Below are 56,416 nucleotides of genomic sequence, written 5' to 3' on the forward strand. Positions count from 1 at the left end.
GGTCCGAAAGCCGGTCATCCACCGACGACTTCACCTGTCCGGGCCTTGGCACACCACTCCCAACGACCCGAACACCCCAAAGTCACCGGTATTGGACCTAGGCGGCCCGGGCCGAGGTGGTCTGCCGCGCAGCCGGTGTCGCGGTTCGGGCTGCCCCGGCGGCACGGCGGGCCTGGGCGGGGCGGCTGCGGCGGCCGCGCGTGGAAGAGCCGCTGCGCTTGGCGCGTTCGACGACTGGTGCGGCGATGGTGACCGGGATGCCGGAGGGTGCCTGGGCGCCGGTGATACGGCTCAGTTCGGCCTCGCCGGAGCGGACCTGGGTGGACTGCGGGGTGATGCCCGCGTCCGCCATCAGGCGATTCATGGTGCGGCGCTGGTTGGGCAGGACGAGGGTGACGACACTGCCGGACTCGCCGGCGCGCGCTGTACGGCCACCGCGGTGCAGGTAGTCCTTGTGGTCGCTCGGCGGGTCGACGTTGACGACGAGGTCGAGGTTGTCGACGTGGATGCCGCGGGCTGCGACGTTGGTGGCCACCAGGACGGTGACATGTCCGGTCTTGAACTGGGCCAGCGTGCGCGTGCGTTGGGGCTGGGACTTGCCACCATGCAGGGCCGCGGCGCGCACGCCGCTGTTCAGCAGGTGCTTGGTGAGGTTGTCCACGGCGTGCTTGGTGTCCAGGAACATGATCGACCGGCCTTCGCGGGCCGCGATCTCGGTGGTGGTGGCGTGCTTGTCGGCCCCGTGGACGTGCAGCACATGGTGCTCCATCGTGGTGACCGCGCCCGCCGAGGGATCGACGGAGTGGACCACCGGGTCGGTGAGGTAGCGCCGGACCAGGAGGTCCACGTTGCGGTCCAGGGTGGCCGAGAAGAGCATCCGCTGCCCCTCGGGCCGGACCTGGTCGAGCAGGGCGGTGACCTGAGGCATGAAGCCCATGTCCGCCATCTGGTCGGCCTCGTCCAGCACCGTGATGCCGACCTGGTTCAGCCGGCAGTCACCGCGCTCGATGAGGTCCTTGAGCCGTCCCGGCGTGGCGACGACCACTTCGACGCCGCCGCGCAGTGCGCTGGACTGCCGGCCGATCGACATCCCGCCGACGACGGTGGCCAGCCGCAGCTTCAGCGACCGGGCGTAGGGGGTGAGTGCGTCGGTGACCTGCTGGGCCAGCTCCCGGGTGGGGACCAGGACCAGGGCCAGCGGCTGGCGGGGCTCGGCGCGCTGTCCGGCGGTGCGGGCCAGCAGGGCCAGACCGAAGGCCAGCGTCTTGCCCGATCCGGTGCGTCCGCGGCCGAGAACATCGCGTCCGGCCAGCGAGTTCGGCAGCGTGGCGGCCTGGATGGGGAACGGGGCGGACATGCCTTCCGCGCCGAGGGCCGCCAGCAGCGCCGGCGACATGTCCAGCTCGGCGAAGGTCTCGGCCGGGGGCAGGGCGGGAGTGTGGGTGACGGGCAGGGCGAACTCTCCCTGCAGTGTCGCGGGACGCCGTCCGGGGCCTCCGGAACGGCCCGTGCCCGAGCGGTTCGGCCCACCGGAGCGGTAGCCACCGCGGCCTGAGCCGGACGAGCCGGCAGAGCGGGAGTAGCGGTCATTCGTGCGAGCTGTGCGGTTCATGGAGAACCTTCCTCGATGCGGCACGTCGAGGAATTCCCGGCGGCAAGGAGCCGCGCACAAAGAATCGCAAGAACGAACCGATGAAATGAGATGGAACGAAGCGGGGCGGAAACGTGTCGACCCTGCGCGTCTAAGCTGGATCGGCAACGCCGCAGAGAAAAGCGAAACAGTTGCCGGATTATGAATCCGGGCGGATTTCCCGTTGCGTGATAGCGGTCGGGAGATCGAACTCGCTGCCCGCACGACGCTTGTGCGGCCGTTGCGGGGCGCACGGGAAACAGCAAAAAGCAACGAGCTGGGGCCCGCACCCAAGGTGCGGGCCCCAGCTACGGTTACGCGTCAGCGTCAGCGTCAGCGTCAGCGTCAGCGTCAGCGTCAGCGTCAGCGTCAGGCGGGAACGATGTTCTCGGCCTGCGGGCCCTTCTGGCCCTGGGTGACGTCGAAGTTCACCTTCTGGCCTTCCTGCAGCTCGCGGAAGCCCTGGGCGGCGATGTTCGAGTAGTGGGCGAAGACGTCGGCGCCGCCACCGTCCTGCTCGATGAAGCCGAAACCCTTTTCCGCGTTGAACCACTTCACGGTGCCAGTAGCCATGTCATATCTCCTTCGGGGCAGTGCCCGGAGCCCGCACCATGCAGGCTCCGTGTCGCTGCGTTGATTGCCCGTCCGGAAATAAACACCGGAAATACGAAAGCGCTCCGCCGTGTATGACGGCGAGCACGCTTGAAGTCTTGGGAACCACAACTGCAACTGAGATCGACGGTAGCACGGTACTGGCGGCCATGCGCAGCACATGATCCCGACGGTTTCGAGAGGGCAAAAAACCCTTACCGCGCCAGTGGCCATTTCTACAGTTGCGGCATGAGATATTCAGCATCGACGCTCGCCCGCATTCGACCGGAAATGCGTCGGCCCCCTCAGCCACCGCCCAGGCTCCGCAGGCGCGGACCGAGCACCGGCCGTGCCTGGCCGAACCACACCACACCACACCACCGTCGGGGGCGGATCGCGGCGCGGCACGCCGGGCCACCGAACCAGCAGTCCAAGCGGCGCGGAGGCAGTTGCCTCCCGACGAAGCCCGTGCCCTCCGCATGCCCCGACGAGCGGTGAATCACGGTCAACACGGGTCCCCACCGACCCTCTTCTCTCTGCCCCAAAGTCCTCATTTATACAGGTCAGGCCCGCAATGGCGGGTACACGCCCCATTGATTCCTAAGCTCAGAGCGCGGGTTCGATTCCCGTCACCCGCTCCAAAGACGAAGGCCCAGTTCAGGGAGCTAACTCCCCGACTGGGCCTCTGTGTTGTCTCGACCGTGCTGAGCGTTTCGTGCCCGCTACGTGCCCGATCGATCCTGATCCGGTCCAGCCTCCGGCTTCTGCCGCGCAGCCCGCACCATGGCGTCCAGGCCACTCGCGACCTCTTTCTGACGGTCCAGATTCGAGTGCTGAGAGAAGAGCGCAGCCGTCTCGGAGGACTGCCCCACCCGCACCATCGTGTCCTTCAGCGTCGCGCCCGATCGCGTGGTCTGTGTGTGCCCGGTGTGACGGAGATCGTAGAAGCGGAAGTCGTCCGGCAACCCGACAGCCGCCCGTGCCCTCCGCCACTTACGCCCGAACGAGGAACGGCGAGACGGTGCACCCTTCTCCCCCACGAACAGCAGCCCATCTGCGCCCTCTTCCGCGTACCAGTCGAGGTGACGCCGCAGATCGGCGTGCAGGAAGGCGGGCAGGGCCAAGTGCCGTCTGCCTGCCTCCGACTTCGTGTCCCCGAAGGCACGCCGGCCGGTAGTCAGCTCAGGCGCGTCCTGCCTTATCCGGAGCACCATCGTGTCCAGGTTCACGTCCGGCGCAGCTCTGCCCGTTGCGTGCCCGAACACCCGGTGACTCACGGGGAATTCGGGTACGTGCCGGGGCCGTCAAGCAGGCCACTCGAAGTGCCATCGCAGTAGGCGGCTCCCGCCCAAAGCCGCTCCGCCGACCTACGCCTTTCAGTGGCCTTCGCGGAGCCCGACGCATTCGCCTTGCAAGCGAACCCATGAACTACATTGAAATGCGTTCAAATGCAGGGGCTTGGGTCGTGGGGGGATGGCAGTGCAGCAGGGAGACGCCCGGAGGCTGGGGCCCGTGCTGGGACGGATGGGGTGGTGCGTGCTCATGTACGTGCTCATCCACATGGCAGCCTGGGTAGCCGTCTCGCAGACGGATCGGTGGGAAGACAGCTTCGTGAAGAGCATGGTGCTGGGGCTGGACGTGCTGCCGATCATCGGCATTCCCACCCTGCTCATCGCGGTTTTCGCGGTATCGGTCCACAAGCGCATGGGCGTGGTCCGGTTCCGTGTGCTGCTTGCCGTCCCGCTGATCCTCTGTGCGTGGCCCCTCCTGTACACCGGCCCGCCCGAAAGCGTGTGCCAGGCCGTGGCTCAGATCGCCTTTGCCGCGCTGATACCTGCGCCGCTCTTCCCCCAGGGGTGGCTCGGTAAGACTGACGGGTAGGGGCGCGCTTCACCGGACCGCCGCTGACATCAGCGGCTGACACCAACAGCAGCAGCTCGGAGCGTTCTCCAGCGATCTCGTCAGCAGCGCGATCAGCAGGCCCGGCTGCATTCGCTGGCACCGGGGCGTCCGGGACCGACCTGAGCTGGAAGGTAGCCCCGGCGACGGACATCCCGTTCCAAAGCCAAGGGGGGCTAGCGGCTGCGTAGGCGCGGCGGTCCAGGGGCCGGCAGGCCGCTCCATCGCACTTCTGAAGCGGTGCTCACGGCGTGCCCGATCCGTGTCCGACGGGGCGGGGAACCACCTTGAACGGCGGGTGACGGACGAGGCTTCCGGACGTCGCTCCGGCGCCCCTTGTGCCTGTTGGACGTAGAGGTTCCAGGGCGCCGACAGCACTGCGGAGCGCCGCTGGTGGGTGGTCAATCCCCTCAATCCCCTTTGCCGGCAACCCCTTTGCCGGCAACCCTTTTGCTGCCATTGCGGCCGTCGAGGTGCTAATTCTCCCCGCATGCTCCGTCGGGATCGGCGGCAGCCTGGACGAGGTTCTGTTCCAGGCGTTCGAGGGTGTGCAGGGCGGCGGTTCGCTCGTCGGCGGAGAGGCCTGCCGTGGAGAGGTCCTCCAGGTGGCTCCAGACCTGCTCGACCTCACGGCGCAGGGCATGGCTGGCCGCCGTGGGTTCGATGAGTGAGGCGCGCTTGTCGGTGGGCGAGGGGCGGCGGCGGACGAAGCCGGCCTGCTCCAGGCGCCGGACGGTGCGGGTCATGGTGGCGGCGTCGGAGTCCATCAGCCGTACCAGGTCGGCCTGCCTCTGGGGGCCGAGCTCCCACAGGTGCATCATCACCAGCTCCTGGCCCGGGTGCAGGCCGATCCGGCGCAGTAGTTGTCCGGCGAACATGCGGTGCAGGCGGGCCAGGCGGAAGATCGCGTGACTGACCGGCCCGCCGCCGGCCGCGGCCGGTACCGGAACGGTGACCTCCTGCCCCGCCGCCGCGGGGCTCTTCCCGGTTTCCGGCGTGGACTGCGTCATCGGAACCTCACTTTCCTGCTTAGGCAGCATAAGCCTACCTTCCCATGCGATAACTGGCGGCATCTACGCCGCCACCAGGGCGCATACGGGCAGGTAGCAACCTGTTACGTGCTTCACATTGGAAAGCGGAGATGGATTCGGGGTCGTTACCTGTTCGGACAGGTGATTTACTTGTTCAGGCAGGCATCTGCTGGTGCGGGCTCGTGAGCGCCCGGCCGCCGGCACTACTCACCCGGAGGAAGAAACCCATGACCACTGCTTTCGATCCGATCGCCGTGGGCGGCAAGCCCCTGGCGAACCGCCTCGTGATGGCGCCGATGACCCGCAGCCGCGCCTACGGTCCGGGCGCCGGGCCGACCGAGCTGATGGCGACGTACTACGCGCAGCGGGCCGCCGCCGGGCTGATCGTCACGGAGGGCATCCAGCCCTCGCCGGTCGGCCAGGGCTACCCCGACACCCCCGGCCTGCACACGCCCGGCCAGGTGCGGGCATGGCGGACGGTGACCGACGCCGTGCACCGTGAGGGCGGCGCGATCTTCGCGCAGCTGATGCACACCGGCCGGATCGGGCACCCGAGCCTGCTGCCCGACGGGCTGCTGCCGGTGGGGCCGTCGGCCGTGGCCGCCGAGGGCCGGGTCTTCACCCACGAGGGGCCGAAGGAGTTCGTGACGCCGAAGGAGCTGAGCGAGGCGGAGATCCGGCAGACCGTCGCCGACTTCGCCGACGCCGCCCGCAACGCGGTCGAGGCCGGGTTCGACGGCGTGGAACTGCACGGCGCCAACGGCTACCTGATCCACCAGTTCCTCGCGCCCAACACCAACCACCGCACCGACGCGTGGGGCGGCACCACCGAGGGCCGGATCCGCTTCGCCGTCGAGGTCGTCACCGCCGTGGCCGAGGCGATCGGCAGCGACCGGGTGGGCCTGCGGCTCTCGCCCGGGAACCAGTTCAACGACATCGTCGAGGACACCCCGGACGAGGTCTACCTCGCCCTGCTGGACCGGCTCGCCGGCCTGGACCTCGCCTACCTGCACCTGATGGAAGGGCCGAACCGGGACCTGACCCCGCGGCTGCGCAAGAGCTGGCCCGGCACGTTCGTCCTCAACCCGTTCACCTACCCCGACGCCACCGGCCCCGACGCGCTGGGTCTGATCGAGGACGGGAGCGCGGACATGGTGGCCTACGGGGCGCTGTTCCTGGCCAACCCCGACCTGCCCCGGCGCCTCGCCTCCGGCGGCCCGTTCAACGACCCCGACAAGGCCACCTTCTACGGCGGCGACCACCGCGGCTACACCGACTACCCCACCCTCACCGCCTGAGCGGCGACTGCACCGGGGCAGCCGCACAGTGAGTCACAGCGCGTGCCGTTGCCTCCCTTCTCGCCCCTACCTGACCTGGGAGTTTCCGATGTCCACAGCAATCACCTTCTCCGAGTACGGCGCGCCCGAGGTGCTGCGGCCGTCGGAGGTCACCCCGCCGGAGCCCGGGCCGGGCCAGGTCCGGATCCGGGTGCGGGCCGCCTCCGTGAACCCCCTCGACCTCAAGATCCGGTCCGGTCTGATGGCGAAGGCCGCCCCGGCGCGCTTCCCCGTGGTCCCCGGCCTGGACGCGGCCGGTGTCGTCGATGCCGTCGGCGAGGGAGCCGTTGCGGCCGTGGGGGACGAGGTCCTCGGTGCCGCCGTCGGCGGCAGCTACGCCGAGTACGCCCTGCTGGAGCGGCCGGTGGCCAGGCCCCGGGCCCTGTCGTGGGAGGTCGCCGCCTCGCTGGTCACGGTTGGCGAGACCGCGTCCCGTGTCCTGCGGCAGCTGGGTGCGCAGGCCGGGCAGACCCTGCTCGTCCACGGCGCCGCGGGCAGTGTGGGCACCATCGCCGTGCAACTGGCCGTCGCCCGCGGCATCACCGTCGTCGGGACCGTCGGCGAGCACGACGTCGAGCGCCTCACCGCGCTGGGCGCCGCCGCGGTCCGTTACGGCGACGGCTGGGCGGAGCGGGTGAAGGCCGCGGCCCCCGAGGGAGTCGACTTCGTCTTCGACGCCTCCGGCGCCGGCGTCCTCGCCGACTCCGTCGCCCTGACCGGCGACAGCGCACGCGTGATCACCATCGCCGACATGTCCGCCGCCGAGCACGGTGTCCGCTTCAGCGCCGGCAGCGCCGACCACGCCGAAGACTCCCTGCCGCGGCTGGTGCAGCTGGCCGCGGCCGGCGAACTCGACGTCCCCGTGTGGCGTACGTACCCGCTCGACCAGGCCGCCGCCGCCCACCGGGACATCGAGGCCCGCCGCAACAAGGGCAAGGTCGTACTCCTTCCCTGAACCCCTGAGCCGCCGCCTCACCCCGCCGGAGCGGACGAGGCGGCCGGGCCGCGGTCGGCACCCCCGGCCGGCTGCGGCCCACCCTCCTCATGCCACATCACCGAGAACGCAGAAGCGCGAAACCCATGGCAGCCCGGCTGACGGAAGAGCTTTCGGGAGCGGACCTGCTCACCGCAGGCACCGAGTGAGCGAGGACGGCCAAGTGCCGCCCGGCCGCACCTCAAACGACGCTCGCCATTGCCAGGGTTTCCGGATACCCGCTCGCAGCTGCCGCACGCCTGCGCTCACATTTCACGGAGGGACCTGGCCGAAAGCAACGGCGGAAGAGCCCTGCCATCGCTCCGCCGCCCCGGCTCGCCGCCGCCCTCAGTGCCGGTACGGCCGGGGCTGGCTTGTGCTGCCGAGGTCAGCGACGCGATCATCGCCGAGCCCAGGGACACAATCACGGCCCCCGGCATGGTCGTCCGTGCCGTCGGCACACGGTCCAACGCGGCGGTCGTGATCAGCGTCGGCAGGGCGTGGAGTGCCCATGCGGCGCACGGCCCGCCTCCATGAACGCCTGGTCTCGCGTGGGGTCGGTGGACCGCCGGCCGGAGTACGGTGAACGCATCGGGATATTTCGAGCGCTCCCACCCTCGCCGGAGCCGGAAGGCCATCGGTGGGCCCAGCAGGATCATTCCGCCGTACGTCGGCAACTCGCCACGGACGGCACGACAAGGGCGGCGAGGACGCCAACCGTCCCACCGCTCCATGACCGGCGGCGGTAGGTGTGAGCCTTCGCCTCACCCCGTGGGCACCTCGCCTGACAGAGAGGCCGGCATGAGACCTGGACAGACGATGCCTTCGGCAGGGATGGCCGAGGACCGTATCGTCGCCGCATCCCCCGAGGCCGCCCGCCGCGTCGCAGAAGTTCTGCGGCACTGCTTCCAAGCCACCGAACAGCGCAGCTACCCCGCCGGCCACGATGGCGGGACCCGGCTCCACATCACGGTGGACACCACGCACAGCCCCGAGCCCAACGCGACGGCCCCGCGATGGCTGGTGCCCAGCAAGTCAGCCGCGCGTGACCGCCCGCATGCGGACGAGGTCTGAGGAATCCGGGCCTCAGATACGCAGCCGCGACAGCGTCGGCTCCTCGACCGGTCATCGCGGCCCCCCTCCGCCGCGATCAGCACGGCGCAATTTTCCCGAGGTGGCAGTCATGGCATCACTGGCCGACCGGAAGGCGTACCGCGAGAAGATCATGCAGGCTCTGTACGAGTCCAGTGAAGGCAACCGCCTTCTGGGGATCACCGGGGCGAATCTGCTCCAGGAACTCGGGATCCCCGAAGAGGATCTGGCTGCAGCCTGCACCTATCTGGTGGGTGAGGGCTTGATCACCGTCGACTGGGCCTCGGGCAATACACCGGCCATGGTCGCGCTGACGCACCAAGGCATTCGACGCATGGAGGCCGAAGAAGAACACGGTTGACGCAATGCTCAGGCGGCGTCCGGACCATTCGGCTGCCACATTGCCCGTAACGGTGACACCAAAGCAGGCATGTGGGCCGGGCGGGCGAGGAGGTCGCGGTCCGGGGCTCGCTTGCGGGGCTCGGACGAGACGGCACGAGCAATCTGTCCGTGGAGGGGAGCGCGTCCCCTTACCGGCGGAGTTCCGGGGGAACAACCCATCCGGCCGTTAGTGTCCGGGCTCCGCGAGGGGTACCGGTGAATTATGGCTGGCACCTTCACGACCCGCACGATCAACATCACAACCGGCTCGACGGAGACCCTGCACGACCTCACGAACGCATGCTCCGCGTTCCTCCGGGAGGCCGCTCACGGGCGAAACGGACTGCTGAACATCTTCACCCACCACGCGACGTCCGGCCTGGCCATTATCGAGACCGGCGCAGGCAGCGAGGATGACCTGCTGGCGGCCCTCCGCGACATGGCTCCCATGCCGCACCGTCCGCAAGACCGCCCCGGCAGTCCTGGTCACAGCAGCGCCCGCATGCTCCTGGCTCTGGTCCCACCACACGCCACGTTGCCGGTGGTCGACGGTGAGCTGGAGCTCGGGAGCTCGCAGTCCGTCGTACTGGTGAACGCCGACCGGGACAGCCCGGAACGCCGAGTCCGGCTGTCGTTCCTCAGCTGACCGCACGACCCTGCACCTGGTCTTCGCCCCCCTTGACGAGGCGATTCTCCGGCCGGCCACGCCAAGGTCTCCTGTGTCGTTCACTCCGTCGCTCCGCACCGGTCCGGGGGGAGTGAGCGGGAGTAAGCTACAACTACCGAGGGCACTCCGTACACCGGCTTCCATGCTCGTGTCGTTTTCGGCGATTCAGACACCGGGCCGGTTGCAGTCGGCCGGGGGCAAGGTCCGCGTCATGACCACGACCATTCCGTATGCGCCGACGGTCGAAGACCGGACCTCTTCGCTGCCCCTACGACTCATGCTGCCACCGGCCGGCACCGCTCCGGCTCTGCTCGACGGCGCGTGGTGGCCCCGCTCCCGTGACCTCACAGCGGAACTTCCTGCACTGACGGCGGCACTCGACCCGCTGTGGGGGCGGATCACCCACGTCACGGTGAACCCCACGTTCTGGCCGGTCATCCCACGGAAGGTGCCCGTCGACGGGCATGTGGTGGGTGTCGGCTGGTTCAAGGCCGAGCAAGATCCCCACAAGCTGCTGCTGCTCTCCTACACCGTCGGCCGCTGGGACCTGCTGGTCATCCCTCCGGAGACCAGCCCGGCCACCGCCGCCCGGCTCATGACAGAGGCCGCCGATCCGCTGGGCACCCTCACCGCGAGCGCCCTGATGGATGAGGCGGAGCAACGCCGGATCGCGGAGGAGATGGAACTGTCCCTGGTTTCGGTCTGGGACTCCGAAGGCGGCCATGGCGCAAGCCTGCCGACCTCACGTTCGCCCGCCCAAGCAGTCGTTGCTCAGGTACCAGATGCGGCGGAAGGTATCTGAGCATCGTGGAAACTCCGAGGGCGCAGCGGCGATTCCCGTCACCCGCCTACGGAGGAAAGCCCCAGGCCAACTCCCTGTACCTGGCTGCCGAGAACGAGGCCCAGGTCGGCGGTGACCTGTACGCGGCCACCCGCATCGAAGGGGGGACGCGAGTGATGAGCGGCGACGTGCGTTGGGCAAGGGTCTGACGGCCATCGGAGAAGCAGCCCTCCTCCTCGGGGCCTTCCGCGAGGCCGCCCACCAGCACACCGACCTGCCTGCGCTGGCCGCCGCCCTGGAGCAGAGCGTGTCCCGCTACCAGGCCGACTTCGAGCCGGCGGAGGAGGCCGGGGAGCGCTTCGTCACCGCCCTGCTGCTGGAGATCCCCGACGACGGCCACATGACCCACATGACCAGCTGCGGACACCCCGCGCCCCTCCTGCTCAGCCCCGCGCTGCCGGAACGCTCCCGTTCTGGACCGAGTACACCACCGTGCCAGTGTCGTGCCGGATAGAGCGGTATCCAACGGTCGACAAGGGACGGAGAAGCAACCCGGCGACCGTCCCACCCGCTGCATCTTCGCTGGCCATGCGGGCACTGGGCACCCGGAAGCGCCCTGATTCCCAGGCTCGAAGCGCGGGTTCGATTCCCGTCACCCGCTCCATAGTTGAGGCCCAGGTCGAAGACCTGGGCCTTGTTCGTTGTCCGGACCGGGTTCAAGCGTCCCGCACCAGATGCGCACCAGAAGGCTTCTGATCGGCCTTCGTACGAGCGGCCCGCACGAGGTCGTCCAGCCCGCTCGCGACTTCCTGTTGCCGCTCAAGATCCGAGTGCTGGTAGATCAGCGCAGCCTTCTTCGACGACTGGCCGGCACGGACCATCATGTCCTTGAGGGTGGCGCCGGATCGGGCCGGCAGGGTGTGGCCGGTGTGACGAAGGCCGTAGAAGCGGAACCCCTCCGGCATGCAGACGAGCGCGCAGGCCTTTCGCCATTTCCGCCCGAAGGTGGACCGCCGGAACGGCTTGCCCTTCTCTCCCACGAACAGCAGTCCGCCCGCGCCCTTCTCCGCGTACCGGTCGAGGTGGCGGCGGAGGTCGGTGCGGAGGAAGGCGCAGGATCGCAAGGCGCTTGCCCGCGTACGAGTTGGTGTCGCCGGGGCACGACGGCCGGTCGTCATCCGGGGCGCGGCACGCCCGACGAGGTAGCGGAGTGCATGCCCGAGGTCTCCATCCGGCTCCTGGACGCCTTGGGCAGGGCGGACCCTCATCTGCGAAGCCACGACGGCAACCGGCTGACGGCGGTGCGATCGGACTCTCCCTACGTCATGAACTTTCCCTACGTCATCAAGGCCGTTAGCCGTCCATTAGCGGAACGCCAACTCGATCTTCGAAGCTGATTGTCGTCCGGGAGCGAAACGAGAGAACAGAGCAACGGGAGCACATGATGAACACCGCCACCGCCACCAACCGCTTCCGCGGCCGCGCCGGCCGCCGCATCGCCGCCACCATCGTCGCCGCGGCGGCGCTGGGCCTGGGGACCACGGCCTGCGGGCAGGGCTCCGGGACGACGGGCGCCGCCGGCTCCTCGGGCTCTTCGACCGCGTCCGACTCGCAGCACGCCTCGTCCTCGGCCGGCGGCTCCTCCTCGGGCAACTCCGGCTCGCAGGGCCAGAACGGCGGCAAGTCCGCCTCGGCGTCGTCCGCCGCCCGCACCGGCAGCGAGTCCGCCCCCGGCGGGGGCGGCGTCGCCCACGCGGGTAACCACCGCACGATCGTCGGCACGCTGGAGTACCTCGCGCCCGGCAAGCTGATCGTCAAGCCCCAGGGCGGCGGCACGGACCAGGCGTTCCTTGTCGCCAACGCCACAAAGATCCTCGGCGCGGCCGCGATCTGCTCCGTCGACGAGGGCCGGGTGACCATCGGCGATGACGGCTACGGCACCTCGAAGTGCACCGTGGAGCAGTTGGAGAAGGCTGCGAAGACCAGCAGCGTGACCGTCCGCGTCACCATGAACCCCAAGTCCGGCGCCGGCGAGACGGTCGAGGAGAAGTACCACCCGTAAGCCCTCGCGCGACATCGCACCGCTCGCCGGCACCGGGGGTTGTCGGCGAAGGCGGAGCTCTGGCGGGACAGCGCGACCACACCACATGGAAGCCCCAGGTCAACGGCCTGGGGCTGGCTTGTTGTCCAGATCATTTTCGGGTCGCGTGCCATAACGTCCCGGCTGTCGGGCCGAGTTGACACCCGGCCGCAGTCCCGGTCGGCGCGCCGTCCTGCCGCCTTCGTCACCGTTCCGCAACAGGCGTGAACCGCCCGCGCAGGTGCCCCGTACAGCCCCGTGTGTGCGGCCCAGCGGCCGCGGCGATACGCAGCGAGGGAAGGAATCGGCATGGCCGGCGGCAACATCCAGATCAGCCCGGACGAGATGCGGGAGGCGGCGACCTGGCTCCAGAACCAGAAGGAGCAGATGCAGCAGAGCCTCCACGAGGCCAACACCAAGATGGACGAGATGGTCGAGGCGGCCTACGCCACCCCGGGCTCCGAGACCAAGTTCCGTCCGTACTGGGAGGAGTACAAGAACGGCACCCAGAACGCGATCGAGGGCCTGCACGGCGTCAGCGAGTTCATCAAGCAGGTCGCCGACGCGTTCGTCGACACCGACGACCAGACGTCCGGCTCCATCGGCTGACGTGCCCCGCACCGTCCGGCCCCGTCCTCCCGGTGAGGGCGGGGCCGGACGGCCGGAGCAGGAGAGGAGACACCGATGGGTCGCATCAGCGTTCCCGTGCAGGATCTCAAGGACACGGCCAAGGAGCTCCAGAACATCGGGGATCTGATCGGGGACTCCGCGACGCTCTTTCACGCCGCGGGCGACCGGAAGGACTTCAAGAGCTTCGCCGGTGACAGCAAGCTCGCGCACGCTCTCGACGAGTTCGACAAGGCGTGGGTGGCGGGTCACGAACGGGTTCACGACAACGTGAAGACGTTCTCCGAGAACACGGACACGATCTCCGAGAACTTCACGAAGACGGACGAGGACAGCGCCAACTCGCTGGACGAATCGAAGAAGAACGCGTGACAGGAGACGTCGTGCGGAAGGGAAAGGCGTCATGACGCATCCGGTCACGGAGCAGCCGGCGGGCGCGCCCGCGGGCTACACGTTGAGGTTCCCCGACTCCTGGTGGCATCTCGACCTCGACCCGAACACCCGGGACGCGTCGATCCGCCGCCGTATCGAGTCGCAGGTGAAGAAGGCCCCGCAGCTCTCCCGCGAGCAGGTGGACGAGCTGATCCGCAGTACCCGGCGCACCGCCCGCGAGGCGCACGCGCAGGGCGCGCTGCGGGCGTCGGGGATGCTCAGGATTCTCCGCGCGGGCAGCGGCCCCCTGGTGCTCAGCGCCACGACGGTCGTGCTGCGGATCTCCGTTCCCGAGGATCAGTCGGAGGATCTGGCGGACCTCGTCGTCGCGGCCGGCATGCAGCTCGGCACCGCGGCGGAAGGCACCGGACTGCCCCCCGGCGAGGTGGAGTTGGTGGAACTACCCCAGGTCGGAGCGGCCGGGCGGATCACCAGGATCGAGGACGTGGACTACCAGGGGACGGCCGTCCCCACCGCGGTGCGGCACACCCTGATCCCGGTGCCGAACAGCCGGGACTATCTGGTGCTCGCCAGCTCCACCCCCAACGTGGATCTGGCGGACCAGTTCTACGAGGTCTTCGACGCGATCGCGGAGTCGTTCCGCTTCGAGGACCCGGCCGGCACGTCCGGCGCAACGGATCCGGCGGCGGAAGCGGCCGGTGGAGGCCCCATGGGCGAAATAGACAAGGGAAAGTGAGGTCGCGGCCATGGCGCGTCCAGCGGTGTCCGAGTGGGAATCGGTCTTCGGGTTCTCGGACGACCCGACTCCGGGTGATGCGGAGGTGCTCGGAGAGCTCGCGCGCAGCTACCGCTCCGTAGCCGATAACGCGGGCGACGCCCTTCCCCTCGTCTCCGGGCTGGAGAACCAGCAGGTGGGCGAGGGCAAGACCATGGAGAAGCTCCGGGACAAGCTCGGCGACCTGGCCAAGCAGGTGCGCAAGCTGCACAGTTCCTACGACCTGGCGGCCGGCGCCCTGGACACGTACGTCCACTCACTGCGCGACCAGCAGCGCAACGCCGACAACGCCCTGGAGAAGGGGCGCGAGGCCAAGGAGCGGCTGGAGTCGGCCACCGACGTGGTGCGTGCGGCCGGTGCCGACATCGGCCGGCTGGACGCGGCCACCCACCCTCCCGACGACCACGAGGCGCGGGCAAGCACCCGCCGCGCCCTGGACGAGGCCCACAGCAATCAGTCCACGGCACAGGGGCACGCCGACGACGCGCAAGCGGATCTCGACGCCGCCCGGCTGCTCGCCGAGGACGCGCGGCAGGTGCGCGAGGAGGACGCCTCCACCGCGGCACAGAAGCTGGACGACGCGAAGGACGAGTCGGTCGCGGGCTACAGCCTGTGGGACAAGATCAAGAAAGCGCTGAGTACGGCCTTCGGCATCATCAGCGCGGTGCTGGGTGTCCTGGCCATGCTGGTACCCGGCCTGCAGGGCATCGGCATCGCGCTGACGATCGGCAGCGTGGTGGCCGGCGCGGCGTCGTTGGGGATCAATATGGCCACGATGGCGGAGACGGGCGAGTGGAACGTACTCGACATCGTGCTCGGCGTCGTGGGGCTGGTCGGGGGCGGGGCCGCGGCCCTCAAGGGGATCGGGGGGATCGGCTCGGCTCTCAAGGGGGTCAAGCCCGCCTCGATGAAGAATCCCCAGGGCGGCATCCGCCTCAACAGCCGGGCGGCGCCGGGCCGTACCTGCAAGACCGACCCGGTCGATGTGGCCAGCGGCGAAATGGTGCTGCCGCAGACCGATCTGGCGCTGCCCGGCGTTCTTCCGCTGCTGGTCACCCGTACGCATCTGTCGACCTACCGCTACGGCCAGTTCTTCGGCCCGTCCTGGGCCTCCACCCTCGATGAACGCCTGGAGGCCGACGGCCACGGGCGGGTGTCGTGGGCCCGCGACGACGGCTCGATCCTGACCTACCCGGGCCTGCCCGCCGCGGATTCCGACGAGGCGGTATGGCCCGAGGAAGGCCCCCGCCTGCCGCTGACCTGCGCGGGAACCGGCACCACGGGCGAGGTCAGCTACCGCATCGCCGATCCGCACTCGGGCCTCGTCCGCACCTTCGCGGACCATCCCGACGACAACAGCGGCCTGTACTGGCTCACCGGGTGGCAGGACCGCAACGGCAACGAGGTCGGCGTCTCCCGGCTGGCGGACGGCACCCCGACGACGCTGATCCACTCCGGCGGCTACCACGTCACCCTCGAGTGCCCCATCGGCCGCGTCACACGGCTGACGGTCACCACACCCGACGGTCCCGTCGAGGTCATGTCCTACGGATATGACGACGCCGGGAACCTCACCCACGTCACCAACTCCTCCGGCAAGGCGCTGGAGTTCACCTACGATGACCGGTCCCGCATCACCGCCTGGACGGACCGCAACGACTCCACCTACCGCTACGTCTACGACGACGACAACCGCGTCACACAGACCATCGGCCCCGAGGGCTACCTCTCCTCACGCTGGAACTACGACCCCGACCAGCAGCAGACGCACTACACCGACGCCTGCGGCGCCACGACCGTCTACCAGCTCAACGACCTGTACCAGGTCACCGCCGAGACCGACCCCCTCGGCAACACCACCACCTCCGAGTGGGACCGCTACGACAACCTCCTGGCCCGCACCGACGCCCTCGGCCACACGGTCCGGTACGAGTACGACCTGGCGCACAACCCCACCGCCGTCCAGCTACCGGACGGCAGCCGGTCCACGGCGACGTACAACGAGCTGAACCTCCCGCTCTCCTCGACCGGTCACGACGGGACGACGTGGCACTGTGCGTACGACGAGCGGGGCAATCCCACTGCCATGACCGGGCCGGACGGGGGCACCCTCAGGTTCACCCACGACCGCGCAGGTGCCATCGCGACCGCAACTGACGCCTCGGGCGCAGCAGCCACGTATGACAACGACGCCGCCGGTCTGCCCCTCTCCGTCACTGATGCCTCCGGCGGAACCGCCCTGCTCGAACGCGACGCGTTCGGCCGCCCCACCGTCCTCACCGACCCACTGGGTGCGATCACCCGCACGGTATGGACCGTCGAAGGCCGCGTATCGGAGCGCACAGCAATCGATGGCCGCACCGAACGCCTCACCTGGGACGGCGAGGGCAACTGCCTCACGCACACCAACCCCGCAGGCTCCACCACCCGTTTCGAGTACACGCATTTCGACCGGCTCGCGGCGCGTACCGACCCCGACGGCGCCCGGTCCACCTTCGTCTACGACGCCGAGCTCCGCCCCACCCGAGTCACCAACCCGCAGGGCCTGAACTGGGATTACACCTACGACCGCGTCGGCCGTCTCATCAAGGAGGCCGACTTCGACAACCGCGAAATCCGTTACGCCCACGACGCGCTGGGCCGGGTCACCTCCCGCACGACACCGCTCGGCGAGGAGATCGGCTACACGTACAACGAACTCAGTCAGCTGACGTCCAAGGACGCGGCCGGGGTGCGGACCGACTACACCTATGACGCCGCAGGCGCGCTCCTCCGCGCGGTGTCCCCCACCTCCACGCTCACTTTCGAGCGGGACATCACGGGGAACCTGCTGTCGGAAACCGTCGACGGACGCACCACCCGCTACACCTACGACTTCATGGGGCGTCGCACCTCCCGCACCACGCCCACCGGCGCGTACACCGAACTCGCCTACGACCAGGCAGGCAACCGTACCTCCCTGACCTCCGACGGCCACCGGATGGAGTTCACTCACGACCTCCTCGGCCATGAACTCGTCCGCGCACTGGGCACGACCGCCTCGCAGGTCGCCATGACCACAACCTGGGACATGGCTGGTCGCCCCGTCGCACAGGGGCTTACCACCCCGGGCGGGGTCGTTCGGGCCGGCACCTACGCGTACCGGGCGGACAACTACGTCTCCGCCATCACCGACGAGGTGACGGGGACGAGCAAGGAGATGGAACTGGACCGGGTGGGACGCCCGTTGACGGTCACCGCCGAAGGCTGGACCGAGTCCTACGCCTACGACCAGGCAGGCAACCAGACCGAGGCCAACTGGCCCGACAAGGCGCCGCGCACCGAGGCCCGAGGCTCCCGGACCTACACCGACACCCGTCTGCTCTCCGCCGGCACGGTCCGGTACGAATACGACGACGCGGGCCGCATGGTGCTGCGGCAGAAGCGCCGCCTGTCGAAGAAGCCCGACACCTGGCGCTACGAGTGGGACACCGAGGACCACCTCGTCGCCTGCGTCACGCCCGACGGCACCCGGTGGCACTACACCTACGACCCGATGGGTCGCCGCACCGCCAAGTACCGCATGGCGGAGGACGGCGTCACGGCGGCCGAAGCAGTGTACTTCACCTGGGACGAAACGCGCCTCGCCGAGCAGACAGACGGCACCACCGGCGTCACCCTCACCTGGGACCACGACGGCCACCGCCCCCTCACCCAGCTGGAACGCAAGCCGGGAAGCCAGGACGAGTTCGACTCCCGCTTCTTCGCCATCGTCACCGACCTCGTCGGCACCCCCACCGAACTAGTCGATGAGCAGGGCACCATCGCCTGGCGCTCCCGTGCCACGCTGTGGGGCGTTACCACACGCAATCGGAACGCGATCGCTCACACACCGCTGCGTTTCCCGGGGCAGTACGAGGACCCCGAAACGGGCCTGCACTACAACTACTTCCGGCACTACGACCCCGAGACCGCCCGCTACACGACGCCGGACCCGCTCGGCCTCGAACCCGCCCTCAACCACCACACCTACGTCAAGAATCCCCTGGCGTGGACCGACCCCCTCGGCCTCGCGCCCTGCAATGCGACGTTCGGCCCTCTGACCAACGGCGCCGGCAGCTCCATGAAGGTCAAGCTGGGGCCTAACTCCAACTTGAACGGAAAGCCCCCGACGGTTAAGCCCGCCTGGTGGCCGACCGGAAAGGGGCCCACAGCGCTATGGTTCCAGAAGCAGATGGTGCAAGGACATCTGCTGAACGAGCATCTCGGCGGGCCGGGCAACACCCTGAGCAATTTGACCCCGTTGACGAAGACAGGAAACCTGAACCACCTCAACTCCGTCGAATGGAATGTAAAGAGGGAAGTTGCAGCAGGAAACACGGTGGAGTACGAGGTCATCGCGCACTACGGGAAGGTCACCGGGGCGGACCTGGGGGCCACTGGCCAGGTTGCCGCCGACATCGATCGGAACTACTCGTCGCTGATTCCCGAGTACCTCTCGTGCTACGCCACGGTGTACGACAAGCAGGGCGCCCACATGTACGGAGAAGGCTGGCAAGTACGCAACACGAAGTGACGCGGGCGACGCCGATTCTCATGCCGCGAACCTTATCGAATTCGAGGTTGCGCGTGACATAGCCGCGTACACAAGAAGCATTACAGTCGCAACCTGCGGGAACGTCATGTTGATCTTCGTGTATCGCGAACGTTCATTTCCGTACTCTATGAGATCGCCGCTGATGCCGGTGAACTCGCCTGCGTAACGGGGTCAGCGAGAAACGGCCGGAAGGGGTAGTAGGGCGATCTTGAACGGCTGGATCGCTCTGTATGGTCTTTGGACGGGATACGCGGCGTAGCCCCTCCAAAGACCATACAGAGTCGCCATTCGCGTCATTCGCCCTCGTCGCGGGGCATAGATGGTGGATGGCCGCCTGAATGTCACGGAGCTCGCATCGGGCGAGGAGCGTGTAACAGCCGTGCAGAACGGCAGAGTTCTGGTGCAGGATGACGGTGGCTGCGGGCGCGGAGTGCTGTCCCCGACGGGGGCTTCGCCCATCGAATCCGAGGTGACACCGGAGGATTTGAGGGCCGAGCAGGAGTCCTAGATTCACGGGTGACTCCCGTGATTTATCGATGCCTCCCACGTCATTGTCGCCATCGGCGACGAATGGTGGTCCGAGGGGACCGGGCATTTCCTGCTCGACGCGGAGGATCTGAACGGGGACGACGTTCAACGCTGGCGCATCGCGCAGTAGCGAACGCCGTCCGCACACCACAGAGGGCTCCCGCCGAACTCGTCGGCAGGAGCCCTCTGTCGCGCAACCCCGTGGGGATCAGCCCTCGGTTGCCGGGAGTACCGTCTCCGGGACCTGGACGGTGCGCAGCACCCCGTCCCCCAGGTGCAGGATGGCCCGGCCCGGGCGGGTCGCGCCCAGGCGGCTGCGGGGCACCTTGACGCCGATCAGTTCGCCGTCGCTCATGTTCTGCGGCTTCAGCAGCAGTCCGCACCGGTTCCGGCGGGCCTCGGTGTGCCAGCCGGAGAAGCCGGAGGAGAGCCGGTCGGTCTGCCCGGCGATCACCAGGCCGCGGCCGGTCTCGGCACCGGACTTGGCGATCTGCGTGAGGACGGGCTCGGCCTTCGTCTTCAGCAGCATGTCGGCGTCGTCGAGGAGCACCACGGCCCCGTCGGGCGCGGAGGCGAGTGCGGTCTCCAGGGCCGTGGGGTCGAGGTCGGCCTCGTCGAACACCGCGAGCACGCCGGGCCGTCCGGCGAGGTGCCGCAGCGGCGAGCGGGCGGGGGCCCCGACCACGATCGGGGTGCCGACCGTGAGCAGCGCCAGTGCCAGCGTCGACAGGACGGTGCTGCGTCCCGAGCGGGCGAGACCGGCGACGAGGAACGTCGGGGTGACGGTGAAGTCCGGCCCCAGCGCGGTGAGTTCGTCGCCGCCGACGCCGGCCAGTGCCCAGCGCGAGGAGCGCCTGGCCGGGACGAACCGGGCGGCCTCCTCGAAGGTGAGCCTGTCCGGCAGGGTGTCGACGCGGAACGGCCTTGTGGTGGCCGGGAGATGAGCCGCCTGTTCGCGGCAGTACTCGGCGATCTGCTGGAGCGCCCCGGCCTGCGCCTGGCCCTCCGGGTTCGGCGTGAGGAGCGCGATCTGCACCTCCGCCTTGTCGGCGGCGCGGAAGGCGCGGCCCGGCGGGATCTCGTCCGGCACGTTGCGCTGGGTGATGCCGATCTGCCCGTACTCGGACTTCTCGTTCAGCTTGAGGACGAGCTTGTCCTCGGTGGAGCCGTTGACCCGGCTGGAGAACAGCGCCCGGTCGCCGGTCATCAGCAGGTGGATGCCGACGCTCGCGCCGTCCCGGAGCAGGGTGAGCACGGCGTTCAGCAGGTTCCCGGAGTCGTACTCGCCGAGCTGCTTGTCGAAGACCTCCCAGCGGTCGATGAACAGCACGATGTGCGGGGGACGTTCGGCCTCCGGCAGGGCACGGCGCAGCTCCGCCAGGTCGGCGCTGCCGCGGGCGGCGAGCATCTCCTGACGTCGGCCCAGTTCCTCGTTGAGGCGGGCGAGGAGTCGGGCCACCCGGTCGGGCTGGGTGCGCTGGGTGATGGCTCCGCAGTGCGGCAGGCCCTCGATGGGCAGCAGCGCGCCGTTGCCGCAGTCGATGCCGTACATGTGCAGCTTGTCGGCGGGGTGGGCGAAGGCCATGGCGCCTGCGATGGTGCGCAGCGTCTGCGACCTGCCCTGGCGCGGCGAGCCGATGATGTGCAGGTGTCCGAGCGTCGCCGGGTCGATCACCAGGGCCTGCCGGGCCTGTTGCGCGGGCAGGTCCACGACGCCGTACGCGACGGGCGCCAGATCGTAGTCCGAGGGCGTGGGCGGGGGGAGTTCGCCGGTGACGAGGACCTCGGGCAGCGGCGGGAGCCAGGGGCTGTGCTGGGCGGGGATGCCCATCTGCTGGTCCGCTTCACGGATCGCCGTGACGAGGCCGGTGAGGTCGGTCTCCACCTCGGCGGGCGCGGCCGCGGCGCGGGGGCGCGTCGGGAGCGGTTCGCCGAGCCGTTCCCAGCCGACCGCCACCGCCCAGGGCGCAGGCAGCGAGGCGACCGTGGCGCCGGGGCGCCGGCCGCCGACGCGTCCGGACTGGAACGGCACGAGAGAGTTCTGGCCGAGGCGGACGTAGGCACGGCCGGGGTTGCTCTGCGAGATCCCGGCGGCCTCACCGGAGTTGAGGACGTCCTGGCTCTCGCCGGCGTCGGTGACCCGCAGCGCGATGCGCAGGTTGGTGTTGGCGCGGATCTCCGAGGAGACGACGCCGCTGGGGCGCTGGGTCGCGAGGATCAGGTGGATGCCGAGGCTGCGGCCCCGCTGCGCGATGTTGACCAGGCCCTTCACGAAGTCCGGCAGGTCGCGCACCATCGAGGCGAACTCGTCGATGACGATGAGCAGCCGGGGCATCGGGGTGTGGCCCGCCGGGTTCCGCTCCAGCAGCTCGACGTAGTCCTCGATGTCCTTGGCGCCGGCCGCGGCGAGGATGTGCTCGCGCCGGGTGAGCTCCGCCGTCAGCGACACCAGGGCCCGCTCGACGAGGTGGGCGTCGAGGTCGGTGACCATGCCGACGGTGTGCGGCAGGTTCACGCAGTCCTTGAACGCGGAGCCGCCCTTGTAGTCGACGAGGACGAACGTCATCGCGTCCGGACGGTTCGCCACCGCGAGCGAGGCGACCAGCGTCTGGAGAAGTTCGGACTTGCCGGAGCCGGTGGTACCGGCGACCAGCCCGTGCGGGCCGTCGCGCCGCAGGTCCAGGAAGAACGGGCCGTCCAGGGAGACGCCGACGGCCGCCCGGGTCGAGCGGCCCCCGGCCGTCCAGCGCGCCCGGATGCCGGCGGCCTGCGGCGGGTCGAGGGCGAGTACGTCGAGCAGTCGCGCGGAACCGGGGAGCACCGCGGCCTCCTCGTCGGCCCCGCCCGGGTCCCGCAGCGCGCCCATCGCGCGGGCCAGCGAACGGCACCAGTCCAGGGACACCACGTCGGGCCGGATGCCCCCGACGGTGCCCCTCCCGGAGCGTCCCACCCGCACGGTTCCGCCGGGCTCCTCGGCGACGACGGCGTGGCACTCCTCGGGCAGCAGCCGCTCCTCCGCGTCCAGGCAGACCGCGCGGACGCCGACGGACGGTCCGTCGCGCAGGATCTGCGCCACGCCGGGCAGCGAACGCAGCCTGCGGGCTCCGTCGAGGACGACAAGCACATCGGGCCCGGCGGTCCGGCTCCGCCGGTCCTCCCGTCCGGCGCGCTCGGCGATCAGCGCGGTCAGTTCGGCGACCCGCCGGGCGCAGGTCTCGGTGCCGTAGCCGATGCTGGCCGGGGTGTCGCCGGACTTCTTCCGCACGTGCGGCAGCCAGCGCAGCCACGACCAGCCGTCCCGGCCCGGTTCGCCGGTCGTCAGCAAGTGGATCTGGAGGTCACGGGGGCTGTGCAGGACGGCGGCCTGGGCGACCGCCCACCGTGCCACGGCGCGTGCGGTCGGGCCCTCGCCGGCGATTCCCAGGACGTCGTGCTCGCGCAGCGGAACGGTCACGGGGACGTCGTAGGCGGTCCAGGGGTCCTGGCGGCGGTGTTCGTCCTTGGTCGGGTCCTGGAGCACCACGTCGGAGGGCAGGTCGGCGGTGCCGATGCGCAGTTCCAGGAAGTCGGCGTCCGAGGTGCGGCGCTCCCACAGGCGGTGACGGGGGCCGACGGCGGTCAGGACGACCTCGGCCGGGTCCGGGAAGCCACGGCGCCGGGCGGTGCGTTCGGCCGCCAGGGCCTCCTTCGCTTCGCCCTCGATGCGCTCCTTCTTCTCCTCGTAGGCGGCGACCTCGCCGGAGTGGGACTGGCGTCCGGTGCGCCGGCTCATCAGATAGTTGCCGACGATCACGACCGGCGAGAGCAGCCCGAACAGCAGCATCGTCGGGCGGCCGAGCATCGTCGCCCCGGCCACCGCCATCACCAGCGGGGCGGCCGCGGCGAGCCACGGGAGCGGCCTGGCGGCGGGCGACGCGGGCGGGGAGGGCAGCGTGAAGCGGGTGGCGTTCTCGGCCGGCCGCAGCCGCGGCGGCCGGTTGTAGTCCCAGCCGGTGCCGTCCTCCGACGGCTGCACGGCCGCGTCCGGCGTCTGCGGGAGGGCGAGTTCGAGCAGGCAGCCGTCGACGAGGAGCTGTGCGCCGGCCGGCCAGGCGGTGGCCCCGGCGAGGTCCTCGCGGTCCAGTTGCAGGGTGCCGCCGTCCGGCGCGGACGCGTCGGGCGCCACACGGCAGCGTCCTCCGGGGCCCACCGTCAGGACGGCGAAGGGACGGGCCGGTACGGCGCGCAGCACCTGGGCGGTCCCGTCGTGCGCCAGTCCGATCCGGTACTCGCCGATGTCGAGCCGGTGCACCGCGCCCGCCCCGGTCCCGCCGACCGCACGGACCTCCGCCAGCCCGGCCGGTTCGGCCGACGAGGTGCCCGCCGGGCGGCCCAGGCCCACGACGGCCGCGTGGTGGAGCGGCGAGTCCCGCAGCCGCAGGTCCGCGGGCAGCAGCCGGTCACCGGCGTACAGGCCGAGGCCCTCCGGCGGCCGGTGGACGCCTCCCGCCCCGGCCAGCGCCTCCGCGACGGCACCCACGGGCGTGTCGGGGTCGGCGTCGAGGTGGACGTCGAACGCGTCACCGCCCCCCTCGACCACGGTCAACATCAACGACACGAAAACGTCCTCCAGCCGGCGTGAATGCGGGGGTACGGGAGCCCTGCTCGGCGGCACCCGTACCACTGACGGGACCTACGGCGCCCGTCCGCGGATGGTTCACGGACGAGGGACGGTCGTGCCCGTGAACCATCCGCGGACGGGCGCCGTAGTGGCCTTCGGGTACATGCACCGCGACGTTGCCGCGGTGCCGCCCCCGCTTTCGACCGCCCCCGCTTTCGACCGTCCCGGCTCCGCCGCCGGGGCGTCCCGACAAGGAGTCAGAAGATGATCTGGTACGTCCTGGCCGTGGTGCTGGGGCTGGCGCTGATCGGGGCGGTGGCCGCGCTGATCGTCACCGAGCGGCGGCCCCGCCCGCCGAAGCCCGCCGCCGCCTCGGCCGCCGTCGTGGGGCGGGAGGCGCTGGACGTGGTCAACGCGGGCCTGCGCCGGCTGACGGGCGAGTGCCTGCGCTCCGGCCGGTCGCTGCCCGACCTGTACGCCGTCGTCTACTCCGAGGAACGCCTCGGACTGCTGTTGGCCGGCCCGGAGGAGTCCGCCCCCGCGCCCTGGACCGCCGAGGCGGACGGCGAGCGCTGGACGATCTCGCCCGACGACCTGCACCGCCCCGGCCCGGAGGGCGAACCGGCCCTGCCGTACGCGCTGACGGTGACGGTGGGACTGGACGGCGCCGACCGGGTGCTGGTCGACCTCTCCCGGGCGGCGGGGCCCGTCTCCGTGACGGGCCCGGACGCGGAGGTGCGCAGCCTGGCACAGGCCGTCGTCGCCGAGGCGCTCGCCGGCCCGGTGGGCGCGCTCACCGAGGTCACCCTGGTCGGATCCCTGGCCGGCGACGGGTTCCTTGCCGGCGACGCGCCGCGGACCTCGCGTCTGCACACCGCGGCCAGCCTGGAGGAGGCGTTCGCCAGGGCGACTTCGGCGGGCCCGGGGCAGCCGGAGCCCGGCTCGTCCGACGTCACCCAGATCTTCCGGCTGATCGAGGGCAGCAGCCGGATCGCCGTCCAGGGCGAGGCGCCCCACCTGTTCGTCGTGGACGCCTCACAGCTCCCGCGACGGGAGGGGGCGTTGGACGGCCTGCGGCGCGGGGACGCGCTGCTGGTGCTCGGCGACGCGCCCGCGGGGTGGCCCTGGCGGGCCGGTGCGGACGGATCGCTCGACACCGGGCCACTCGGCCTGGAGATCACCCGGCACGCGGGGCGTTTCGCATGAGTCTCATCCGGCGGCCCGGTCATGGCCGCCCGCGTGCAGCCCACGGCTGTGCAGCGCCTCCCGCAGGGCGCGGGCGGCGTAGTACGTCCGCGACTTGACCGTGCCCGGCGGCACGCCGAGGACCCTGGCCGTCTGGTTGACGCTGCGCCCCAGGTAGTGCACGTGCAGCAGGACCTCACGCTGCGGCGGCCGCAGGTCCCCCAACGCCTCGATGAGCACCTGGGAAGTGAGGATGTGGTCCACGTCGTCGGACACCGGAAGGTGGGCGAGTTCCGGGTCGCCGGCCTCCGGTGGTCTGGCCTGGCGGGCCCGGTGACCGTCGATGACGAGGTTGCGCAGCACGGTGAACAGCCACGGCCGCACCGAGTCCGCGGTCGGGTCGAGCTCCCCGGCGTGGCGCCAGGCGCGTATCGCGACTTCCTGGAGGACGTCCTCGGCGCGGTGCCAGTCGCCCCCCAGTCGCCGCGCGGCGAACTGCAGCAACGCGCTGCCGTGAAACTGGTACAGGGCTCTGAGGAACTCGTCGGGGCGGAGTTCCGCGGTGCGGGGGCGGGATATGCGGTCTTCGGTCGAAGCACTGGCCGACAAAGGCCTTTTCCTCTCCGGTCGTCTGTGAAGAAGACGGATTCCGACGGCCGCGGGGAAGCCGGCGGGCGCCGCCGCGAGCGGACGTCCGCTCCGTGCGGCGTGCCCGCCGGCCTGCGGCGGCGGTGAACCCGCCCCGGTACCGCCGTCAGTCCGGTTCGCGGGAGGAAAGCGACCTCACCTCACGGGAAGTCAATTCCCGGTCGTAGAGGTGCACATCGGCGACACCGCCCTTCCAGTGGTCGGCCGCCTTCCCGTCGAACTTGCCGCGTCCGATCACCACAGAGCCGGTGGGCCGCACCTTGCTGGCGGCCTCTCTGCTTCCCGCAAGCCGGCCGTCCACGTAGATCCGCATCCGGTGGTCCTGCTGGCTGTACGTGCCGGTGAGGTGGTACCAGCGGCCGGCCTGCGGCTTCTCGGCCTTCTCCGCGACGGTACGGGCACCGGTGAAACTGAACGCGAAGTTCTCGTCCTGGCCGGAGTACTGGAGGAAGAACGTGCTGCTCCGGTCGCCGTCCTGGGACAGGACGGTGTGGAAGCCGCTCATGTCCTCGGGGGTGAGCCGCACCCGTGCGGCGACCGAGTAGTCCTTGCCGGCGGTGTCGAGCCGGGAACCGGTGTCCGCGTATCCGCTGGTGCCGTTCAGCCGCAGGGCGCCGCCCTCGGGGCCGTCGGTCCACTGCCCGCCGTCACTGACGACGGCGTCGTGCTCACCCGCCTTCGCGGTGCCGGACCGGTGCAGGGGCCACCACCCGACACCGCACAGCGACCCGGCGTCGGCACCCGGGCTCGGCGAGGCCGATGTCCCCCCGGCCTGCTCCTTCCCGGACTTCCCGGCCCCCTGGCCGCGCACCAACTGGGCGACGACGAAGGCCAGCGCAACGGTCAGTACAGCGATCGTGGTGATGAGCGACCATCTGCGGGTCATGAAACTCCCCGGGACGTACGGCATACAGGTGTCACTGGTGACCACGTGTCCGTTCCGGAAGTGGTTCAACGTGCCCCCGAAGTCTGACAGGCCGTCGAGTCAGCAGGCGTGGGCGCCCCTGAATGTGCCGCCCTGCGCCGGAACATGCGGCGACACCACGGTATGAGCAGTTCAGCGCGGTTCGTTGGGATGCTCCGGCGACGCGGGTCCGTCGTCCGGCGACCGTTCCGGGGTGTTCGGGAGCGGGGTTCCGACCGCCGGCTGAGGCGCTGCCGGACACCGTCGGCCGGGTTGGCGCCAGGAAGACGGCGAACTCACCGGCGTCCGGTCCGTCGAACGGAATATCCGCCACGATGGAGCCGGAGGGGTCACGCCCGCGGGACAGGTTGAAGACGATGCCGTTCGGGAGCGTTACCCGGATCTCCTCGGCATCGAGTCCGGTTCAGCTGGTCCCGAACCGTGCGGTCAGGCTGCGGGTGCCGGTTGCGCTCAGGGTTGCCGCCAGCAGGGCGATGACGCCTACCTGCACGGCGGAGGCGGGGACGAGCGCGCCGGGGGCGTGGGCTTGGACCAGGAACGTGAGGGTGAGGGTCCGCTGCACGAGGACGGCAAGGCCGAGCGTGGCCAGTGCGAGGGGCAGTGCGGGGTCCGCCACGTGCTGCGGTGCCCGGCGCCGGGCGACCAGCCAGACGGCGGCTGCGGCGAGGAATGCCGAACCGTCGGCCCATCCCGTGACCGCAACCCCAGGCCACACCACGGTCGACGCGCCCATGAGGACGCAGGTGCCCATGAGGGCCGGCCCGGGTGAGGCCAGCGGCAGCCGGGCGGGCGGGGCGTCGCGGTGAAAGCCGCAGCACAAGGTGATGACGGTCAGCCAGGCGAACGCCGCAGTCGAGAGCGAGAGGGCGCCCACGTTGCCCGGCCGGCCGCCCGCGTGCTGCATGACTGACGCCAGGTCAGGAAGGGCCGCGAGGACGGCGAAGACGAAGGCGGTGCGCCTGTGGTCACGCAGCAGCGCCAGGTAGACCACCGTCCAGGCCGGCGGGAGCAGCCACAACGCCGCCTCGTACAGCCCCGGTGCAACGCCATGGCCGGTGAAGCCACCCAGGAACAACTCCCGGTACTGGGCGGGGGCGCCTTTGACCCAGGTGAGGAAGAGGGCCCGTTCGGTCAGTGCCGAGGCCGCATGCAGCAACACGCTCAGCAGCGCGAAGAGGCGCACCACCGCGCCGAGCGTGGCGTAGCGGGCCGGGGCGCCGGCGGCACCCATCCGGGTACGGACGGCGAGGGCGGCGATGCTGGCCACCTCGCCCCAGGCGGGGCGCAGCTCGTCCTGATCCTGCTCGTCGATCCCGTGCAGGTAGGTCTCCACCATCTCCTCCTCCCGCTCCGTGCGGTAGTAGGAGGGCAGCAGGCGCAGGGCGGTGCGGTAGCGCTGTTCGAGCACAGTCGTCATACGGTGCCTCCGGCGATGCCCGGGCGACGCACTGAGCGGTTCGCGGTGGCCGGCCTGGTGGTCGTGGGCCGGTGGGCGGCCATCCGCTGGGTCGCAGCGCGTGCCCCGGCCGCCATCCGCTCCGCCTCGGCGGACAGGGCTGCCCCACCGGCGTCGGTGAGGCGGTAGTACTTGCGCAGTCGGCCCTGTTGCACCTCCTCGCGGTCCAGCTCGATGTGCCCGTCGGCCGCCAGCCGGTCCAGCACCCCGTACAACGTGCCGATCCGGAGCTGCACATGCCCTTCGGACAGCTCGTCGACCACCTGCACGATCCCGTAACCGTGCCGTGGTTCGTCGACCAGTGCGGTGAGGACGAAGAACGCCGCTTGCGTCATACCTCTGGCAGTCATGCGCTCACTATATCCTGCCTTCCGATATATAGGGGAGGGGTGGAGTGTCGTCGCCGACCGGGCATGAGTCTTGGGGTCGGCACCGGGAGCGCGGCGTCCAGCGCGACCGCCCGACTCGACGATCGAACGAGGAATGGGCGCGGCTGGAGCCGTACTTGCCGAAGAACGTTGGGCGGAGCGGGCGTTGGACCGAGCGGGCGTTGGACGGAACGGGCGTTGGACGGAACGGGCGTTGGACGAATCACCGCCGGGTCATCGACGGGATGCTCTTCCGGCAGCGGATCGGGGACCCCTGGCCGGTCGGTGCACCGGAGCCGGCGGGCGGCCGGGGGCATGGCGTCACACTGGAGGGCGTTCCTGCGGGGCCCTCAGCGGTCGCGTCAGTGGGCGGCACCGAGCAGGCACGATGACCGCCAACCCGAACGCGGCGAACCATGCTCCAACCCGGCGGGGTGCCGCGCTCACACGGTCGTCGGCAGCAGCGCCCGCCACAGCGTCGTCACCCGAAGACATCTCGGACCTCGTCGGTCGCGGTTCCCTTTCTGCCCTGGGTTCCCTGCTTTGCATCCGACTGGCCTTCCTTCGTGGTCTTGTCGACATCTGGGTCATGCCTTTGTCGAAGCCTCGGGCCGCGCCACCCACGCCGCCGGCCGCACCACCGGTGACGGCGGTGATCGCGGTCTGCCGGAAGTCCATGGGCTTACCCTGCCAGTAAGCATCCAGGGCATCGCCGCGCCGGCTCCACCGGCCGCACCGCCGACCACTCCGCTGACGAAGTCGCCACCGCCCAGAGGTTGGGTGATCAGGAGGTGGCGCCGCTGCCGAAGGAGAGGTGTGGGCTGACGTCGGAGCGCAGTTGGCAGAGCCCGTTGCGTATTCGCTGAGGAATTCGCTGTCGCCGACGTTGAATAGGCGGGAAGGACTCCGCCAGACGGACGTCTCGGCCTTGCGCCTGGGCCGGGCCGCCGTGCCCGCAACCGCCCGTTGGTGAGTCGTCTCCGCACACGGCACGGTAGTGGCGGGGCACTCGGTCCAGGGCCTCATGGCGGGACGGGCCACCCACCGCTTCCACGGGGCGCCAACTCCCGCCCGGCCAGGCAGGAACCCTCCGCTCCGTGGCTCAGATCCGTCCAGTCTCATTCACCTACGTCCCGCACTGCCCACAAGCCCCGCCCCGTCCCGCTCCTGCCGCTTCACAGGCCTGAACCTTCCCCGCACGCACCCACTGGGACACCGATGGGGCAGCGGACTGAGGTCCACAGCATCGCGACGAGTAGACGCTCCGGTGCGGGCCGGCGATAACACCCCTGCAGGCGCCCGTTCCTGGCTCTCGTCAGGCCATGACGCTCACCGTCACATTCACCCGGCGCTGACCTTCTCCTCCCAGTCAATCCGATGGAAGTGGAGCGGGCGGAACATGTCCTCAGGGGAGGGGAAGGCCGGCCCGGGGGCGTCGTCCTTGCCGGCTTTGACCTTGTTGACGGCTGCGGCGTTGCGGCCGATCGCTTCCACGCGCGGGCGGCGCAGGGCCTCGTAGGCGGCGAACGCCTCGCCGGGCGTGGGCAGATCGCGCAGGCAGCGGGCCAGTTCGACCGCGCTCTCGATGGCGAGCGAGGCCCCCTGCCCGGAGCTGGAGGACGGGGCGTGCACCGAGTCTCCGACCAGCACCATCCGGCCGCGGTACCAGTGCGGTACGGACGGCATGCGCTCCATCTGGCCGACCACCATCAGCTCGTCGGGGCCGGTGTGCTGCAGCAGCCGCTCGCCCGGTACATGTCCGGTGTACAGGTCACGCAGCCGGCTCAGCCACTCGGTGGCGGGCACGCGCGCCAGGTCGGCCGGGCTCGGCGGGGTGTCCGTGGGCAGTCCGGCGAACCAGATCAGCCGCCCGTCCGGGCCCCGCCAGTAGCCCATGAAGGCGCGGCCGAACGCGAAGTACATGGTGCCCGGTTCACATCCGGCCGCACTGCCCACTGCCGCGTAGCCGCCGAAGCTCAGTACGCCGCCGTACTCGGGGACGGGTGAGTGCGGATCGATCACGGTGCGGACGGTGGAACGGATGCCGTCGGCGCCGATCAGTATGTCGGCGGACGCGGAGGTCTTGTCGGCGAAGTGGGCGGTCACGCCGTCGGGCGTCTCCTCGGCAGCGACCAGCCGCTTGCCGTACGCGAACCGGACGCCCGCGGCGACCGCACTGTCGGTGAGCGCCCGGAACAGTTGGTCGCGCGGCAGCGTCAGCGTGGCGGGCAGTTCGGGGAAACCGCCGAAGCCCGCGAGGTGATTGCCGGCGCCGTCCGCCATCACCACTCCGGGCACCGGCTGTCCGGCGGCCTTCACTGCCGCGTCGGCACCGACCGTCGCCAGCGCCGCCTGACCGTTCGGCGCCAGACCCAGCCAGGCCCCCACGCCGTCCGCCGCGGTGGGGTACGCCTCGTAGACCGTCGCCGTGATGCCCGCCTTGCGCAGTGCAAGTGCCGTCACCGGGCCCGCCACACCGCCCCCGATGACCAGTGCCGTCCGTACGCCGGAGCCGCGGCCGTCGTTGTCGCTCATAACCCCTCCCATGGGTCATGCGGATGCGCCGTTTGAGCGCTGACTCTATAGTTGCAAAACAACTAGTCTCCATGCAACTAATTTCCCCAAGACTACGATGCCGGTATGTCCGCCTCCGTAAAGAGTTCGCCGCTCGGCCTGACCGTGCTGACGCTGCTGCACCACCGGCCGCTGCACCCCTACGGCATCCAGCGACTGCTCAAGCAGTGGGGCAAGGAGCAGGTCGTCAACGTCGGCCAACGGGCCGGGCTGTACCGCACCATCGAGCGGCTGCAGGCCGGCGGGCTGATCGCTGTCCGGCAGACCGAGCGCGACCAGCAGTACCCCGAGCGGACCGTCTATGAGGTCACCGACGAGGGCCGGGCGGCCACCCGCGAGTGGCTGGAGCAGATGCTGGCGGTACCCAAGTCGGAGTTCCCGCTGTTCCCGGCAGCGCTCTCGAACATGCTGATGCTCGACCCGGACGAGGTGGCGCCGATCCTGGAACGGCGGGCGGCGCGACTCGCCGCCCAGCGCGCAGGCCTGGAGCGCCAGTCCGCCGAAGCCCCGACCGGGCTGCCGCGCATCACACTGATCGAGAACGAGTACCTGCTCGCCGTGCTCGACGCCGAGGAGCGCTGGCTGCACGGCGTGATCGACGATCTGCGGGACGGCAGCCTGACCTGGTCCCAGGAGATGCTCGCGCGGTTCCAGGAGGCGTCCGAATCGGGTGCGGCTGCGACCTGACGGGGCCGGAGCCACCAAGCGCCCTGATGCCCAGGCTCAGAGCGCGGCCGGGGTCGATTCCCGTCAACCGCTCCATGGGCTCAGGTCCAGCTCAGGGGTACACGGCCTCCGGCCTCCGAACTGGCCCCCCTGCCCAGGGAGAACCGCCCGTAAGCAGTCCCGTCGTCCCCGCCGTCCCCTCCCTGCTGTTCGGCTGCGTCCACAACGCAGGGGTGTACTGCAACGGTTGTTAGTGAGGCGTTACCGGTGCGCTAGCGATCTCCGTGAGAGTCATGTGCATCCAAGGGCGTTGGTTGAGGGCCGCTGAGGCTTTCAGCTCTCTGCGCCGCCCATCGATCGGGGGAGCACGACATGCAGAACATGACACCGGACAACGACGGTCACGCCGGGCAGGGTGCGAAGACAGAAAAGGGGCGGGGGCTGCGGGGTCCGCTCCTGACGGTAGGGGTGACCGTTGACAACCCCGTGAGCGGCAGCGGGGCAGCGCAAAGGGTTGCCTTCTCCTTTTCGAAGTTGACCATCGCCTAGTTCGCTGCGGAGTGCCGGGCCGGAGCGCTTCCCATGGCTTCGGAGAATAATGCGCCCGCGACGCTCCGTTGATAATTCTCCTTCTCGGGGTCGAAGCGGAACCTCGGCATCCGCCTTCCCGTCTTTCTGGACGTCCCACTTCTCTGGCCGTCCCTCACACCAGAACTTCGAACGAATGCGATGGGTATCGTGATGCGTGAATTCAGCCGACGGGGCATATTTGGACTCGGGGTAGGAGCGGCGGCCGCGCTGTCCGTCGCCGGCTGCTCAACCTCCGGGTCGTCGGCCTCCGGCAAGGTCGGAACCAATCCCGGAAAGACGGCGAAGAGCAAGCCGATAGGCGACGGCTCAACCGCGTACACCGGAAAGCAGCCCAACCAGCCGCCCGCACCGGAGAAGCTGAAGCCGGGCCAGAAGCCACCGCAGTTCGTCGTCTTCTCCTGGGACGGAGCAGGCGAAGTGGGCAACGGCCTCTTCCCGCGGTTCCGCAAGCTCGCCAAGGACCACAACGCCTCGATGACCTTCTTCCTTTCCGGGCTGTATCTGCTGCCCGAATCGAAGAAGCGCCTGTACCGCCCGCCGAACAACCCCGTCGGCGCCTCCGATATCCCCTACCTCACCGATGCCCACATCAAAGAGACGCTGAAGAACGTGCGCGCCGCGTGGCTGGAGGGCCACGAGATAGGCACCCACTTCAACGGCCACTTCTGCGGAACCGGCAGCGGCTCGGTCGCCCACTGGACCCCCGCCCAGTGGGACTCCGAGATAGAGCAGGCCATGGACTTCGTCACCAAGTGGCGGACGAACACCGGATTCACCGACCTCGAACCGCTGCCGTTCGACTACAGCAAGGAACTCGTCGGCGCCCGTACGCCGTGCCTGCTCGGCCAGGACAACCTGCTGCCCACGGCGCGCAAGCGCGGCTGGCGGTACGACGCCAGCTCCCCCGGCGGCCTCCAGGCCTGGCCCACCAAGAAGCAGGGCATCTGGGACTTCCCGCTCCAGTCGATACCGTTCGCCGGCCTGACCTCCGGAGTCCTCTCGATGGACTACAACATGTTGTACAACCAGTCGAAGAACTCCACCAAGGGGCCGCCGGCCAACTACCCGGGCTGGCGCAAGCAGGCCACCGACTCCTATGTCGCCGGCTTCCAGCGGGCGTACGAGACGAACCGCGCCCCCTTGTTCGTCGGCAACCACTTCGAGCAGTGGAACGGCGGCATCTACATGGACGCCGTCGAGGAGGCGATCAAGCACATCGCCGACGACAAACACAAGGACGTCCGGATGGTCTCCTTCCGCCAGCTCTGCGACTGGCTCGACGCCCAGGACCCCCAGGTCCTCGCCGGCCTGCGCGCACTCGGGGTCGGGCAACAGTTCACCGGACGCGGCTGACGGCACCGGGAGGGGCAAAGATCCCCGCCCGCAGCGGACAGCAGCGGTCAAGCACCGTACCCACGGACCACACCAACCCCCGCCCCTGCCCCTGCCCCTGCCCCTGCAGGCCGAACAAGCAGAGCGGTGGTACCTGATCGCACGGTGCAGGCTGCGGGATGCCGTCCGCGGTTTCCGGCTCGGCCGGGTCCCACAGGCATGCCGGCTCGACGAGATCGTGCCGCCGCGGCCGTTCGGCCTCGCGGAACCGGTTGCCCTCGGCCGTGGGAAAGCCGTGCTGAGCGGGGTCGTCAGGGCCGGTTGATCACCGACGGGACGGTGTCGCGGGAGCGTCGGAGGGCAGTGTCCACAGTAAGTGGAGGCCAACCGGCCCCGGTGGAAAGGCATCCGCATGACCATGCACGTCCCGGCGACCGATCTGACCCGCGAGGACGCCCGCACCCTGTTCGACCGGTGGACGGCGCTCTGGAACGGCGAACTGGCGCTTGCCGCGCAGATCCTCGCCCCCGGATTCCGCATCCACTTCGGAGGCGTCCCCTCCGCCGACACCGACACCGACACCGACACCGACACCGATGCCTTCCGCGGGCCCGACGAATTCGCCCTCTTCCTCGCCGCGTTCCGGGACCGCTTCCCCGCTCCCGGCCTGCGCTACGCCGTCGACGGCACCCCCGTCGTGGAGAGCGGGACCGGATACGTCGTCGCCCGGTGGACTGTCGATGTTCCGGACGTCGAGGGGGCCGTGGTCACCAGGAGCGGCATCGACGTGCTCGCCCTCGGCGGCGGTCGTGTTGCCGAGGTGTGGTCGATCACGGGCGCCCGCCGCTTTGCGCCGTGACCGACCGCCTGAAGCCCGGCCGGGCCGTCGAGCGCCTCCGTCCGACAGCGGCTCGTTTCCCCGCCGTGTCCCGTGCGCGGAACCGGATGCGGGGGCAGTGGATTGCGCCGGCACGTTCGGTGGCGGGTGGGCAAGTGAAGTGAAGTGATCCGGGTTCCGTGCCTGCCGAACCGTCGCTGTTGCTTCGCGGGCCGGGACTGGGGCAACTCGGTCAGAGGCGGCGCATCCGTGCGGCTATGCCGTGCCCGGCCAGCAGATAGATCACGGCCGGGAGGCCATAATTGAGGAAGACGCGAAGGCCTTCGGTATCCATCGTGAAGATGTCCTGTGACCACCAGGCCAGCAAGTCCGCCATACCCTGCACAAACCCGACGAATACATTGGCCCGATTGGCTTCGAGCAGGTAGAGCAGGATCCACAGGCCCAGGAAAACGGCGGCGATGTCGGCGATCGTGTGAATGATCAGGGCTGTCCGCCTTGCGGCGGAGCCGTCCCGGTTGCGCTCATAGCGGCGTGGGCCGCCCTGGGAAGGGTCGTATGGCTGGTTTCCCGGCATGGGTTCGGTGTTGCTCACTGGATTCCCAATCTGACGCGTACGAGGCCTTGACGGCAAGGGTCGACACGGCCAGGCATTTCCGTTTCCTCCCCCCGGGGGCGTTACCGCCATGGCCGCATACGGGTCGCTCGGCGCGCCCGCATGCAGTTCTGCGCCGGAAGGGTGGTGTTGCGTTACCCGGCCGCCGCAATACATCCAATTTGGGCTCCGCCGATAATCCCGCGATTCGTTCGGCCTGGTGTGCGGCGGTTGATCATCCGCGGCGGAGATGCCCGAGCTGCCGCTGTCCCGCTGGAGAACGGTGCCGTCCCGCTGCCCTCGCCTTCGGCGTCGATGGTGCCATCCGGCGCAGCCGCAGTCGGCGGCTCGTAGCCGCGCGGACGGGGTCGTCGGCGAGGTGAACGAAGGTGCGGGCGGCGGCGCTTGGGGCATCGCTCGCCGGCGCAGGAGGGCCACGGTGCGGGCGTGGGCGCCGACAGGACTGCGGGGGGGGCGAAATCGTCGTGAACGGCGCAACCCGAAAGGGAGCCCCTCCGAACATGGCACATCAGGTGAACCCGAAATACCGCGACACATTCCCATGGAGTTGAGGCCCGGCAACTCTGCGCATTCTCCACACAGGAAGGGCACACTCTCCTTGGCAACTCGCATTTTGCCGGACGTACGCCGCCTTCAGGGGTTGATATGCCCTTCGGGTGGCCACGTCGGCCCCCTCCACAAGCCCCGGCTGTCGAAAGGTACGTGAAGGAGTTGTCACCATCCGGTCGAAAATCCCGCTTGCCGACATGCCGCGATACCCAAACGTCTGCGGAAATTTCCGACGGATCGGGGTGGCTGCGCTGCCGTAGACATGGTTTGATCCGCGTCAATCGGAAGTTTCGCATCCACTTCCGGGTGTCGGACGGCCATCAATCCGGTGGGATCAACTTGTCGCCGGGCCGCTCGATACGGCTCAGAAATCGCCAAAAAACGAAAGGGAAGGGCCCGTCATGCGTAAGGACGCCATGCCCCAGAACGACACCCTCGAGATCGCCGACAGCGACCTGGAGAACATCTCCGGCGGAATTCTCGGCACCGAGAACCTCACGAGCGGTGCAGCGTCCGCGCTGCCCGGCCTGCCCGCCCTGCCCTCTCTGGGCGGCTCGGTTGCGGGTGGCCTGAGCGCCCAGGCCGGCCCCGTCTCCGGCCACGCAGGCTTCTCCGGCGGCCTCGGCGCCTGAGCCAGTACGCACCAGGGACCACCTGGTCTGCATCACCCGCCCTACCGGGGTCCATCCACCTTCCGGTAGGGCTGCCATGGGCCCCGGCGCTGCTGTTCCGGGGCCCATGACCTTTCACCCGTTGTCCGCCTCGGCACGGCACCTTTCACCTGCTGCCCGCCCTGCGCCTCGGCGCCCTTGCCGCTTCGTACTCTGCCGCGCCTGACCGGGACGCATTCAGCGACACGACAGCTCGTACAGTTCGCACAGTTCGCACAGTTCGCTCAGTTCCGAAGAGCGGCATACCGGGCCAGTACCTCTCCCCCACGCGCCGGCATCCCTGCCTCGTCGGAGCACGTCACCTCACCCGCCACATCAGCTCGTCCGGAGCCGTCTGTGCGTCGCATCGGTCGGTGAGGACGTGGGCGGGCTCGGGGGCCGAGCCCGAGCCGCGCGGGTACCCGCCCTCCCGGGGCTGTGATCACGGCGGAAGTGCCCGCGGCGAGTGGCTGTCCAGCGGGCCATCGAGGGATTCGTCGGCGGATGTCCGGCATATCGAGGGCGACCGGTGAGGAATCTGCACGGAAGCGTCACATGGTCTTCGCGTTGCCCTCGACGGGTGCCGTTAGCGTTACAGCCCGCTCGATCCCGCGTGCGAACTTGATCAAATCGCCGGCGTCCTTGGCGGCGCAGTCAGCACAGAAAGATCGCAGATGGACTACTGCTCGTCGTGCCGCCGAAGTCTCAATGGGGCACTCGTGTGTCCGGGATGTGGAGATTACGCCCCCGACATAGCCCCGCCTGCCCACCGCCGGAACGCTGCGACGACCGCTGCCGCGACGTGGGACGCATGGCGTGCGGAGGAAGCCGCTGCCCTGGAGTTCCCGCAGGGCCCTCAGCATCACGGGGCTCGGCATCACGAGGCTCAGCCGTCCGGCGCCGCGCAGTTCGGCAGCGGTGCGGCTGCAGAGGACGCGTGGGCGGATGCTGCGGACGACGGTTCGTCCGAGGCCGCCGGGGTCGCCGCCGGTACCGGGCAGGGCCGGGCGGCTCGGCGTCGGCAGCTGGCACGGTGGAAGAAGCATCGGCGCCGGGCCGCGGCCGCTACGGCGTTTGCCCTCGTCGGCGGTGGCCTGACCGTGTCACTGCTGCAGAACAAGCCGTCCGCCGGCCATGCGCAAGCGGCCTCGTCGCCCGAGCCGGGAAGCGTGGGCACACCCCGGACGGAGACCGCCGCCTCGTCGTCGGAGCAGCCGGACACCGAGGCTTCACGGCACCCCGACGCCCGCCCGCACAAGACGGCCGTTCGGCCGGACACCGCCGCCGCCACGCCGTCCGCGGCCACAACGCCCCGGCAGCAGCGCTCCGTCGCCCCGGCGCACCACCTCTCGTCCCCGGGCACGACACAGCACAGCAGCACGCCCAGCTCGTCCGGGAAGACGCACACCGGCCACACCGGTGCCGCGGCACCGTCGACGACGAGCGCCCCCGCTCCCAGCGGGCACTCGGGCGGCACGAGCACGTCCCCGGTGGACCCTGCGCCGACCACGTCGACCGCACCGCCGAGCACCCCGACGACGTCGGCGGCCGAGCCGACATCACCGTCGCATGTGTGTCTGCTGGGACTTGTCTGCGTCAACTGACAGCTCCACGGCCGGCCTCGCACGCCGGTGTCCGCCCGCGCCGAGGAATCGCACCGCGCCTCTTCGCCTCTCCTGAAGGGCGCCCGGTCCTCGCACGCCGGGTCGTGGGCCCCTGCTGCCGCTCGATCTCGTCGCGCACGAGGACGCCGCGCCGCGCTTTCCCCGCTCCTCGCGCGGCGCGCGGCAGCCGGGCTCGGTGAAGGCTTCGGCACGGTGCGGGGCACAGGCGAGCAGGGCCGGTACCGGTGCATGCGTCGCGGTCGGACGGTGGCCACCGCAGCAACTCCGTTTACCGGCGCGCGTGCTGGTCTGCTGCCTTTCGTGCCCGTCGGAGGCCGGTGGGCAGGTCCTCCGGAGGCTTCGGCGCGCCGGCACCGGCGGCCCCGGTGTGGGGGTCGGCGAGGTGTCCGGCCGACGGCGGCCGGGTGCGGGACTTGAGTACCTGGGCGCCGATGGCGAGTGTGACGCCCAGGAGCAGGACGTAGAAGACGCCGATCTTGCGGAGGTCGTCGAGGAAGAACCAGACGGAGGCCAGGGCGGTGAACCAGAACGCCACGAGGGCGAATCCGCCGGTGCTTTCGTCCCGGTATCCGGCGGCCAGGCAGAGTGCGGCGACGATGCCCAGGACCAGGCCGATGATGACGTAGTGCGTTTCCCAGCCGACGTTGCCGCGGGCGAGCTCGGACCACGTGGCCACGGCCTCGGCCACCGGGCCCCAGGCCACCGCGCAGGCAAGCCGCGCCGACCAGAGCAGCAGCACCGCTCCGGCGACGGCGGCGACCAGCGCGACCCGGGAGAACTGGCCGGCCTCGACCATGTCGGTCCGGGATATCACCAGGGACAGGAAGCAGCCGAGGAGGGCGACCGCGCCTTCGGCCGTCGGGCGGAACACCACCTTCGCCGGCCTCCGGCGGGTGGGCCGTGGTGCCTCCGGTCCGCTTCCGGCGGGCGCGCGGGAGGCGTCCGGTGCCGGGGCGGAGGCGCCAGCCGCGGGGAAACTGCCCGCCGAAGGGGCGGGCTGCCCGGCGGCGGGGTCGAGCGCGGTGGGGCTGCGGACGGGGGGAGGCGCCGTGGTGGTCCGGGCGGCCTCGTCGAGTGCCTCGTGCATCGCGGACGCATGCGGGAAGCGGTCCTGCCGGCCCTTGTGCAGCGCCCTGACGATCACCGCGTCGACGGCGGGCGGCAGCTCCGGGCGGAGCTGCGAGGGGTGCACCGGTTCCGCGGCCAGATGCTGGTGCATGATCGAGAACGGTGAATCTCCGGTGTACGGGGGACGGCCCGTCAGCAGCTCGTAGAGCAGACAGCCCACGGCGTAGAGGTCCGTGCGGTGGTCGGTCTCACCGCCGTTGATCTGCTCCGGCGCCAGATAGGCGGGGGTGCCGACCGCCACGCCCGTGCCGGTCAGCCGGGTGGCCACCTCGCTGAGCGCCTTGGCGATGCCGAAGTCGACGACCTTGACCTTGCCCGTACCGGTGAGCATCACGTTCGCGGGTTTGATGTCACGGTGCACGATGGCGTGCCGGTGGCTGTGCTCCAGGGCGTCCAGCACCTGGCCGGCGATGTCGACCGCCTGCACCACCGGCAGCGAGCCGTCCTTGAGGACGTGGCTGAGGGTTCGGCCTTCCACGTACTCCATGACCAGATACGGCTCGGCCGCACCGCCGCCGGCGTCCTCACCCACGTCATGAACGGTGGCCACACCGGGGTGGTTGAGCGCGGCGGCGGCGTGCGCCTCCCGCTGGAAGCGCGTGAGGAACTCGGGCTGCAACGCCAGCTCGGCGGAGAGGGTCTTCACGGCGACGGTACGGCGCAACCGGTGGTCGACCGCCCGGTAGACCGTTCCCATCCCGCCGTGCCCGAGCTGCTCCACCAGCTCGTACCGCCGGCCCAAAATCCTGTGCTCCACCGAGTTCCTCCAGGGACCGTCAACGCCAACACGTACGCGGAAAGACGTAGCGGAGAGCGAGCGGGTTCCTCCGGGTGCGGCTGCCACCTGCTCATGGCTGCCGCCGCTCCGTGTCTGCGAGGGCTCCGTGGCTGCGTCCGGCCCGTGGCTGCCGCCGCCCCCGCCGGCCGGGGTCCGGTTACGGCTCCGGTGTGGGCGAGCCGAGGGCCCCTTCCTCGACGAGGGTGAGGGCCCCGGCGGGGCAGAGGCCGGCGGCCAGACGGGCCGCCGCGGTCCGGCCGGACGGCGGCTCGGCGGCGAGGAGCAGGACCAGGCCGTCCTCGGCGTCCTGGTCGAAGACCTCGGGGGCGGTCAGGGCGCACATACCGGCGCCGATGCAGCGGTCGCGGTCGACGGTGACCTTCACCGGACTACTCCTTGTCCCAGGTGACGGGGAGCCGGCGCACCCCGTAGATGTTCATGCCGTCCCGCAGGGGCACTTCCTCGGGCGGGACGGCCAGCCGCAGCGTCGGAAAGCGGGTGAACAGCGCCGGGAAGGCGACCCGCATCTCGACGCGTGCCAACTGCTGGCCCAGGCACTGGTGGATGCCGTGGCCGAACGCCAGATGCCCGGTGGCCCTGCGGTGCAGATCGAGGGTGTCGGGGTCGGGGAACCGTTCCGGGTCGCGGTTGGCGGCCTCGATCGAGAGGGTCACCGTCTCGCCCGCCCGGATCAGTTGGCCGTCCAGCTCGACGTCCTCCAGCGCCGACCGCGCCCCGGTGTGGGCGATGCTCAGATAGCGCAGCAGCTCCTCGACCGCCTGGTCGGCGAGGCCCGGATCGGTACGGAGGGCGGCGAGCTGGTCCGGGTGGCGCAGCAGGGCGAAGGCGCCGTGCGCAAGCATGTTGGCGGTGGTGTCGAGGCCGGCGGCGAGGAGGAAGCCGCCGATCCCGGCGAGTTCGTCCTCGGTGAGGTCGGTGGTCGTGAGGTCGCTGAGCAGGTCGTCGGTGGGTTCGGCGCGCTTGGCCGACACCAGCTCGGCCAGGATGTTCCGCAGCGCGGTCATGGCGGCGACGACATCGTCCTGGGTGGCGCTCTGGGTCATCACCGTCGCCGTATGACGCTGGAAGACCTCTCGGCCGGCGTACGGCACACCGAGGAGTTCGCAGATCAGCAGCGCGGGGATGGGCTTGGCGTACGCCTCCACCAGGTCCACCGTCGGTCCTTGGCGTTCCATGGCGTCCAGGTGCTCGGTGGTGATCTCCTCGATGCGGGCGGTGAGCAGGCGCATCCGGCGGACGGTGAACTTGCCCATGAGCAGCCGTCGGTAGCGGGTGTGCTCGGGCGCGTCGAGCCCGGTGAGGTCACCGACCGGTGCCGGGGGCAGTTCGCCGGTGTAGCCGCCCTCGAACGGGTAGTGCATGAGCTCGTAGCGGGAGCTGAAGCGGGGGTCGGCGTGTATCGCCCGGACCGCGGAGTAGCCGGTGGCCAGCCAGCCCACGTGCCCGTCGGGGAAGCGCATCCGGGTCAGCGGCCGCTGCTTGCGCAGCTCCGCCAGTTCACCGGGCGGGTCGAAGGGACAGCCCGCGGGCCGGGCCGTCGGCAGCTTTACGGGTGCGGAGGGCGGCGCTGCTTTCTGCGCCGCGTTCTCGGGCGCTGGCGGCTCGCCCGGATGCGTGGAGCCGGGAGCGTGAGGAGGCGTGGACGGTTCGGGGTGCATGGGTGTTCCTCCGATGCGGAGTGCGGAGTGCGGGAGGCGAAGGCCTGAGTGGCCGGGCGCAGGGCGCACGTGGCGTGGGACGGCAGGTGGCGGGGCGCGGTGCACGGCGTCGCGTCATGAGCGCGGTAGGCCGTGAAGCCGTGAAGAGGTGGCGCTGTGGCGTATGTGGGCGCGGTGGCTCGTGTGCGGGCGCCGCCTACCGCGTGGCGCCGCGGCGGAAGGCCGACCGTGCCCACAGGTAGCCGGTCAGGCTGAGGCCGACGCCCCACGCCAGGGCGATCACACCGTTGTTGCCGATCTCCGTGCCCAGCAGAAGGCCGCGGAGCGTCTCGTTGAGAGGGGTGAAGGGCTGGTACTCGGCGAACCAGCGCAGCCCGGCCGGCATGGAGTCGGGGGTGACGACGGCGCTGCCGAGGAGGGGCAGGAAGGTGATCGGCATGGGGGCGTTGCTCGCTGACTCCACGGTTTTGGCCACCATGCCCATCGCGGCCGCCAGCCAGGTGAGGGCGAAGGCGAGCAGGGTGAGGAGGCCGAGGGCGGCGAGCCAGGTGACGGGGGTGGCGTCCGGGCGGAAACCCACCGCCAGCGCGACGGCGAGGACCAGGACGAGGCTGACCATGGTCTGCACGACGCTGCCGACCACATGGCCGGTCAGCACGGAGGCGCGGGAGATCGCCATGGTGCGGAAGCGGTTGATGACGCCTTCGGTCATATCGGTGGAGACGGACACGGCCGTCGAGATGGCGCCGGAGGTCACGGCCATCAGGATGATGCCCGGGACGACGTAGTTGACGTACGCGCCGCGGTCGTGCGTCGCGCCCGGCAGGCCGATGCCGCTGCCGAGCGCACCGCCGAAGACATACACGAAGAGCAGCAGCATCACGATCGGCATGGCGACGACCTGCAGCGTCAGGGACGGATAGCGCCGGGCGTGCTTGAGGTTGCGGCGCGTCATCGTCATCGAGTCACGCATCGCGTACGAGAGGGTGCTCATCGGGCGCTCTCCTCAAGGGAGTTGACCGGGGTGCCGGGCTGCGGGGCCCGGCCCGTCAGGGTGAGGAAGACCTCGTCGAGGTCGGGGGTGTGCACGGTGAGCGCCTCGGCCTCGACCGATGCGCGGTCGAGGGCGTCGAGGACGGTGCGCAGGGCCGGGAGGCTGCCGTCGCCGGGGATGTGCAAAGTGAGCGCTTCGTCGTCGCGCGCGGCGGAGGTGAAGAGGGCGGCTGCCGCGGCGAGTTGGTGCGGGCCGGCGAGCCGGAGGCGGATATGGCCGCCGGGGATCTGCCGCTTCAGCTCTTCCGCGGTGCCTTCGGCGACCAGCTTTCCGTGGTCCAGGACGGCGATGCGGTCGGCGAGCTGGTCGGCTTCCTCCAGGTACTGCGTCGTCAGGAAGACGGTGACGCCGTCGTCGGCGACCAGACTGCGGATGATCTCCCACATGGTGCGCCGACTGCGCGGATCGAGTCCGGTGGTCGGCTCGTCGAGGAAGATCAGGCGCGGCTCACCGACCAGGGTCATCGCCAGGTCGAGCTTGCGCCGCATGCCGCCCGAGAAGGTGGCGACGGGCTTGGCGGCCGACTCGGTCAGCTCGAAGCGGTGCAGGAGTTCGGCGGCACGCCGGCGGCCTTCGCTGCGGCCCAGATGGTGCAGGTCCGCCATGAGGAGCAGGTTCTCCCGGGCGTTGAGCAGGTTGTCCACCGCCGAGAACTGGCCGGTGACGCCGATGGCGGCGCGTACGGCGTCGGCCTCGTGGACCAGGTCGTGGCCGGCGACCTGCGCCTGGCCGGCGCTTGCGGGGATGAGGGTGGAGAGGATCTGCACGGTGGTGGTCTTGCCCGCGCCGTTGGGCCCGAGCAGGGCGAAGACCGTGCCCTCGGGGATGCGCAGGTCGATGCCGTCGAGCACGACCTGGTCGCCGTAGGACTTGGTTAACCCGCGGGCGGTGATCGCCGAGGGGCGGGCGGGCGGAGTTTTCATGATCATGACAGTTCCTGGGGTGTGGTGGTGGGCAGGCCGGGAGCGGCCGATGGCCTGTCAGGCGCGGCGGATGACGATGTCGCCGATGCTGGTGTGGGCGCGGACCTCGACGGTCTCGGCGGCATCGCCGGGGCCCTCGGACGGTCCGATGGAGTTGCGCACACTGCCGAGGCCGGTGGCCACTTCGAGCCAGGCGGCGGTGGTTTCACGGATGCCGACCTCCAGGTCGCCGGCCGCGGTCCGGAGTACGACCCGGCCGCGCGCCACGTCGCCGAGCCGGATGGCGCCGTTGGCGGACTTGGCTTCCACTCCGGCGTGTGCGACGCCGACGGAGATCAGGCCGTTGGACGAGTTCGCCCGCAGCGCGCCGGTGACTTCGCCGATCGTGGTCGCGCCGTTGCCGTTCTTGACCAGCGCGGCGCCCGCGATCTCACCGGCCTCGATCCTTCCCGCGGCGATGAGTTCGGCGTCGCCCGTCGCCCGGGCCAGCCGGATGTCGCCGTAGTCGGTCCGCAGGTTCACGGCGTCCGCCTCGTCGACCTGGATGTCGCCGAGCGAGGTCTTGAACCGGCACGCACCGAGACGCCCCGCACAGGTGAAGTCCGCCATGGGCGAGGTGCCCTGGACGTCCGAGCCGACCGGAAGTTCGATGGTCACGTCGAGCGAGCCGCACTTGCCGAAGAGCGAGCGCTTCTTGGGCCCCTTGACCACCAACTTGCCGCCGGAGCAGGTGACTTTGGTCTGCTGCGCGGCCCGCACATCGGCCTCTTCGGTGGCGTCGGCCGGGCGTACCTCGACGACCGTGTCGGTGCGTTTGCCCGCGGTGATCCGAGCGCGTCCGAGGTCGAATTCGAGGGAGACGGAGATCGGTTCGGGAGTCTCAAATGCAGGCATGGCTGTCCCGTCCTCATGACTGTGGTGTGCCTTCCCGCCGGTCGGGCGGGTGAGGTGAGTGGTGGTGTGGTGGCGTGGTCTGCCGGGAGTGGCCGGAGCGGCCGCCCTGGGGGGGGGCGTCACCCGCCCGCGCGGCTCGCGACGCCTGGCCCCGGCCCCGTCAGCGGACCCAGCCGGTGTAACCCTGCTTGCCCCCGTGGCGGTTGCGGCCGGACGGGCGGGAGCTCTCGCCCGGTTCCAGGGCACCGGCGACGGCCCGTACCAGCCAGGCGTTGACCGAGAGGCCCTCGTGTCCCGCGGCGTCCTCGACCCGGGTCTTGAGAGGGGCGGGCAGGCGGAAGTTGATCCGCGCGGTGCCGCCCTCCTCGGCGTCCGCGGGGACGGCGGGCACGGGCGCCCGCCCGCCGCCCGGCGCGCCCTCGGACGCCTCGGCCTCCCCGTACGGCTCCTGGGCCGGCGCGGGCGTCACCACGAACTCGGGGTCGAGCCCGCGCAGCCGTACGTCGACCGAGCCCGGTGCCAGCTCGCGGGTGACCTCGGCCATGGCGGAGGACAGCGCGTTGAGCAGGGTCAGCCGGGCGGCCGACTCCAGGGGTGCGGTGAGTCGTTCGGCCAGGGCGCGGGCTTCGGCGCCGCCCGCGTCCGCGGCGACCGCGAGCTCGTCCCGGAGGTTGTCGACATACGGCGTGAGGTCCATTGCGCCATAGTGGCACCACGATGACGCCAACGCAAGCACTTGTGGTGCCATAGCCGCGAAAGGCGCGCCACTGTGATGCCAAGTGCCGCCATTGCGGCGCCATCCGGCGCCGCCCGCGGTCGGCCGGACGAACGCGGGGCGCCGCGACGGCAGTTGCCCCACCGGCCGCTCCGCCGCCCGCGAGGTGCCCGGATGCGGGGAGCAACACCTACCGGCCGGCCTTCGACACCGCCGTCAAGGAAATCCGCCTCGATGCCCAACGTCCGGCACCTGCACCCGCACCCGGCAGCCCGGAACGTCAGGCCGATCCGCTGGTTTCCCGGCCGGTCCGGGGGCCCTCCACGGGGCCCGGACCCGGTGGACTGCTGCCGGTGTCGATGAGGATCTGTCCGGCCTGGGCGATGTTGTCGGCCCGGACGGCCGCGGTCATGGCGGCGTGTGCCGCCTCGGGCGTGGCCGTCGGCGGGACCACCAGCAGCGAGAAGTAGTCCCGGTCGCCGCGGGTGACGAGGATCGTGTCGTCGCCGACCGGGAAGGAGTCGATGTGCACGATCAGGTCGTCGATGACCAGTCGGGTCGGGAGCGCTTCCCAGGCACCCGCATCCAGGCCGACGCGCTCGATGGGGCCGAGGTACGCGGCCAGCGCGGTGATCAGGCTGGGCAGCTCGGCGGCGATGTCGCGGGACCGCGGCCACCACGCACCGTCGAGAATCCCCTCGCGGGACCGGGTCGTCTCCAGCCTCAACAACGCCATGCCGGGGCGCACCGCCTGGTGGACCGCTTCCGGCAGAAGCTTGGGGAGGTCCGGGACATCGGAGTCGGCCATGGTGTGCTCGCCCGTCTGCGGTTCGGTACGTCCGCTGATCGCCCGCGACGCCGCCGGCGCGGGCCGCCGACCTACGCCGACGTACAAAGCCTCGCTGGCTTCACCGTACTCCGCGGGCCGGGACCCGGCCCCGTCGGCCGGGCGGCGGGCCATACGCCCGCCGGGGTCCTGCCGACGCCTCACGGCATCGGGCTGACGGAGGCCGAGGAGGAGGCGCGTGGGTGACGGGAGGCCGGGGGCCCGCCGCTCGCTTTCCCCGCGGCGGGGAGCAGCAGGGCGACGAGGGTGAGCACGGCGCAGACGGGATAGCCCCAGCCGAGCGCGGCGAGGTACCAGGGGCGGCCGAACTGCCAGATGTCCGGCTGGGCCAGTGCCAGCCAGTGGACGAGGTATCCGGCGAGGGCGAGGGCCCAGGCGGTCAGGGCCGCGGTGCGGCTCCGGGTCCGGTGCGGGGTGTGGGTCAGCCACAGGACGGCCGCGACGGCCCAGACCCAGTGATGGCACCACGAGATGGGGCTGAGCAGGAGGCCGAGCAGCTGGACGGCGAGCAGACAGCCGAGTGGGTCGGTGCGGCGGGCGCAGCGCACCACGGCCGTCAGCGCCAGTAGTGCCGCCGGGACGGCGCAGGCCCACCACGGGGCGGACCAGCCGGCGTCGTGGCCGAGCGTGCGCGACAGCGCCCCGCGCACCGACTGGTTGAGCACCGAGCCGACCGGACCGACCCGTGCGGCGTCACCGACCGCGTGGAGCCAGAAGTCGGCGGCGGGCCGGGGCGCCGCCCACCACCCGGCCGCGACCGTGGCGGCACCCGCCGCGGCCGACCACCACGCCGCCGACCAGCGCCGGTGCACCAGGAAGTAGAGGCCGGTGACGGCCGGGACCAGCTTCACCCCGGCGGCGAGGCCGATGCCCAGCCCCGCCGTGGCCGCCGAGCGCCGCCGGACCGCGAACGCGACGCCCGCCGCCAGCAGCAGGTTGATCTGCCCGAGCGCGAGCGTGACGGCGACCGGCTCGGTCCACAGCAGGGCGGCGCTCCACAGCAGGACGCGCCGGCGGTGCCGCGCGGCGGGCGCGGCCGGATCGGCCATCCGCAGGCAGCAGTGGACCAGGACGCAGAGCGCCAGCATCGAGGCCGCGGTCCAGGCGGCACTCGCCGGCGGCCACGGCACCCAGGAGAGCGGGAGGAAGAGCAGTGCGGCGAAGGGCGGATAGGTGAACGGCAGCGGGAACAGATCGGGGCCGGGCAGGTTCAGACGGAAGGCGTACAGATCGCCGCTGAGCAGGTGCGGGGCCGCGGTCCGGTAGACCCGCAGATCCACCATGCCCAGGCGCAGGCATGCCGGGACCCACGTCAGCAGCAGCATCGCCACGGCGGCGAGGAGCAACACCGTGCCCGGACGGCGGGCCAGGACGTGGCGCGCCGCCTCGATGCGCCGTCGGCCCGGTCGGGTTCCCGGCGGGCCGCCGGCCGGGGCCCGCACCACGGGGCTCACTCTCCCCGGCCCTGATCCGCAGCGGGGCCCGGGTTCCGGGGTTCCCCGGGCCGGGCCGCAGCGGGGGACTCGTAGACGCTGACGGCGAAGGGGCGGCCGGAGTCCGGTTCCACGTGCTCGACCACGCGGTGGAACCCGGCGACGGCCTCGAAGTACGCGCAGAACCTGCGTGACTCCGGCCAGGGGTGCACCAGGACCAGCAGTCCACCGGGCGCCACGGCCTGTGTCAGATGTGCGCAGGCCCGTCGCAGATGCTGGGGCCGGCCCAGGTAGTACAGCAGCTCGGCGCAGAAGACGAGGTCGAAGCGGTCCGCCGGCGGCGCGGTGAGGATGTTGAGCCGCGCGAACCGGGGAGCGGGCGTACGGCCGGGCACCGGGGTGCGGGCCCGGGCGAGCGCGCGCTCCGAGATGTCCACACCGGTGATCTCCGCATCCGGATACGCCGCCGCGAGGCGGTGGGTGAAGGCTCCCTCGCTGCACCCGACGTCCAGAATCCGCCGGTAGGGGCGCCGGGGGAGCTGCCCGAGGGTCGTCTCGTACTTGAACTGCTCGTAGTCGTCCACGGCCAGCCCCCACGGGTCCGGCCGCCGGTGCCACCAGTCGAAGTACCAGTGCAGGACCCGCCCCTGTCCGCGGATGCCGATGAGGGAGAGCGAGGCGAAGAGGAAGCGGTGAGCGCGGTCGAGGACCCGGTGCATGAAAACCTTCCGGCCGTTGCGGTGGCCACTGTCCCGGGAGGCCGCCGGACGTATGCGGTATGACGGCGCGTCAGCGGGTGACGTCGTCGTAGGCGTGAGCGAAAGCTTCGGTGACCACCGGCCAGGTGCAGTGCACCGGCTCGGTTTCCCAGTTGTGTGCGGCCAGGCTGCGCCGCGCCCCCGGCGTACGGGCCAGCCACAGCACCTCGTCGGCCAGGGCGAAGGCCGAGTGGCCGCACAGGGCTCCCTCGCGGTTGTGCCGTACGAAGTCGGCGACGCCGGTGTGCACCCGGGCGAGGACCGGCAGTCCGCTGGTGCGCGCTTCCAGGGCCGCGATCCCGAAGGACTCCCGGCGGGAGGGATTGACGAACATATCCGCTCCGGCCAGCAACTCCCGTACCTCTCCGGGCTGCAGCCGGCCCGCGAGGCGGATCCAGCTGTCCATCCCGTTGCGGCGCAGATAGCGCTGTATCGGCCGCAGGCTCGGTCCGGCCCCGGCGAACGTGGCGCGCAGCGCGGTGCCCCGACGGGACATCCGCGCATGGGCGGAGTGCAGCGCCGCCAGCAGCTCCATGGGTTCCTTGCGGGGGACGAGCCGGCCGACGGCGACGACATGCACCCGGCCGTCCTGACGCTCGGCCGCGGCGCCCTGGCTGCGCCACCACGCGGCGTCGATGCCGTTGGGGATGACACGGGGGCTGACGTCCGGCAGGGCCTGCCGGATCAGCCGGGCGGCCGACCTGCTGACGGTCGTCACGGCCACCGGAGCGGTGGGGCCGTACCCGGTCCGGCTCAGCAGCCGGTACAGGGCCCGCACCACGGGATCCCACATGCTGTGGACGGTGGCCACGGTGGGGATGCCCCGTCGCCGGGCGCAGGCCAGCGCGGCCCAGGCGAACGGGGAGGCCGCGCCCAGGTGCACATGCACCACCCGCGGGTGACGTGTCGTCAACAGGCGGTCGATGGCGTGTCCCGCCCTGGGGTGAACGGGCAGTTGCCCGGGCAGCCGCGCGCTGATCCTGTGCACGGGATACGGCCATGAGGTCGCCTCCGGCCCCGGCGCGGCGGGCGTCGCGGTGACGACCTCGGCGGCCTGGCCCGCCCGGTGCTGCGCGGCGGCCAGGGCGGCGACCTGGATCTCGATACCTCCTGTCCGCGGCGCAAAGCAGTCTGAAATGTGAAGGATCATGGCTGCACTTCCGAAATGGGGCGTGAAGTTCCCCAGTATGGGGTGGTAAAGCATGCTTCGTGAGACATACGTGCTTGTTCTTTCATGCGCATCCGGACGATGAGGCGCTGCTGACCGCCGGCACCATGGCGCGACTGGCCGGTCAGGGACACCGTGTGGTGCTGGTGCTGGCCACGGCGGGCGAGCGCGGCCTGGCCTCGAAGGCCCTGCAGGACCGCGGCCTGGGCGAGGTACGCCGCGACGAGGCGCACGCCTCCGCCCGGATTCTGGGCTGCTCCCGGGTCGCCTTCCTCGGCTACGCCGATTCCGGGCACACGCCGGACCAGGCCCCTGCCAGCGGCGGCGCGGAGCCGTTCGCCTCGGCGGATGTCGGCGAGGCGGCCGCCCGCCTGGCCGCACTGCTCACCGAGGAGCGCGCCGACCTGCTGACCGTCTACGACCCGGCCGGCGGCTACGGGCACCCCGATCACGTACAGGTCCACCGTGTCGGCTACCGCGCCGCCCGGCTGGCGGGCACCCCGGTGGTGCTGGAGGCCACCGTCGACCGGACGCTCCTGCTGCGCGGACTGCGCGCGGCCTCCTGGTTCTACCGCTTCCCGCCGCAGTTCGACCGGGACGCCTTCCGGCAGGCGTACGGCGCACGCGGCGAGATCACTCACCGGGTACCGGTCAAACGGCACTGGAGGGCCAAGCGCGCCAGCCTGTCCGCGCACCTCAGCCAGGCCCGGGGCGGCGACTCCGAACGCACCCTGGCCGCCCTGGGCCGCCTGCCCGGACCGGCCTTCCGCCAGGTGATGGGGACCGAGTGGTTCATCCAGCGCGGGCTCCCCGCAGGGCCCGTCCTCCGCGATCCGCTGGCCACGCTGCCCGGCCGCGGCGTGACGGCAGCGGGCCGATGACGTCGCTCACCGTGCGTCTGCCGAAGTCCGCCCTGCGGCTGCTGGGCCTGCTCTCCTCCGCCGCCGGCCTCGTCCTGCTGGCCCTGGCCGTACCGAAGGCGGCGGGAACGGACTGGGCCGCCGTCCGCGCCCACCTCGGGCACATCAGCGGCCCGCAGGTGGCGCTGCTGTGCGCCCTGGCAGCTGCCGCGCTGTGGAGCTACACCTACGTACTCAGCGCCGCCCTCCCCGGCCTGACACTGCGTCAGGCGCTGCTGGTGAACTGCACCAGCAGCGCCGTCAGCAATCTGCTGCCGCTCGGCGGCGGAGCGGGGGTCGCGGTCACCTATGCCATGACGCGTCGCTGGGGGCATCCGCCGCGGGCCGTGGCCGTGTGCGTCGCGCTCACCGGGGTGTGCAACGTGGCCGCACGGCTGGTCCTGTCGGCGGTGGGCGCCCTGCTGCTGGCGGGGACCCCCGTTCCCGGCATCGGCTGGGCGGCGGCCGCGGGCGGCGTGGTCCTCGCCGTGCCCGTGGCGCTCGCGGCCGGGTGGCCGGCCCTGCGCCACCGCCGCCGGACGCCCGGAACGCACCGGCGGGCGGCGCCGGCCGGGGCGCCGCGGCGGATCGCCCTGCGGGCCCGGCAGCTCGCGGTACGACTGCGCGATGAGAGCCGGGACCTCGTGCGCCGCTCCTGGGCACGGTTGGTGTGCGGCATGGGCGCCACCCTGGCGGCACAGGGCGCGCTGTTCCTGGCCTGTCTGCAGGCGGCGGGCTCGCGCACCGGAACGGGGGAGGCGCTGGCGGTGTTCGCGGCCAGCCGGCTGCTGACCCAGATCGCGGTCACCCCCGGCGGTATCGGCGTCACCGAGTGCGCCGCCGCCGTCGCACTGGTCGCCCTCGGCGGCGAACCCGCTGCCGTGGCTTCGGCGATGCTGCTGTTCGCCACGTTCACCCATCTGCTGGAGATTCCGCTCGGCGCGCTCACCGGCGCGCTTTGGCTGCTGCGCGCGGGACGACGGCGTCCCGCACCCGCACCGGCCGCTCCTTAGGCGCCCACCGCACCACCGCCGCCAGTGCCACCGCTCCCCCGACGGCGGCCGCGAGCCCGCTCGACCAGGTGGGCCCCTGCCCCGAGGGCATCACCACCAGCGTCAGCCCCACCATCGCCGCCTTGGCGCCGCCCCGCCCCAGCCGTCGCCAGGACACCGCCGCCAGCGGCACCACCGCCCACAGCACGTACCACGGCTGCGCCACCGGAGCGGCCGCCACCAGCACCAGCAGCGCCGCCCCCGTCGCCCGCTCGGCGCCGACGTGCGGGGCGTACCGCACCCAGTAGCCCACCGCCCCCAGGCCCACCAGCAGCCCGGTCAGCCGCGCGGCCGTCATCGCGCCGGCCGCCGTGCCCCACCCCAGCCCCTCGGCGAGCCACCCCAGCAGATGGCCCGCGTCCGTACTCAGGGACAGCAAGGTGTGCACCTCGGCCGGCGTACGGATGGTCCACAGCCACCCCCAGCCCTGGCCGCACGCGGCCACCCCCGCCCCCAGTGCGGCGGCGGCCGCCCCGGCGATCCCCGCCGCCCGCCGCACGCGCCGCCACGCCCCGTCCCGCCCCGCCACGGTCACCGCTGCCGCGCACAACAGGGCCACCCCGGCGGGAGCCTTCACCAGCACCGCCGCGGTCAGGACGACGGTCCCCACGGCCCAGCGCCCCCGGCGGAACGCCAGCAACCCGGCCGTCATCAACCCCAGCATCAGCGCTTCGTTGTGTGCCCCGCCGACCAGATGCAGCAGCACCAACGGGTTGAGCGCACCGGCCCACAGCGCGCCGGCCGCACCGGAGCCCGACGTCGTCGCCAGCCACCGCAGGGCCCACGCCATGAGTCCCAGACCGGCCACCGCCACCAGCCGCAGCCCCAGGGCCGCGGCCACCACATGATGTTCCCCGGTGACCGCCACCACGGCCCGCGCCGCGGCGACGGACAGCGGCCCGTACGGGGCCGGGGCGTCGTGCCACATCCCGGGCACGTTCGCCGCCAGCGGGCCGCCCAGCGCCGCCGGGCCCAGCGCATACACATCGCGTCCGCGGCCCGCCAGCGCGCCCTGGGCGAGATAGCTGTAGGCGTCACTGCTGCCCAGCAACGGGCCCGGCACCAGCGGCAGCGCCCAGCACCACAGCGCCGTCCGCAGCTCCCGCCACCCGGCCGCCGTCCCGTCCGCGACGCGCGTGCCCAGCCGCCACCACGCGGTGATCAGCAGCACCAGCCCGACGTACGACACGGCGACGCCCACGCACAGCAGCGGCTCGCCGTGCCGCCCCCACAGCCCGTCCGGAACTCCCCGCGGCAGCGCACCGGATCCCCATCCGCCGACCCCCAGCAGCACGGACCCCAGCGTGCCGAGGAGCACCTCTCCCCGGACGGTGACCCCTGCCGCGCTCATCCGGCCAACCTAGACGCGGGACCGGGCCGCACCCCGCACGCAAAGGGACATGTCGCCCGTCCGCGCTACGCCGGGCCGCCGGGCGCCGACGGGCCCGGCACCGCAGCGGCCCCGGCTCCGTCGGCGCAGTACGTGTCCCGCTGCGGACGCCGGCCCGTCGTCAGGAAGGCGGTGACCAGGCGGTTGCCGCAGGCGTTGCCGTTGCCCAGGTAGGCGCCGTGGCCCCCGTGTCCGAGGGTGACCAGGCGGGCCCGGCCGCCGAGGGCCTGACGCATCTTCAGGGCGCCGGAGTACGGGGTCGCGGGGTCCCGGCGGTTCTGGACCAGCAGGATGTTGGACGGGCCCTCGGCGGTGATCCGCACGGGCCGGTCCGCCGGCGCGTCCTTCCAGAAGGCGCAGGGGACGACGTTCGCCGGCATCCCGGCCGTGAGCGGATGCCGGGCCCGGTCGGCGGCCACCGCGCGCCGGTAGCCGGGGACCGACGCAGGCCAGCGCACGTCGTTGCAGATGGTGGCCATCACGGCCGCCGCGTTCGCGTCCGGCAGCGGCCCGGCGAGGGCGTCGGGCAGCACCGGCCGTGCGGCCGGGTCCTGGGCCTGCCGGACGAGCCGGGCGAGCGGCGGGAAGAGGCCGTCGCTGTACAGGGCGTTCTGCAGCGCCTGGCGCAGCAGGCTGCCGGTCAGCGGGACGCCCTTCGTGTCGGACTCCTTCGGTGCGCGGTCCAGCCGCGCCGCCAGCGCGAGGAACAACGGCCGGACGTCCTGGGGGTGTTCGGCCAGCCGCAGCCCCTCGTCCTCCCGGGCCGGGTCCGCCGCCCAGGCCGCGAAGTCGGGGAACCGGTCGTCCGCGCCCGCCGCCATGTTCGCCAGCCATCCCCGCTCCACCCGCGACGGGTCGGGATCGCCGTTGCTGTCCAGCACCCAGCGGTCGGTGTGCTGCGGGTACTTCTGCGCGTACACCGCCCCGACGTACGTGCCGTACGAGCTCCCCCAGGCCGACAGTTTCTCCTCGCCCAGGGCCCGGCGCAGGCGGTCGATGTCGCGTACCTCGTTCGCGGTGGACATGCTGCGCAGCACGGCACCGCCATGGCGGTGGCACGCCTCGGCGATCCGCCGGGACCGGGCGATGTTCTCCGTGATGCCGCCGTCCGGACCGGGCCAGGACCGCAGGGTCACCAGATGCCGGTCGTCCGGATCGAGCGCACAGCTCGCCGTCGAACTGCCGCCCGTGCCCCGCGGATCGAAGGTGACGAGGTCGTAGGCCCCGGCCATCTCCTTGCCCAGCGCCGGCCCCTTCGCCACCAGCCGCGGCACCCCGGGTTCGCCCGGCCCGCCGGGGATCATCAACAGCGTGCCCCGCCGTGCCCCGGGCCGGTCGCTGCGCACCCGGGACACGGCGAGGGTGAGCTGCGGGCCGTCCGGGTCGCGGTAGTCGAGCGGTACGGGCAGCTCGGCGCACTCCTGTCCGGCGAGGCCGGGCTCGGCGCACGGCCCCCAGGCGAGGGCGGGTCCTGTGGTGCCGGGGGCCTGGGCACGGGCCGGCGGGGAGACGGCGGCGAGGGTGCCGGCGACAGCCACGGCGGAGAGCGTGAGCAGCAGGGTGCGGCGGGGGTAAGTCGTCATGGGACAAGGGTTGTTGAGCGGAGTGGCGCCGCCCATCCGGCTGCCGGGACATCCCGTGGTGGGGTTTTCCCCCGAGGGCGCGCCGTCGGCCGGGCCCGGTGCCGCTCCGGAGCGGCCCGGCTCACTCCCCGACGGCGATCAGTGCCAGCGTGATGTTGTCGGGGCCGCCCGCCTCGATGGCGGACTTCCACAGTTCGAAGGCGGCCCGGCCGCCGCTGTGGAGCCGCAGCAGATCGTCGAGGGCGTCCTCCGGGACGGGGTCGGTCAGCCCGTCGGTGCACATCAGGTAGCGGTCGCCCACGGAGAGCGGCGCGGTCGTGAGGTGCGGGGTGACGGCGCTGAACTCCGGGGCGCCGCCGAGCGCCTGGGTGACGAGCGAGGTGGTGCGCCGCCCCGGCGGCAGCGGGGGGCTGTCGTCCACGCTCACCTGGCGCAGGGCGTCGCCGGTGGCATCGAACACCCGGCTGTCACCGACGTTGAAGACCAGCACCGACTTCTCCCGTACGACCGCACCGGCGACCGTGGTGCCCATGGTGAAGAGCTCCGGGTCCCGCTCGGCGGCCGCGTACACCGCGCGGTTGCAGAGGTCCAGGGCGTCACCGGCCGCGTCATCGCTGTCCAGGGAAGGGCCGAGCGCGGCCAGCTCCCGGACGACCAGTGCGCTGGCCACCTCCCCGGCCGGCTGCCCGCCGATGCCGTCGGCGACCGCGACGACCAGCGGGGTGCCGAGCGGGAACACCAGGGTCTGCGGGTTCTCGGTCACGGTGCCGCAGAGCGTCCAGGGGCCGGCCACCAGGCTGTCCTCGTTGTGCTCGCGGATCAGCCCGGTGTGGCTCAGGGCGGTCACGGTGAGGTACGGCATGGACGTGGTCCCGGTCCGGTGCTCCGCTGCGGCAGCCCCGTCGTCCCCCGTGGCATGCCGTACCTCCATTGTGGCCGCCGGACGGCCCCGCGCGCCCGTCGGGCGGACGACGGCGGGCGGGCCCGGCCGGTCAGCCGGTCTCCCTGCCGCTCAGGGTGTTGCGCTGCATCAGCCGGGAGATGTCCTTCCCGGTGACGATCCCCACCAGCAGCCCCGCGTCCACGACGAGGAGGCGCGCGCCGGTACGCAGGCTGATCTTGTCGAGCGCATCGCTCAGCAGATCGTCCGGAGCGGCGACCGCGCACTGGGACAGCGGGGTCGCCGCGTCGCGTACCCGCACCGTCTCCCGGTTCGGGCCGGGCACCGCAGCGAGCCGGCGGATCTGCACGAGGCCGCTGGGACGGCCGTCGAAGTCGAGCAGCGGCAGCGCGGAGTGACGGGAGTGCACGACCACCTCGTCGATGAAGCGCCGGACGGTCAGCCAGTCGGCGCCGGTCGCCACCGGGCTGGTCATGGCCTCGGCGACCCGTACCCCCCGCAGCGCGGTGTGGAGGGCGGCGCGGCGCCGCTCCGCCCCGGCGACGATCATGACGAAGAGGCCGATGAAGACGATCCACAGCCCGCCCGGTGCCCCGCGGAGCACGGAGATCCAGCCGGCGGCCACCAGGAGCAGCCCCATGATCTGGCCGCCCCGGGACGCCGCCAGATCCGCCCGGTCCCGGTCCCCGGTGCGCCACCACAGCACCGCCTGCACCACCCGCCCGCCGTCCAGCGGCACGGCGGGCAGCAGATTGAACACGCCCAGGAACAGATTCGCCCAGCCCAGCCACGCCAGGACGACGGAGGGCACCGCCCAGCCGGACAGCCCGTGCAGCCCGAACCCGGCCCCGAGCGCGACACCGCCGACGACCAGACTGGTGAGCGGCCCGCTGACGGCCACCGCGAAGGCCGCCGCCGCGGACTGCGGCCGCCCCATCCGGGTCGTACCGCCCAGCGCCCACAGCGTCACGTCCTGGACCGAGATCTTCTTCCGCAAGGCGGTCGCGGCATGTGCCGTCTCGTGCAGCAGCAGGCTGCCCATGAGCAGCACGGCCCCGATGACACCGGCGAGGGCGTAGACGGCATCCGAGCGGCCCGGCGTCCAGACGGGAAGGCCCTGATGGCCGAGTCCGTACGCGAACAGGCCCACCAGCAGCGGCACGCTCCAGTGCATGCGCAGCGGCACCCCGACCACCTGTCCGACACGGACCGAGCCGTTCATCGTCGTCT

At 71.2% G+C, this 56,416-nt stretch carries 48 protein-coding genes and 2 pseudogenes; 23 read left to right on the forward strand and 27 right to left on the reverse strand.

Annotated features, from left to right (window positions below):
• Positions 1-97 precede the first annotated feature (97 nt).
• The 3 genes and pseudogenes from ACGFWI_RS25480 to ACGFWI_RS25490 form a co-directional block, all read right to left on the reverse strand.
• Positions 98-1,612 carry a DEAD/DEAH box helicase gene (locus ACGFWI_RS25480; RefSeq protein ID WP_393908341.1) on the reverse strand — a complete coding sequence of 505 codons (1,515 nt, stop codon included), beginning with the start codon at positions 1,610-1,612 and terminating at the stop codon, positions 98-100.
• A gap of 387 nt (positions 1,613-1,999) precedes the next feature.
• Positions 2,000-2,203, reverse strand: a complete 204-nt coding sequence (locus ACGFWI_RS25485; protein ID WP_069775160.1) for a cold-shock protein — start codon at positions 2,201-2,203, stop codon at positions 2,000-2,002.
• Between the two features lie 740 nt (positions 2,204-2,943).
• Positions 2,944-3,453: pseudogene (locus ACGFWI_RS25490) on the reverse strand (site-specific integrase); the annotation flags it as partial.
• A 310-nt stretch (positions 3,454-3,763) separates the two neighbouring features.
• Here ACGFWI_RS25490 and ACGFWI_RS25495 point away from each other — a divergent pair.
• Positions 3,764-4,102, forward strand: coding sequence for a hypothetical protein (locus ACGFWI_RS25495; protein ID WP_393908342.1), 339 nt, complete (start codon positions 3,764-3,766; stop codon positions 4,100-4,102).
• A gap of 494 nt (positions 4,103-4,596) precedes the next feature.
• Here the strand turns inward: ACGFWI_RS25495 and ACGFWI_RS25500 are convergent, their stop codons facing one another.
• Positions 4,597-5,130 (reverse strand): MarR family winged helix-turn-helix transcriptional regulator, encoded by a 534-nt coding sequence (locus ACGFWI_RS25500; RefSeq protein WP_393908343.1) that lies wholly within the window; start codon positions 5,128-5,130, stop codon positions 4,597-4,599.
• Positions 5,131-5,378: 248 nt separating this feature from the next.
• Here ACGFWI_RS25500 and ACGFWI_RS25505 point away from each other — a divergent pair, with 248 nt between their 5' ends.
• The 8 genes from ACGFWI_RS25505 to ACGFWI_RS25540 all read left to right on the forward strand — a co-directional run bounded on the left by ACGFWI_RS25505 (position 5,379) and on the right by ACGFWI_RS25540 (position 10,896).
• Positions 5,379-6,449, forward strand: coding sequence for an alkene reductase (locus ACGFWI_RS25505; RefSeq protein ID WP_393908344.1), 1,071 nt, complete (start codon positions 5,379-5,381; stop codon positions 6,447-6,449).
• Between the two features lie 88 nt (positions 6,450-6,537).
• On the forward strand, positions 6,538-7,443 hold the full coding sequence (locus ACGFWI_RS25510) for an NADP-dependent oxidoreductase (RefSeq protein ID WP_393908345.1): 906 nt from the start codon (positions 6,538-6,540) through the stop codon (positions 7,441-7,443).
• Positions 7,444-8,262: 819 nt separating this feature from the next.
• Positions 8,263-8,535, forward strand: coding sequence for a hypothetical protein (locus tag ACGFWI_RS25515; RefSeq protein ID WP_393908346.1), 273 nt, complete (start codon positions 8,263-8,265; stop codon positions 8,533-8,535).
• A gap of 109 nt (positions 8,536-8,644) precedes the next feature.
• On the forward strand, positions 8,645-8,914 hold the full coding sequence (locus tag ACGFWI_RS25520; protein WP_393908347.1) for a hypothetical protein: 270 nt from the start codon (positions 8,645-8,647) through the stop codon (positions 8,912-8,914).
• Between the two features lie 243 nt (positions 8,915-9,157).
• Positions 9,158-9,580, forward strand: a complete 423-nt coding sequence (locus ACGFWI_RS25525) for a YjbQ family protein (RefSeq protein WP_393908348.1) — start codon at positions 9,158-9,160, stop codon at positions 9,578-9,580.
• Between the two features lie 232 nt (positions 9,581-9,812).
• Entirely contained in the window at positions 9,813-10,403 is a 591-nt protein-coding gene (locus ACGFWI_RS25530; protein ID WP_393908349.1) for a DUF5994 family protein, read from the forward strand.
• Positions 10,404-10,408: 5 nt separating this feature from the next.
• Complete coding sequence (locus tag ACGFWI_RS25535) at positions 10,409-10,591, forward strand: hypothetical protein (RefSeq protein ID WP_393908350.1); 183 nt, start codon at positions 10,409-10,411, stop codon at positions 10,589-10,591.
• Positions 10,576-10,896, forward strand: a complete 321-nt coding sequence (locus tag ACGFWI_RS25540; protein ID WP_393908351.1) for a SpoIIE family protein phosphatase — start codon at positions 10,576-10,578, stop codon at positions 10,894-10,896. Before ACGFWI_RS25535 ends, ACGFWI_RS25540 begins: the two co-directional genes overlap by 16 nt.
• Positions 10,897-11,098: 202 nt before the next feature.
• Here the strand turns inward: ACGFWI_RS25540 and ACGFWI_RS25545 are convergent.
• Positions 11,099-11,581: pseudogene (locus tag ACGFWI_RS25545) on the reverse strand (site-specific integrase); the annotation flags it as partial.
• Positions 11,582-11,826: 245 nt separating this feature from the next.
• Here ACGFWI_RS25545 and ACGFWI_RS25550 point away from each other — a divergent pair.
• From ACGFWI_RS25550 to ACGFWI_RS25570, 5 genes are all read left to right on the forward strand, one after another.
• On the forward strand, positions 11,827-12,444 hold the full coding sequence (locus ACGFWI_RS25550; RefSeq protein WP_393908352.1) for a hypothetical protein: 618 nt from the start codon (positions 11,827-11,829) through the stop codon (positions 12,442-12,444).
• A gap of 327 nt (positions 12,445-12,771) precedes the next feature.
• The gene (locus ACGFWI_RS25555) at positions 12,772-13,071 is read left to right on the forward strand and encodes a WXG100 family type VII secretion target (RefSeq protein WP_393908353.1); all 300 of its coding nucleotides are present in this window, start codon (positions 12,772-12,774) and stop codon (positions 13,069-13,071) included.
• 75 nt (positions 13,072-13,146) lie between these two features.
• Positions 13,147-13,461 (forward strand): hypothetical protein, encoded by a 315-nt coding sequence (locus ACGFWI_RS25560; RefSeq protein WP_393908354.1) that lies wholly within the window; start codon positions 13,147-13,149, stop codon positions 13,459-13,461.
• A 31-nt stretch (positions 13,462-13,492) separates the two neighbouring features.
• Positions 13,493-14,218 (forward strand): hypothetical protein, encoded by a 726-nt coding sequence (locus ACGFWI_RS25565; protein WP_393908355.1) that lies wholly within the window; start codon positions 13,493-13,495, stop codon positions 14,216-14,218.
• Positions 14,219-14,228: 10 nt separating this feature from the next.
• On the forward strand, positions 14,229-18,812 hold the full coding sequence (locus ACGFWI_RS25570) for an RHS repeat-associated core domain-containing protein (protein ID WP_393908356.1): 4,584 nt from the start codon (positions 14,229-14,231) through the stop codon (positions 18,810-18,812).
• A 757-nt stretch (positions 18,813-19,569) separates the two neighbouring features.
• Here the strand turns inward: ACGFWI_RS25570 and ACGFWI_RS25575 are convergent.
• Positions 19,570-23,949 (reverse strand): FtsK/SpoIIIE domain-containing protein, encoded by a 4,380-nt coding sequence (locus ACGFWI_RS25575; protein WP_393908471.1) that lies wholly within the window; start codon positions 23,947-23,949, stop codon positions 19,570-19,572.
• A 276-nt stretch (positions 23,950-24,225) separates the two neighbouring features.
• Here ACGFWI_RS25575 and ACGFWI_RS25580 point away from each other — a divergent pair, with 276 nt between their 5' ends.
• Positions 24,226-25,167, forward strand: coding sequence for a hypothetical protein (locus ACGFWI_RS25580; RefSeq protein WP_393908357.1), 942 nt, complete (start codon positions 24,226-24,228; stop codon positions 25,165-25,167).
• 3 nt (positions 25,168-25,170) lie between these two features.
• Here ACGFWI_RS25580 and ACGFWI_RS25585 read toward each other — a convergent pair whose 3' ends face one another.
• The 5 genes from ACGFWI_RS25585 to ACGFWI_RS25605 all read right to left on the reverse strand — a co-directional run bounded on the left by ACGFWI_RS25585 (position 25,171) and on the right by ACGFWI_RS25605 (position 31,078).
• Positions 25,171-25,755 carry a sigma-70 family RNA polymerase sigma factor gene (locus ACGFWI_RS25585; RefSeq protein ID WP_393908358.1) on the reverse strand — a complete coding sequence of 195 codons (585 nt, stop codon included), beginning with the start codon at positions 25,753-25,755 and terminating at the stop codon, positions 25,171-25,173.
• Between the two features lie 145 nt (positions 25,756-25,900).
• Positions 25,901-26,680, reverse strand: a complete 780-nt coding sequence (locus ACGFWI_RS25590) for a LamG domain-containing protein (protein WP_393908359.1) — start codon at positions 26,678-26,680, stop codon at positions 25,901-25,903.
• Positions 26,681-27,122: 442 nt separating this feature from the next.
• Complete coding sequence (locus ACGFWI_RS25595) at positions 27,123-28,136, reverse strand: hypothetical protein (protein WP_393908360.1); 1,014 nt, start codon at positions 28,134-28,136, stop codon at positions 27,123-27,125.
• Positions 28,133-28,510, reverse strand: coding sequence for a PadR family transcriptional regulator (locus tag ACGFWI_RS25600; RefSeq protein ID WP_393908472.1), 378 nt, complete (start codon positions 28,508-28,510; stop codon positions 28,133-28,135). Before ACGFWI_RS25600 ends, ACGFWI_RS25595 begins: the two co-directional genes overlap by 4 nt.
• A 1,374-nt stretch (positions 28,511-29,884) precedes the next feature.
• Positions 29,885-31,078, reverse strand: coding sequence for an FAD-dependent monooxygenase (locus ACGFWI_RS25605; RefSeq protein WP_393908361.1), 1,194 nt, complete (start codon positions 31,076-31,078; stop codon positions 29,885-29,887).
• 105 nt (positions 31,079-31,183) lie between these two features.
• Here ACGFWI_RS25605 and ACGFWI_RS25610 point away from each other — a divergent pair, with 105 nt between their 5' ends.
• From ACGFWI_RS25610 to ACGFWI_RS25625, 4 genes are all read left to right on the forward strand, one after another.
• Positions 31,184-31,804 (forward strand): PadR family transcriptional regulator, encoded by a 621-nt coding sequence (locus ACGFWI_RS25610; RefSeq protein WP_393908362.1) that lies wholly within the window; start codon positions 31,184-31,186, stop codon positions 31,802-31,804.
• Between the two features lie 720 nt (positions 31,805-32,524).
• The gene (locus ACGFWI_RS25615) at positions 32,525-33,727 is read left to right on the forward strand and encodes a hypothetical protein (RefSeq protein ID WP_393908363.1); all 1,203 of its coding nucleotides are present in this window, start codon (positions 32,525-32,527) and stop codon (positions 33,725-33,727) included.
• A 103-nt stretch (positions 33,728-33,830) separates the two neighbouring features.
• Positions 33,831-34,031 (forward strand): WYL domain-containing protein, encoded by a 201-nt coding sequence (locus ACGFWI_RS25620; protein ID WP_393908473.1) that lies wholly within the window; start codon positions 33,831-33,833, stop codon positions 34,029-34,031.
• Positions 34,032-34,118: 87 nt separating this feature from the next.
• The gene (locus ACGFWI_RS25625; RefSeq protein ID WP_393908364.1) at positions 34,119-34,565 is read left to right on the forward strand and encodes a nuclear transport factor 2 family protein; all 447 of its coding nucleotides are present in this window, start codon (positions 34,119-34,121) and stop codon (positions 34,563-34,565) included.
• A gap of 211 nt (positions 34,566-34,776) precedes the next feature.
• On the opposite strand, the gene ACGFWI_RS25630 is transcribed toward ACGFWI_RS25625, so the two are convergent.
• A complete protein-coding gene (locus ACGFWI_RS25630) occupies positions 34,777-35,121 on the reverse strand; it encodes a hypothetical protein (RefSeq protein WP_393908474.1) in 345 nt (114 codons plus the stop codon).
• 989 nt (positions 35,122-36,110) lie between these two features.
• Here ACGFWI_RS25630 and ACGFWI_RS25635 point away from each other — a divergent pair.
• On the forward strand, positions 36,111-36,341 hold the full coding sequence (locus ACGFWI_RS25635) for a hypothetical protein (protein ID WP_393908365.1): 231 nt from the start codon (positions 36,111-36,113) through the stop codon (positions 36,339-36,341).
• 1,118 nt (positions 36,342-37,459) lie between these two features.
• Complete coding sequence (locus ACGFWI_RS25640; RefSeq protein WP_393908366.1) at positions 37,460-37,963, forward strand: hypothetical protein; 504 nt, start codon at positions 37,460-37,462, stop codon at positions 37,961-37,963.
• 289 nt (positions 37,964-38,252) lie between these two features.
• On the opposite strand, the gene ACGFWI_RS25645 is transcribed toward ACGFWI_RS25640, so the two are convergent.
• The 11 genes from ACGFWI_RS25645 to ACGFWI_RS25695 all read right to left on the reverse strand — a co-directional run bounded on the left by ACGFWI_RS25645 (position 38,253) and on the right by ACGFWI_RS25695 (position 49,343).
• The gene (locus ACGFWI_RS25645; RefSeq protein WP_393908367.1) at positions 38,253-39,869 is read right to left on the reverse strand and encodes a protein kinase; all 1,617 of its coding nucleotides are present in this window, start codon (positions 39,867-39,869) and stop codon (positions 38,253-38,255) included.
• 178 nt (positions 39,870-40,047) lie between these two features.
• On the reverse strand, positions 40,048-40,275 hold the full coding sequence (locus ACGFWI_RS25650; RefSeq protein ID WP_393908368.1) for a ferredoxin: 228 nt from the start codon (positions 40,273-40,275) through the stop codon (positions 40,048-40,050).
• Positions 40,276-40,279: 4 nt separating this feature from the next.
• Positions 40,280-41,569, reverse strand: a complete 1,290-nt coding sequence (locus ACGFWI_RS25655) for a cytochrome P450 (protein WP_393908369.1) — start codon at positions 41,567-41,569, stop codon at positions 40,280-40,282.
• 196 nt (positions 41,570-41,765) lie between these two features.
• Positions 41,766-42,563: an ABC transporter permease gene (locus tag ACGFWI_RS25660; RefSeq protein WP_393908370.1), complete on the reverse strand. Its 798-nt coding sequence runs from the start codon at positions 42,561-42,563 to the stop codon at positions 41,766-41,768.
• On the reverse strand, positions 42,560-43,552 hold the full coding sequence (locus tag ACGFWI_RS25665; protein ID WP_393908371.1) for an ATP-binding cassette domain-containing protein: 993 nt from the start codon (positions 43,550-43,552) through the stop codon (positions 42,560-42,562). Before ACGFWI_RS25665 ends, ACGFWI_RS25660 begins: the two co-directional genes overlap by 4 nt.
• Before the next feature lie 51 nt (positions 43,553-43,603).
• Positions 43,604-44,440, reverse strand: a complete 837-nt coding sequence (locus tag ACGFWI_RS25670) for a DUF4097 domain-containing protein (RefSeq protein ID WP_393908372.1) — start codon at positions 44,438-44,440, stop codon at positions 43,604-43,606.
• A gap of 160 nt (positions 44,441-44,600) precedes the next feature.
• A complete protein-coding gene (locus tag ACGFWI_RS25675; RefSeq protein ID WP_393908373.1) occupies positions 44,601-45,137 on the reverse strand; it encodes a hypothetical protein in 537 nt (178 codons plus the stop codon).
• 298 nt (positions 45,138-45,435) lie between these two features.
• Positions 45,436-45,963, reverse strand: a complete 528-nt coding sequence (locus ACGFWI_RS25680) for a DUF5994 family protein (RefSeq protein WP_393908374.1) — start codon at positions 45,961-45,963, stop codon at positions 45,436-45,438.
• Positions 45,964-46,142: 179 nt separating this feature from the next.
• Positions 46,143-47,447, reverse strand: coding sequence for a glycosyltransferase 87 family protein (locus ACGFWI_RS25685; RefSeq protein WP_393908375.1), 1,305 nt, complete (start codon positions 47,445-47,447; stop codon positions 46,143-46,145).
• Between the two features lie 5 nt (positions 47,448-47,452).
• Entirely contained in the window at positions 47,453-48,154 is a 702-nt protein-coding gene (locus ACGFWI_RS25690; RefSeq protein WP_393908376.1) for a class I SAM-dependent methyltransferase, read from the reverse strand.
• 70 nt (positions 48,155-48,224) lie between these two features.
• Complete coding sequence (locus ACGFWI_RS25695) at positions 48,225-49,343, reverse strand: glycosyltransferase family 4 protein (protein WP_393908377.1); 1,119 nt, start codon at positions 49,341-49,343, stop codon at positions 48,225-48,227.
• 74 nt (positions 49,344-49,417) lie between these two features.
• Between ACGFWI_RS25695 and ACGFWI_RS25700 the strand changes: the two genes are divergently transcribed.
• Positions 49,418-50,242: a PIG-L deacetylase family protein gene (locus ACGFWI_RS25700; RefSeq protein WP_393908378.1), complete on the forward strand. Its 825-nt coding sequence runs from the start codon at positions 49,418-49,420 to the stop codon at positions 50,240-50,242.
• Complete coding sequence (locus ACGFWI_RS25705; protein WP_393908379.1) at positions 50,239-51,273, forward strand: YbhN family protein; 1,035 nt, start codon at positions 50,239-50,241, stop codon at positions 51,271-51,273. Before ACGFWI_RS25700 ends, ACGFWI_RS25705 begins: the two co-directional genes overlap by 4 nt.
• On the opposite strand, the gene mptB is transcribed toward ACGFWI_RS25705, so the two are convergent.
• From mptB to ACGFWI_RS25725, 4 genes are all read right to left on the reverse strand, one after another.
• Positions 51,206-52,663 (reverse strand): polyprenol phosphomannose-dependent alpha 1,6 mannosyltransferase MptB, encoded by a 1,458-nt coding sequence (gene mptB, locus ACGFWI_RS25710; protein ID WP_393908380.1) that lies wholly within the window; start codon positions 52,661-52,663, stop codon positions 51,206-51,208. The two genes, ACGFWI_RS25705 and mptB, sit on opposite strands and share 68 nt — an antisense overlap.
• Positions 52,664-52,728: 65 nt before the next feature.
• Positions 52,729-54,285: an alpha/beta hydrolase gene (locus tag ACGFWI_RS25715; protein WP_393908381.1), complete on the reverse strand. Its 1,557-nt coding sequence runs from the start codon at positions 54,283-54,285 to the stop codon at positions 52,729-52,731.
• Positions 54,286-54,406: 121 nt separating this feature from the next.
• On the reverse strand, positions 54,407-55,147 hold the full coding sequence (locus ACGFWI_RS25720) for a PP2C family protein-serine/threonine phosphatase (protein WP_393908382.1): 741 nt from the start codon (positions 55,145-55,147) through the stop codon (positions 54,407-54,409).
• Positions 55,148-55,277: 130 nt separating this feature from the next.
• Complete coding sequence (locus tag ACGFWI_RS25725) at positions 55,278-56,408, reverse strand: site-2 protease family protein (protein ID WP_393908383.1); 1,131 nt, start codon at positions 56,406-56,408, stop codon at positions 55,278-55,280.
• Between the last annotated feature and the right edge of the window lie 8 nt (positions 56,409-56,416).

The sequence above is a fragment of the Streptomyces sp. NPDC048434 genome, from assembly GCF_043200375.1.
Lineage (GTDB): Bacteria > Actinomycetota > Actinomycetes > Streptomycetales > Streptomycetaceae > Streptomyces.

What these genes read in the sequence shown, in the direction of transcription:
- ACGFWI_RS25480 (WP_393908341.1), bottom strand. Translation starts at nt 1,612, where the DNA reads ATGAACCGCACAGCTCGCACGAATGACCGCTACTCCCGCTCTGCCGGC.
- ACGFWI_RS25485 (WP_069775160.1), bottom strand. Translation starts at nt 2,203, where the DNA reads ATGGCTACTGGCACCGTGAAGTGGTTCAACGCGGAAAAGGGTTTCGGC.
- ACGFWI_RS25495 (WP_393908342.1), top strand. Translation starts at nt 3,764, where the DNA reads ATGTACGTGCTCATCCACATGGCAGCCTGGGTAGCCGTCTCGCAGACG.
- ACGFWI_RS25500 (WP_393908343.1), bottom strand. Translation starts at nt 5,130, where the DNA reads ATGACGCAGTCCACGCCGGAAACCGGGAAGAGCCCCGCGGCGGCGGGG.
- ACGFWI_RS25505 (WP_393908344.1), top strand. Translation starts at nt 5,379, where the DNA reads ATGACCACTGCTTTCGATCCGATCGCCGTGGGCGGCAAGCCCCTGGCG.
- ACGFWI_RS25510 (WP_393908345.1), top strand. Translation starts at nt 6,538, where the DNA reads ATGTCCACAGCAATCACCTTCTCCGAGTACGGCGCGCCCGAGGTGCTG.
- ACGFWI_RS25515 (WP_393908346.1), top strand. Translation starts at nt 8,263, where the DNA reads ATGAGACCTGGACAGACGATGCCTTCGGCAGGGATGGCCGAGGACCGT.
- ACGFWI_RS25520 (WP_393908347.1), top strand. Translation starts at nt 8,645, where the DNA reads ATGGCATCACTGGCCGACCGGAAGGCGTACCGCGAGAAGATCATGCAG.
- ACGFWI_RS25525 (WP_393908348.1), top strand. Translation starts at nt 9,158, where the DNA reads ATGGCTGGCACCTTCACGACCCGCACGATCAACATCACAACCGGCTCG.
- ACGFWI_RS25530 (WP_393908349.1), top strand. Translation starts at nt 9,813, where the DNA reads ATGACCACGACCATTCCGTATGCGCCGACGGTCGAAGACCGGACCTCT.
- ACGFWI_RS25550 (WP_393908352.1), top strand. Translation starts at nt 11,827, where the DNA reads ATGAACACCGCCACCGCCACCAACCGCTTCCGCGGCCGCGCCGGCCGC.
- ACGFWI_RS25555 (WP_393908353.1), top strand. Translation starts at nt 12,772, where the DNA reads ATGGCCGGCGGCAACATCCAGATCAGCCCGGACGAGATGCGGGAGGCG.
- ACGFWI_RS25560 (WP_393908354.1), top strand. Translation starts at nt 13,147, where the DNA reads ATGGGTCGCATCAGCGTTCCCGTGCAGGATCTCAAGGACACGGCCAAG.
- ACGFWI_RS25565 (WP_393908355.1), top strand. Translation starts at nt 13,493, where the DNA reads ATGACGCATCCGGTCACGGAGCAGCCGGCGGGCGCGCCCGCGGGCTAC.
- ACGFWI_RS25570 (WP_393908356.1), top strand. Translation starts at nt 14,229, where the DNA reads ATGGCGCGTCCAGCGGTGTCCGAGTGGGAATCGGTCTTCGGGTTCTCG.
- ACGFWI_RS25575 (WP_393908471.1), bottom strand. Translation starts at nt 23,949, where the DNA reads ATGTTGACCGTGGTCGAGGGGGGCGGTGACGCGTTCGACGTCCACCTC.
- ACGFWI_RS25580 (WP_393908357.1), top strand. Translation starts at nt 24,226, where the DNA reads ATGATCTGGTACGTCCTGGCCGTGGTGCTGGGGCTGGCGCTGATCGGG.
- ACGFWI_RS25590 (WP_393908359.1), bottom strand. Translation starts at nt 26,680, where the DNA reads ATGACCCGCAGATGGTCGCTCATCACCACGATCGCTGTACTGACCGTT.
- ACGFWI_RS25595 (WP_393908360.1), bottom strand. Translation starts at nt 28,136, where the DNA reads ATGACGACTGTGCTCGAACAGCGCTACCGCACCGCCCTGCGCCTGCTG.
- ACGFWI_RS25600 (WP_393908472.1), bottom strand. Translation starts at nt 28,510, where the DNA reads ATGACGCAAGCGGCGTTCTTCGTCCTCACCGCACTGGTCGACGAACCA.
- ACGFWI_RS25605 (WP_393908361.1), bottom strand. Translation starts at nt 31,078, where the DNA reads ATGAGCGACAACGACGGCCGCGGCTCCGGCGTACGGACGGCACTGGTC.
- ACGFWI_RS25610 (WP_393908362.1), top strand. Translation starts at nt 31,184, where the DNA reads ATGTCCGCCTCCGTAAAGAGTTCGCCGCTCGGCCTGACCGTGCTGACG.
- ACGFWI_RS25615 (WP_393908363.1), top strand. Translation starts at nt 32,525, where the DNA reads ATGCGTGAATTCAGCCGACGGGGCATATTTGGACTCGGGGTAGGAGCG.
- ACGFWI_RS25625 (WP_393908364.1), top strand. Translation starts at nt 34,119, where the DNA reads ATGACCATGCACGTCCCGGCGACCGATCTGACCCGCGAGGACGCCCGC.
- ACGFWI_RS25630 (WP_393908474.1), bottom strand. Translation starts at nt 35,121, where the DNA reads ATGCCGGGAAACCAGCCATACGACCCTTCCCAGGGCGGCCCACGCCGC.
- ACGFWI_RS25635 (WP_393908365.1), top strand. Translation starts at nt 36,111, where the DNA reads ATGCGTAAGGACGCCATGCCCCAGAACGACACCCTCGAGATCGCCGAC.
- ACGFWI_RS25655 (WP_393908369.1), bottom strand. Translation starts at nt 41,569, where the DNA reads ATGCACCCCGAACCGTCCACGCCTCCTCACGCTCCCGGCTCCACGCAT.
- ACGFWI_RS25660 (WP_393908370.1), bottom strand. Translation starts at nt 42,563, where the DNA reads ATGAGCACCCTCTCGTACGCGATGCGTGACTCGATGACGATGACGCGC.
- ACGFWI_RS25665 (WP_393908371.1), bottom strand. Translation starts at nt 43,552, where the DNA reads ATGATCATGAAAACTCCGCCCGCCCGCCCCTCGGCGATCACCGCCCGC.
- ACGFWI_RS25670 (WP_393908372.1), bottom strand. Translation starts at nt 44,440, where the DNA reads ATGCCTGCATTTGAGACTCCCGAACCGATCTCCGTCTCCCTCGAATTC.
- ACGFWI_RS25675 (WP_393908373.1), bottom strand. Translation starts at nt 45,137, where the DNA reads ATGGACCTCACGCCGTATGTCGACAACCTCCGGGACGAGCTCGCGGTC.
- ACGFWI_RS25680 (WP_393908374.1), bottom strand. Translation starts at nt 45,963, where the DNA reads ATGGCCGACTCCGATGTCCCGGACCTCCCCAAGCTTCTGCCGGAAGCG.
- ACGFWI_RS25690 (WP_393908376.1), bottom strand. Translation starts at nt 48,154, where the DNA reads ATGCACCGGGTCCTCGACCGCGCTCACCGCTTCCTCTTCGCCTCGCTC.
- ACGFWI_RS25695 (WP_393908377.1), bottom strand. Translation starts at nt 49,343, where the DNA reads ATGATCCTTCACATTTCAGACTGCTTTGCGCCGCGGACAGGAGGTATC.
- ACGFWI_RS25705 (WP_393908379.1), top strand. Translation starts at nt 50,239, where the DNA reads ATGACGTCGCTCACCGTGCGTCTGCCGAAGTCCGCCCTGCGGCTGCTG.
- mptB (WP_393908380.1), bottom strand. Translation starts at nt 52,663, where the DNA reads ATGAGCGCGGCAGGGGTCACCGTCCGGGGAGAGGTGCTCCTCGGCACG.
- ACGFWI_RS25715 (WP_393908381.1), bottom strand. Translation starts at nt 54,285, where the DNA reads ATGACGACTTACCCCCGCCGCACCCTGCTGCTCACGCTCTCCGCCGTG.
- ACGFWI_RS25720 (WP_393908382.1), bottom strand. Translation starts at nt 55,147, where the DNA reads ATGCCGTACCTCACCGTGACCGCCCTGAGCCACACCGGGCTGATCCGC.
- ACGFWI_RS25725 (WP_393908383.1), bottom strand. Translation starts at nt 56,408, where the DNA reads ATGAACGGCTCGGTCCGTGTCGGACAGGTGGTCGGGGTGCCGCTGCGC.